We start from the raw sequence: 55,646 nt of genomic DNA on the forward strand, positions 1-55,646 counted from the left end.
GAATCACCTGCAACCAGCCGGGCCGATCGTCGGAGATCGAGGCTAACTCGCTGCCCACGGCGAACTGCTCGACCCCCAACCGCTGCGCCATCGCGGCGTAGTGGGTGATGAAGGCTGTGTACGAGGCGAACCAGGCCGCGCGGTCGTCGGGCCGGATGGCGCTGCGACTTTCAGCCGGCAAATAGACGTGCGGCGTGAGAAGTACCTTCAGCCCCTGATTGTGAGCCAGCGCAATCGCCCGTTCCAAATTGTCATCGCTCATCGTCACCGACGCTGGGGCTATGGCACTTGCGTTGCTCGCCGCTTGGCCCCACGCAGGGGTGAATTGAACCCAATTTGCGCCGACGTTCGCCATCTCGGCCAAGGACTGGGGTATCTGCGGGCCGTTGTAGCCGGGGTTCCAAATCAGTGCGAAGCCTCTGATTGTTCCCCCGGGATCGGCTACGCCGTTACCCGCACCAAGAGACTGGCCGAGCATCATGACGGCCATCAGAAGTGCCACGATCGAAACCCGACCGATCACCGAGAACCCCCGCGTGAGTGCTGACATGGGCTCATCACCGCACATGATCAGGCTCAAACGATCGTGAATAGTGTCGATGGCGCCGTACGGCGATGCGGTTCCCGACCATCAGACCGGCGCGAATCCGCTTGGCATCCAACCGCCACGAAGTGTCACGATCGTGCACGTACGTGCGTGGAATGGCATGGCGGCCGATGGCGGGCGACGGCCCGATCGCGCAGGCGTAGTCATAGCAGGCGGCCCGCACCGCCCTTACGACACGAGCGTCCAGGTGTCCCCAGGGATAGCAGAAACCCTGAATCGGTTGGCCGGTCAGCTCTTGCAGGATCGTGCGGCTGTGCACCGTCTCTTCGATGAGCTGCGTGTCGTCGGCTTCAAGGAGCGACACATGCAACAGTCCGTGCGACGCGATCTCCATGCCGCTCTGGGCCACGTCGCACACCTGATCGGCCGTCAGCAGCGCCTTCTCCGGGGCCGGGCGGTTCCACTCATCTTGACCACCCAAACGTCCGGCAATCACGAATACGGTCGCGGTGAAACCGTATCGCTGGAGAACCGGCATAGCGTACGTGACAAAGTCCTGGTAGCCGTCATCGAACGTCAGTCCCACCAATCCGCGACCTCGTCTCTCGGCCCGTGCGCTGAGCAGCTCTGCCATGGACACTCCGCGCAGTCCGCGATCGCGCAGCCAGCGCATCTGCCGCTCGAACCGCTGCGGCGTCATGGTCACCTCGTGGGGATCGACGTCGTAGGGAGCAATGGAGTGGTACATCAACACCGGCGGCATCGTGCGCAGGTCTGCCTTCTTCACCGAGTCCTCAGTCGACGAAGCGGTCATCGCCGTGTCCTCCCCCAGAATCGGTCGTCATTGCTGGAACCACCCTTATTCGGCGGTTCGGATCTCGATCGACGTCTGCGCCAGCCATCGCGCGCAGATACACCTCGTCGAGGCGAGGAAGCACCTGCGACAGCGTGAAGCGCGCCGCCTTGGCCGGGCCGGCCGCGCCGAGTTCCGTCCGCAGCTGCTCGTCCTCGAGTAGGCGCCGCAGCGCGCAGGCCAGCGCCATGGCATCGCCGGGTGGTACATGCAAGCCCTCCACACCATCGGCGACCACATCCAGCAGACCACCCAGCGCCGAGACCACACACGGTGTCCCCGCCGCCAGACATTCCACCGCGACGAGCCCGAAACCCTCAGGCACCAGACTTGGCACGACACCGACGGCGGCGTGTCGCCAGGCAGTGATCACCGCACGATGCGGGACGTTGGTGACGACGGTGACCCCAGGCCGGTCGCCGATCCGAAACTCACCGCGGGGCAGACCAGCGAGTATCAGCGGCACGTCCACCCCGCCGTCCCTGAGCCGGGCATGCGCTTCGAGGAGGACATCGACGCCCTTGTAAGTGCCCAGCGCGCCCGCGTAGAAGAGGTAGGCACCGGTGGCAGGAACGAAGTCGGGGCGCGCGGCGGTCCGCTCGTCGCCGGCAAGAGCCAGCAGATCGTCATCGATGAACGTCGGGATCACGTCCATTGGGCTGCGGTCGGCCGGGCGGGGCGCGGAACCCTGCGCGGCGAGCGCCGACGAGATCGCTGTCCATTGGGCGACGTCGCGATGCCGACGTGAGCCGAGTTCGTAAAGTCCGGCGGCCAGCGGAATACCTTTCAGACCGTAATGGCTGTAGGCGCAGCCAATGCACTTGCGTAAGCCGGGACCTGAGCAGACGTCACGCCCGTGGTACAGCATGACCTTGGTCGCGCAAACCTGACTGACGTCGTGGGCGGTGGCGACAACCGGGACGCCGGCCCGACGCGCGGCGCCGAGCACGCTGTAAAGAACCCAACCGTGAGCGTGGATGACATCTGGGCGGAAGTTTCTGAGGAGGTCGGCGAAAGCACGCGCGAAACGCGGGTCCGGAACCGGAGGAAAGAAGAGATGGGTCGGGTTCACGTAGGCACCCGGCACACGTGCCATCGCCATGGGCAAGCGGTGAATTGGGGCACCGTCGAGATCCTCACGTGCAGGAGCGTCGGGGTGCTGAGCAGTTGCCACCGCCGCCACCTGGTCGCGTCGGACCTGCCCGCGTACCAGCGCCGCCAGCGCGAGTTCCAAGCCGCCAACGTTCGGCAGGAAGGTGTCCGTCGCATGCAGTATGCGTAGTCCGTTCAACCCGTCCGCGGCGTCATCTGGATGTGACGGTATCGGCTTCGCGTTGGCAGATGATGTCATCCGATTCCGCTCCGATCCCCGATTTCCGAAGGCGAATCGTCCGCGGGCGCGGCGAAGGCGACGACAGGGGAAAGAAGGGCGACGTCTGCGGTCGGGGCGATGAGATGGGCAGGCTCATCGACGGCACAGGGGGGCGCATCGCCCGCGACGCCCGCGATGCGTGCGCTGAAACGATTTTGGTACAGCATCATGACGGCCACCGCGGTGGCAACGATGACGCCAGAGGTCAACGCCGACACGCCTGCGCCCGTGATACCCCACTGCGGCATCAGCAGCCATAGCAGATACGCCCCACCAGTGGTCATGACCGACCCCGTCACCGTAATGGCGGCCACAGCGACCAGTCGACGCCGCACCCGCAGGCTTGCCAACGCCAAGTCGGTCAACGTGTTCGGAAAAGTGGCCACCAGTAGCAGGATGAGCAATGTGCTGTAGTGGGCGTAGTCCGCGCCGAAAACGCCGAGCACCTTCGGGGCCAGCAGGCAGGTGATCACCACGGGAACGATCAGGATCGCGCCGATCAGGCGCAAGGCGCGGACAGTCTCCGTTCGGAGATTTTCGGGATGGTCTGCGCAATGCGCCAGCAGTGCGTTGGACACCAACGCGGACACTGCGGAGAAAGCCCCGCTGATCAACATCGCAATGGTCGCATAACCGACCTGGGCGGGCGGAAACAGCGCCGAGGCGAGAATCGGCAGCAACAAGACTGGCAGCCGGCCAGCGACCATGGCGAGGTGATCCCATGGCACTCCCTGTCGCAGTCGGGACAGCCACATCCAGCCGCACCGGAAGCGGAAACCGGGCGTCGCACGGATGAGCAACCGTCTCCCCAGGGCAACGGAGATGATGAGCGAGGCCACATACACCGTAAGAATCGTGTGAGCGGCCGTGGTGTCGCTATGTGCGGCCACCATTCCGAAACCCAGCAGCGCCGCGACAATGATCAGCCGCGCTAGGGTCCCCAGGATGCTCGCCAGCAACGAGTAGTCGGCGCGACGGACTCCCAGCAGTGCCGCGTTGATCACCATCAGGAAGGCCGAGGACATCGCCCCGACACCTAGTAGGCCGACTAGCCAACCGGTGCCGACAGCTGTCTGGACGCGCTCCGGCAGCAGCAGCGCCCCGACGACGCCGACCGCACCTGACACGACGACGCTGACGACGAGCGCCGTACCGCACAGCCCACTGCGCTCCTCAGAGTTCGCCCCCGGCAGCATCCTCATGAGGAACGGCTCGAACCCGGTGGCTGTGAGGACGGCGACGAGGGTAATCGCCGAGATCACCGTGTTCATCATGCCGATCGTGCTGGCGGATACGCCGCGTGCACACACAGTCCAAAACAGATAGCCGAGCACGATGGTCATGTGGTTTGTGGCGAGAAGGGCGATGCTGTTCGCAATCAACCCACGACCTGGTTTGTGGGAGCGAGCGGCGCTCATGCCGTGCACCACCCGGCCGGGACGACTGCCTGGACGACGAGATCAGACGCTTGGTCGCGTAAGGTGAGCTTGATCGGCCAGCCTTGCGCGATTGCGTCGCCGGAGCGCTCGCAGAGCTGAGGCTGGCTGTCAGGGTCCAGCGCTAAGAGCAGCGTCCCCGAGTCCGCCCTGCCGTCCTGAAGTAACCGAGAAGTGACGGCGACAGGCCGGCCCGCATCGTCGGAGGCGGTGAAGGCGGCATTCTTGATCATCGCCGGGCCGTCCGGCCCGAGAGCGGTCAGAGCGAAAGCAATGTCAGACCCCGGCGGGGCCGCGACCTGCTCGATGCCAATGGCCGATGGCATCCGCTGCGCCGGCGACCACACGCTGCCGACCGCAAGGAGCGCAGTTGCGGTGGCCGCGACGACCGCAAGACTGACGAGGACAGTTCGGATGTGGCTGGCCGTTCGCAACAAAGGCAAGTCAGGACGGCTACGGGTTCCGATAGCGGTGAGCAATCCGCAGGCGAGCAGGATGAGCCAATCCAGACGGCGAATCTGCTCGTAGTCGATGCCGTCGTCGAACAATCGCATGGACAGCCAGATCACCGTCTGCGCACAGAGAGTCCCCACCAAGCCGGCCCCGAAGAACCGCAGCCAGGAATTTGCAGGCTTGTGCAGCAGTCCGAGCGCAACACCTAGGCACACCGCAGCCGTGGCCGCCACCGTCACACCGAGGAGGCCACCCTGAGTAACTCGGGCTCCATCCGCGATCAAGTGGACTAGTGGTCCGACCAATGCATACCAAGCCAGTGTCGCCCCGATCCGGGTCGCCAGGCGTGCCGCCGGTCCCAACCCGGTACGCAACATGACAGCGGACAACCACAACCCTGGCACCAACCAGATGCCGACAATGCCGAGGAACAACGCCAACCAGCTCATCACAGTCGACGGGGCGACGAAGGGTGACGCTTCACCGGAATGCAGGCGGTGCGCGATCACGAGGCTTCCGATACCGAGGAGTGATTGCGCGACAAGCTGCAGACGGGCCCTCCGGTCACGGGCGATCTTTCGACTGGCTGTGATTCTGCTGCCCCGGAGGACGTGGCGACCATGGCCACCGCGGCGGCGTTCACCGGGCACAGCGGCGGAGTGCGACTCAGCGGTCGTCGTGTCGGCGGCCGGCGCATCCTTCGCCGTCAGTTCAGTCGTCGAAATATCGACGTGGGTAGACAAAGTATCTTCGGCGTTCGTCATGCATCCCCCCTCTCGCAGCTGCCGGCCATGGTCTCTCGCAGAATGCTCGCGTCGACTCGGTAGACGGTCAGGGGTCCCGCCGCAAAAGTGGCGCGCAGCCAGGGTAGGCAGTTGAACCGATCGATCGCCGCCTGTGGGAACATGTTGGTACCGCCCGCGCCCGGCTCATCACCGATGAACCAAAAGCCCATCCGCGGACGCGTCGTCGCCATCCGCGCATCCACAATGAAGTAACGGACGTCGGCGTCGAGCACCTGCTTCAGCACCGGTCGGCGCACCGGTTCGGCGTTCATGTAGAGGTCCCACAACGGGAACGAAGCGCTGGGCACCATCGGGTGCATCCGGCCGACCCAACTTCCGACCTGCTGTGACACGTAGCGGTCTGCCACTACGGGACTGTCGACGGCGGCATGCGCCTCCAGCCAAGCGGCGACGGCCGCGCCCTCTCGCGACACCGAACGCGCGTCGTCGCCGACCTGCATGTTCCCCGGAAAGCGGGCGGAAACGTTGGTGCCCAACGCGGCGCCCCCGATATACAGGACCGTGAGCATGACGCCGACGACGGCGACTCTCACACCGGGCCGCGTAAGACGTGCGACACCGCGGCCGAGCGGACCGAAACGCGCGACATCCGCAGGAGAAGGCCCGAATGACCACGCCAGGCCGCAAACGACGGCGATACCGATGAAGCTGAACGCCCAAGACCGATGCGCTCCCTCTCCACCTCCGCTGGTCAGCGCCATTGGAATGCTCAGGAAAAACATGGCCCCCAGCGCGGCGAACCCCCAAGGCGCCGAGCCGAGCCTGCGACGGTGGACCCAAAGGAGGGCAATGGCCACCAGGAAGAGCGCGAAAACCACGAAGGGGAACAGAATGCCGGACACCGTCTCGTAGATCGGGTTCTGGGCGCCGGCGAACGGAAGCCGGGTGCCCGACACCTTCCCAAAGGCCTCAGACACGTCGATGAGTTTGCTGACCTGTGCCCAGCCGCGGGTCAACGACGGGCTGAGGTATGCGATGAGCTCGTCGCGGATATCAGACCACCAGAACATGCCCGATACCAATAGGGAGGATGCGGCGAGCAACAACGGCCACAGATGTTCCTGCGACGCCCCACGACCGTTGGGTCTTATGCGCCGGACACTGTGCACCATGACGGCGATCGAAAGCAGCGTCAGGGTCAAAAACAGCATGATCGTGGTGAGGTGATGGATCACCGGCAAAGCCGCCGCACACAGCACGACCACCGCGATATACCGCAGACTCGGCTCCTTGTCGGCGCGGCTGGCCGTGACCGCCGCCGCGAGGCACCACAGCATCAACGGCAGAGCGAGGCTCTCATAGGAGATCGAGGTGTCGAAGTACAACCAAGAGGGATTCAGCGTGTAGACGACTGCACCGACCGCAGCGCCGGTAGGAGAAGCGCCGACAGCCCGCACGAGCTGGTAGACAGCCAGGATGGACAGGACATGCGCCAGGGCGATGACGGCAAGCGCGGCCGGCCACAGTGGCGATCCCGTCAGTCGGGCGACTGCACTGATCGTCTGGTGGAGCCCCGGGAACTGCGCAAAGATGTCCGGGCCGTGTCCGACCTCGCCTTGCAGGTAGGTCTCAATGATCTGCCGCATATGGATGAACTCGTCGTTCCCGAGCGGTCCGCCCGGCAGACGCAGCACTCGGCCCGTCCCAAGCAGGCCTATCCCCGCTAGCGCGCATGTCCGCGTCACACCATTGATGCCGCTGCTACACGCCAGCGCGACCAGCGGCAGCATCCCGCAGAGGAAGCCCGCCCACAACAGCGCGAACTGCACATTGTCGGGCTGTGCCACCGTGGCTGCGTGGTGCAGCGCGAGGAGAACCACGGTTGCACCGAGCGGAGGAAGGACGACGGCCGCCGCGACCAGTCGCCGTCGATGCGAGGCGTCCCCGTCGTTTTGGGGTGGCTGCGCGACGACGGCTTCCGGGGCAGTCGACAGCGTTGAGGTCACGGGCGGCTCACGATCTCGCCGCGCTGAGCGTCTCGAGGAGCTGTTCAACCGTCTCCGCAGCGGTGGGCAGGGTGCACCGTGCCGCGCGCTCTTTGCAGGAGTCTGTAATGGAGAGCAGCCGGACCATAGCGTCGGCGTACCGGGAAGCCGCGTCGACGTCGGGGGTATCGACCTCACATAGCTCCGCCAGCGCACCGGCGCCAGCGCGGCCGATGACCTCGCGATGAGCGAGGATGCCGCTGGCGACGACGGGAAGCCCGGCTGCTAGAGCCTCGGCCAGCCCAATGCCGTACGCCTCCTGCCGACTTGCGGTCGCGTACAACGACGCCGACGCCCACCACCGTCCAAGCGTCTCTTCGGCCACAGCGCCGGTGAATATGACGAGATGCTCGGCCCCAAGCCGAGCCGCGAGCTCTCGATAGTCATTCATGCCGGACCCGTCGCCGACGACAACGAGCCTGACCGGGACCCCCCGGGTGCATAGCTGGGCAACCGCGCGGATCAGCAGGTCGGTGCGCTTATATGGTTCCTGCCTGGCGACGGTCAGCACGACTGGCGACTCGCCGGGATATGGCTGCCGACCACGCACCGGATCCGCCACCGCCGGCGGGATCACGGTGAGCTTGTCACGGTGGACATGGCGAGGAAAATCTCGGCAGACAAGGCCCGCTTCCGCTTCGGTGTCCACCACAATTCGACGGCTCGCCGCCATCAGCCGCCTGCCGGCCGGTCGATAGGCCCGATGCAGTGCTTGGCGCAGAGGCGTATGCCCGACACCGTGGTAGTGCGGGGTGAACACGATCGGCGCCTTCGCCTGCTCCGCCGCCAGCCAGGCCAACGGAGTGTGGTAGCTGTGCACCCACAAGACGTCGAAGCGGCCTGTCTGACAGGCGGAACGAGCGGCAGCCAGCGAAGGCACGTCGAAACTTCTACTCAACGGCAAGTGATGGCGCTCGATGACGTATCCGTCGTAGTTCTCCCGCGGCGGCAGCCTTGCGCCTCGCGGTACCTGCGTGACGACGGTCACCTCGGCGCCTTTACCGGCGAGAGCGGCGGCCGCCTGGGCGGTATATGTCTCGACACCTCCGTGATACGGGGAGAAGCGGGGCACAATCATCCCGACTCGTAGCGGGAAGTCTGTCATGCGATTCCCCCCGCCAAGCTGCTCTCTCCCGCTAGATCTTCCTGGCCGTGACCGTCTCGACCCCACCCGGCGCCGATTTGATCCAGCAATGCCGCGTACCGGTCGGCTGCCTGCGACCAGGAATACGGGTCTGCATGGGCAGTACCGATCAGCGGTAGCGCCGAACGGATTCCGTCGGCAAGGGCGGCCGGGTCACGGGGAGGAACCAGCACGGCTCCGGTGTAGCCCGCGGTCACCTCGACGAACGCCTCGATCGACGTGGTCACGACCGGCAGTCCCCATGCCATCGCGGTGAGCAGCACGCCAGAGGCGGAAGCGCGGCGGTAGGGAACGATAACCAGGTCAGCGTCGGCGAAAAAGCCCGGGACCTCGTCGTGTGCGACGTACCGGTCGACGACGGTCAGTCGGTCCGGTGGCAGGCTCGCCTCGAGCTCATCGAGCGGTTGACGATAACCCTGCCAGACCTCTCCCACCACGCTCAGGTGAAAGTCGAGCCCCGACTTCATCAACAAACGAACGGCCCCAGCGAGCTCAGCGTGACCCTTGTACGGGCGGACCACTCCGAACATGAGCAAGCGGACCGGCGCGCCTTGTCGACGCGGGCGACGCAGGGACCGAACCGCCTCGTCACACGCCGCGGGTGCATCGCCGTGCGGCATGTGATTCCCGAAGGGTCCGACGGGAATCACACAGGTCGGCAGATTTGCGATTTGCGGATAGATCTTCTGGAAAGCGTGTCGATCGAAGTCGGAGTGCACGACGACGGCATCCGCACGGCTGAGCACCATCCGCATTCCCACCCGGGTGTACCGACTCACCATGGGCAAGCTGGCCTCACCGACGTCTTGCACCTCGTGCATTTCGATCACCAGCCGGGCGCCGGTCCGCTTGGTCAGCCAGGCCAGGACCACGTAGCTGTGGAGCACCGTCGCGGTCCACCACTGCAGGATCACCACATCGGGATGATTTCGACGCCAGAAGCGCCAGGTGCGCCACGCGGAAAGGCCCCAGAACCAGTCCAGCCCGTTCAATGTCGGAACGTCTGGGAGCGATACAGCGCCATCGGTCTTTCCCACCCGCCTCCGCCCCGGGTAGAAGACCTGTGGACAAAGCCGGCGCAGCAGAAGCAGCGCGACCGGTCCGCGTTGGCCGAGCGCCGTCGTGAGCAGTGCCGTGTAATAGCTGATGCCGGAGAGGAATCGGTCTCCCGACCCGACGATGAGCGCGACGCTCACACTCGCTCACCCGAGTGGGAGCGCTTGCGGACGGACTGCACCAGACGTCCACTGAGCCCGGAGCGATGGTCGCGCAATACGGTGCGCAGCACCCTTGTGCCATCTCGAATTGAATGCAGGTTCGAACTGCCCGCGCGGCGAGGAAGTTCCAGACTCGGGACCTCGGCGATCCGCAGTCCCCCCTGCATGGCGCGCACCACCATTTCGGCCTCGATCTCGAACCCTGTCGCAGAGAGCGCCATGGTCTCCAGATATCGACGGTGGAACGCCACAAAGCCGTAGCAAAGGTCGGTGAGGTCGCCGTTGTACAAACTGTTGAAAACACCGAGCAAGAACCGGTTGCCGAGGCGTCGGAACGGCGTGATGTCCAGCGACCCACCCCCGGCGATGAACCGCGAGCCCTTGACGAAGTCGTACCCGTTGTTGAGGAAGTGCAGGTAATGCCGGATCTCTTGCGGCGCCATGCTGCCGTCGGCGTCCATCATCACGATGATGTCGCCGGTCGCCGCCAAAAAGCCCGCCCTCAGCGCATTGCCCTTGCCCAGGTCTTCCTGGCGTACCACCTTGACGTCCGGGCGGTAGCTGCGCGCGGTGATGACCGTGGCATCGGTCGAGTTGCCGTCGACCAGGATCACCTCGTTGACCTCGTCTGCGACCTGTTCGAGCACCCAACCGATATTTCGGGCCTCGTTCTTCACCGGGATGACCAGGCTGACGGTCGCCGACTTTGCGGATGTCGCGCGGGAGCGTTTGCGGCGCTTGGTAGCGAGAGCGGCTGGTTGAGCGCTCTCTACCGTCTTCGCCAGCCGCGTCAGCGCCGCCGTGCTGTCATATTCGTCTTTAGCTGATGGTTCAGCCATAGCTAGACCCCCGTCTAACGTCGCCGCTGGAGCATCGCTCCGGGTGGTTGCGCTCGATTAGCTGTTGTGTGCCGTAGACAGCCCCCCAAAGCGCCCCGCCTGCGACGTTAGCATATGCCGTGCAGCACGGTAATAGGAACTTAGGGAAAAATTGCAGCCCCCCCCGAATCAAGGCCACAACGACCTGCATGACACGGTATTGCCAGCTATCAGCAAAGGAGTTAGCTCGCGTTACTTCGTGTTTTGGACACTTCGGCAACTTATTGACATTCACGTCAACTTAATCCGATGCCTACGGCCAGTTGTTACTCCTAGCAATTATGTTGACGCCTAATAGAACTTTGCTGGACCGTGACGCCCATGACGACGCTCGCCTAGATGCGACTCATTAAGCATGTAGCTGAACCAGCGACCCGGCATGGCGGGTAATCGCAATACCCGCCGCGCACTGTCAGTCCGGACAACGAAAACGAGGAAGTATTCAGCCCGGTCGAACGAGGATGAACTGCCAGGACCACGGCATGTACCGCATCGGCCGTTCCAGCAGGCGGGCAGCCCATCTGACGCCGCTCGGAATGACTTCAGGCGGGTAATTGAAGTTCCGCACGTGCGCCACCTCGAACCCTGCGCGCTGCGCCGACTGCTTGAGGTGCTTCATCGTGACGACGTAGAAGTCGTGCCCCCAGCTGACCGGGGCGAGCCGCCAGTAGCGGTGCTGCCATTTGACCGGCAACCAGCCCATGAACGGGAGCCGGCTATGCGACTCGATCGGGAAATACGGGTTCGGCAGCTGCCCGACGACCACGCCTCCCGGGCGCAGCACGCGGTAGATCTCGCAAAGGCTCGCGTCATGTTCGGTTGGTGGGATGTGCTCGAAAACGTTCGCGAAAACCGCGACGTCAAATGACGCGTCAGGGAAATCGAGGTGGTCGGCCCGGCCGGGCTTCAGCGTGCACCCACGTTCGCTGACCGTTTCCTCGGTCAGTGTCGGATCGATGCCCGACCAGTTAGGCACATGAGTGAGCTGACGCAGCTGCTCCGTCAAAGCACCGTGCTGGCAGCCGACTTCGATACCGTCGGTGGCCCCCGGCGGGGCGTACTCCTCGATGAGATCGGCAAGGTGGCGGCTAAGGACAGCATTTCGCGTGTCCCACTCTTGCTCGGTCTGCAAGAGTTGCGCACGAATCCCGCGCGTCGACATACATACCTCCCCCGGATGCGAACCTCTGTCAGAGGAACTCGGGCCCGCACCAAAATACCCCGAATCCCCCGCAGCGATGCGGTTCCAGCAAACCACGCAGGGCTGATTGTTTTCCACCCCCCGACCAGCGAGACCACCGCGGGCCGCCCGAGGCCATCCTTGTACGGTAATTTGCAGTCAAACCTCGGGCGACCCCGTCACGGGTCGTCTCGCCGACTTCGCAGGGAGAGTTCAGTGAACCGCTTCAGACTGGTCACGTGCGCGGTCGCCGCCGCCCTCGCCCTGTCCGGCTGCGGAGCCGGGCAGATATCCCAGACCGCGACGCAGGAGCCGGCAGTGAACGGCACGCTCGCCACTGTGGGCCCGCTGGCCTTGCGGAATATCCATCTGCGCGCCAACCAGAACGCCGATTACATGCAACCTGGCAGCGACGTCGAGTTGTTGTTCGTCGCGATCAACAACTCGCCAGACGCCAACGACAAGCTGCTCTCGGTGAACTCTGAGGTCGGCTCTGTCAGCCTTTCCGGCGACACCTCGGTGCCCGCCAACGGCGTGCTGGTGGTCGGAGAGCCCGACGGCCAGATTGCGCCGCTGGAGGCGGCCGAGAAGGCCGAGGCCGTTCGGGCGAAGGTCGCGCTGTCCAAGCCGATCACCAACGGGTTGACCTACAAGTTCACTTTCACTTTCGAGAAGGCGGGCGAGACCAGCGTCCAAGTCCCGATCTCGGCCGGTGAGCAACCGCGCCGCGAGGCGGCCGCAGAAGCGGGCGACACGGGCGGTCACCACTAAGTCCTTACCGACGGTCTGTCGGACCCACCGGTTACGGTCGCGAGGTGGCTAAAGCGCGCTCGCAGTACCGCTGCTCGGAGTGCCACCACGTCACCGCCAAATGGGTTGGCCGCTGCCCGGACTGCGGTACCTGGGGCACTGTCGACGAGGTGGCCGCGCTCGCCGCGGTCAGCGGTTCGGCCGTGCCGCGCTCGGTCGCACCGACGTCGCCTGCAGTGCCGATCAGCTCGATCGACCCCGGCAGCACCCGCCATTTCCACACCGGCATCAGCGAACTCGACCGCGTCCTCGGCGGCGGTCTGGTGCCAGGGTCGGTGACATTGCTCGCGGGCGATCCCGGCGTCGGCAAGTCAACGCTGTTGCTCGAGGTTGCCCACCGCTGGGCGCAGGAGGGCAGACGCGCGCTGTATCTGTCGGGTGAGGAGTCGGCGGGCCAGATCCGGCTGCGGGCCGAGCGCACGGGCTGCGCGCACGACGAGGTCTACCTGGCCGCCGAGTCGGATCTGCAGATGGCGCTCGGACACATCGACGAGGTCCGGCCCAGCCTCGTGGTCGTGGACTCGGTGCAGACCATGTCCACCACCGAAGCCGACGGTGTCACCGGCGGCGTCACCCAGGTTCGGGCGGTGACGACGGCATTGACCATGGCCGCCAAGACCTCCGGGGTGGCGATGCTGCTGGTCGGCCACGTCACCAAGGACGGAGCGATTGCGGGGCCCCGCTCGCTGGAGCACCTGGTCGACGTTGTGCTGCACTTCGAAGGCGACCGTACGTCGGCCCTTCGTATGGTGCGCGGCGTGAAGAACCGCTTCGGCGCCGCTGACGAAGTTGGCTGTTTCCTCCTGCACGACAACGGAATCGAGTGCGTCGCCGACCCATCGGGATTGTTCTTGGATCAGCGGCCCAAGCCGGTGTCGGGCACGGCTGTGACGGTCACACTCGACGGCAAACGCCCGTTGATCGGCGAGGTGCAGGCCTTGATCGGCGCGCCTGCCAGCGGCTCGCCGCGCCGCGCCGTCAGCGGAATCGATTCGTCCCGCGCCGCCATGATCACCGCGGTGCTCGAGAAGCGCGCCAGACTGCCCGTCGGCACCAACGACATCTACCTGTCGACCGTCGGCGGCATGCGGCTGACCGACCCGTCGTCGGATTTGGCGGTCGCGCTGGCGATCGCCTCGGCGTACACCGACCTGCCGATGCCCACCAACGCCGTGGCGATCGGAGAGGTCGGTCTCGCAGGGGATCTGCGCCGGGTCAGCGGGATGGATCGCAGGCTGGCGGAGGCCGCACGGCTGGGCTTCGGCTGCGCCGTGGTGCCGGCGGGCCCCACTTCGGCTCCGGCCGGTTTGCGGGCGGTGGGTGCCGACAATATTCAGACGGCATTGCGGGTGTTGCGCGAAATCAGTCAGACTGACGCCGGCCGATCCTAGGAGGAGGCGATGGCCGTCAAGAAGACCAGCAGGTCGAGCCGCAACGTCGTGCAGTTGGCGCGGCCGACCCTGCGCGAGACCATCGCGCGGCTGGCGCCGGGGACCGAGCTCCGCGACGGCCTCGAACGCATCCTTCGCGGCCGCACCGGCGCGCTGATCGTGATCGGCTACGACGACAGCGTCGAGGCCATCTGCGACGGCGGCTTCGAACTCGACGTCCGCTACGCGCCCACCCGGCTGCGCGAGTTGTCGAAGATGGACGGAGCGGTGGTGCTGTCAAGCGACGGCGGCCGCATCGTGCGCGCCAACGTGCAATTGGTGCCCGACCCGTCGATACCCACAGAGGAATCGGGCACTCGACACCGGTCGGCTGAACGCACCGCCATCCAAACCGGCTACCCGGTGATCTCGGTCAGCCATTCGATGAGCATCGTCACGGTGTACGTCGCGGGCGAACGCCACGTCATCCCGGACTCGGCGGCCATCCTGTCGCGCGCCAACCAGACCATCGACACGCTGGAGCGTTACAAGACCCGTCTCGATGAGGTCAGCCGCCAGCTGTCGACCGCCGAGATCGAGGACTTCGTGACGCTGCGCGACGTGATGACCGTCGTGCAACGGCTGGAGATGGTCCGCCGGATCAGCCTCGAAATCGATTCCGACGTCGTGGAATTGGGTACCGACGGGCGTCAGCTCAAGCTGCAGCTGGAAGAACTCGTCGGCGACAACGACACCGCGCGCGAGCTGATCGTTCGCGACTACCACGCCAACCCCGACCCCCCGACCCCAGCTCAGGTCAGCGCCACGCTCGAGGAGCTGGATTCGCTTTCCGACAATGAGCTACTCGACTTCACCACACTGGCAAGGGTTTTCGGCTACCCGTCAACGGCGGAAGCGCAGGATTCGGCGATGAGCTCGCGCGGTTACCGCGCGATGGCCGGTATTCCGAGGTTGCAGTTCGCCCACGTCGACCTTCTGGTGCGCTCGTTCGGATCGCTGCAGGGACTGCTTGCCGCGACGTCCGACGACCTGCAGTCGGTGGAGGGCATCGGTTCAATGTGGGCCCGGCACATCCGGGAAGGCCTGTCGCAGTTGGCCGAGTCGACGATCGCCGATCGTCTCGCCTAATCCGTTGCAGCCCTGGCATTTTCGAGACCGTTGCGAAGCAACTCCCAGGCCAGCCCGCGGGCTTCTGCCGCTCTTGTGTGCATCAACCGCTGCACGGTCCGGATCGAATCCGGCTTCGGTGCTCGACCTTCGACGACGGCGTCATACACGTCAGCCGCGACTCGGATCGCCATCGCGGCGGCTTCGTTGACTTGATTGAGCGCGCGGTGCAGTTGTTCGTCCTCGAGAAGAACGTTGGCGTTGCTGACCTCAACCGAGAAATCGCTGACCACCCGGCTGATCTGTTCGAAGATCGGGTTCATCGCCTGCTCGCGCTCGTCGCGGTCCTCGATGCGCAGAATGCGGGCGCCCTCATTCCACAGGGTTGCCAGCATCTGAGTGTGCGCGTTGACGGCCCGCGACACCTCGACCATGGCCTGCTTCTGTAGCTGATTGACCAGGTGAGCCCGCTCGACGCGGGCCAATTCGCGTTGGGCCGCCACCTCGGCCCGGAACGACTTCTCGCGGGCCTCCATCTCGACCCTGTGCAACGCCTGAGTCATCGCCACTTCGCGGGCCGCCCGTTCCTCGGCGGCCACCAACTCGACGCGAAGGCGTTCGGCGGCCTGCGCGGCGTGCCGGTTGGCCAGGCGTTGGATCGTCAGCGTCTGCCACATCGCCACCAGCACCACACAGAAGACGACCGCGCCGAAGAACCAGTCCGCTTTCGATCCCAGTTCGCCGCGGCTGAAGAAAATGAACCAGACGATGACCAACGCGCCCGCTGCCGCAGCGGCAAACCGTCCCATCCTGTGCCATCCCCCCTGACTGGGCTCAGGGCTAATCGGCACTCCTGGCGGCAGCGGCCGCGTCGGACCTACGTGCGCCGAATCCCCGGTGGCGCTAGGGGTTTGCACTACACCGGTCATTGTGACCTCCGTTCACACGAGCCTGCGGCCATGCTGATTCAGACTAGGCGGCACGGGTCGAACCGTCTGCGCCAGACCGCTAGGGTCAACCCGTATTCACCGCTATCGAATTGACCCGCTCGAGAATTGAGGTCTCATGGCACAACCCGCGGCGCAGGAAGGCGACTCGGCGATCATCGTCGAACTCTCCGAGGCGGCCATGCACATGTACGCAGCAGCGATCGACGCATTGCCGTTCCAGGAGGACAAGAAGTTCCACAAGCGCGCCGATGTCGTGTTGGAGGGCATGCGGAAACTGCGTTCCGCGTTGACGAACGCAGCAAGCACCAGCAGGCCGTCGTCCGCGGTGATCGTCGAACTGAGCAATGTCCGCAGGCGATACGACAACCTGGTCGAGCACGCGGCGGCGGCGCCGGGATCCAGCCTCGGCCAACAGATCTACGCCACCCGGTTGGCAGCGAAGCTGACTGCGCGCGAAGTCGAGAACGGTGCGGGGCTGCGCCAGGGCCTGCTCGACGAGCTAGAAGCCGGCGCGGTGCCCACCGACGAAGAAGCGGGGAAGATCACGGCCGCCATCGAAGCCCTCGGCGGCGTGCCCGGCACTGAGCACCTGCGTCCGCATCAACCAGAACCGGTGCAGACCGACTCCGATGCGCAGCACGTCAACGGTTTCGACGAGGACCTCGTCGGCGACAGCCTCGGCTAGCCGCCCTGCGGCGCGGGCGCGGGCTCGGCAGGAGGCGCACCCTCGCCGCCCGGCTGGGCCGGTGCCTGCACCGCGGCAGGCGCCAAGATGAACGGCACCGCCGCCGATCTCAGATTGCCCAACTGCACGACGAGGTTGTACGTCCCAGGTCCGATCGGTTGCCGCGGCAGCGGACACTGCGGCGCTGAGCCCATGCCTGTCCAGGTCACCTCTGTGGTCACCTGCTCACCCGGCTGGAACGTCTTGACGAGCGTCTCGTTCGACGGTGCGCAGTCGAGGTTCGACCACAGCCTGTTGTTGTCCAGCGAGTAGACGTAGGCGGCCAGCACCGCGGCACCGACGTCGCGTTGGCATGCCACCAGACCGATGTTGGTGACGACCATCGTGAACTTCGGCTGATCGCCGACCACGTACTGCGGCTGGTTGGTGATGCCCTTGACGGCCAGCGTCGAATCGGGGCAGTCGTCGCCCTCTTTGAGCACCGGCGGTGGGGCGACCGCGGCGGTCGGTGTTGGCGTCGGCGCCGGGGCCTGCTGGGCAGGCGGCATGACCGGCGTCTTGACCTCAGGATTCTGCCCCGGCAGCGGGGTCGGCGCGGCGGCCTGAGCAGGAGCGGGCTTCTCGGCGGCCTTGTTGTTACTGCTCGTGCTGGTCATCACGACCATCACCACCACCGCGGCGACGACGCCGATGACGAGGACCGCTATGCCCAGCGCGAGTGCCCTGCGACGCCAGTAGATCTGCGTCGGTAGCGGGCCATGCGGTTCTAGATCCAGCACATCCTCACGGTAAGGGCAGGTCACGTCCACTCGTCCGAGGTGACTCGGCGTGTCGGGCGTCAGCCTTCGCCGATGTCGCCAAGATGATCGCGCAACACGGCCCTACCGTCGGCCAGGTGGTAGGTCACGCCCGCGATCGCCAGCGTGCCCGCGGCCAGCCGGTCGGTGATGGCCGTGGACCGCTGAGCCAGCTGCGCCGCGGTCTCGTTGACGTGTCGCGCTTCCAATTCATCGACGCGGCTCAGCCCGTCGCGACGGCCGAGCAGGATCGACGGCGTGACGCGTTCAACCAGGTCACGGACGTAACCGCCGGGCACGGCGCCGCCGTCGATGGCCGACAGCGCGGCCTTCACCGCGCCGCAGCTGTCGTGGCCGAGCACGACGATCAGCGGCACGTTGAGCACCGTCACCCCGTATTCGATGGAGCCCAGCACCGCCGAGTCGATGACGTGGCCGGCGGTGCGCACCACGAACATGTCGCCGAGCCCCTGGTCGAAGATGATCTCTGCGGCCACCCTGCTGTCGGCGCAGCCGAACACCACCGCGGTGGGCTTCTGCGCTTCGGCGAGGCTGGCCCGATACTCGATACTCTGGCTGGGATGTTCGGGCTTACCCGCAACGAAGCGCTCGTTACCCTCTCTGAGTGATTTCCACGCGGTCACCGGATTCGTGTTGGGCATGGCCGTCATTGTGCAGGAAATTCCCGTCGTGATCGATTCACCGCGTTTATCAAGCTGGTACGAGGGCGCGCAGCGCGACCTGCCATGGCGCCGACCGGGGGTGACGCCGTGGCAGATCCTGGTCAGTGAGTTCATGTTGCAGCAGACTCCGGTGGCCCGCGTCGAACCGATCTGGCTGGCATGGGTGGCGCGCTGGCCGACGCCGTCGGCGACCGCCGCGGCGAGCGCGGCCGATGTGCTGCGGGCTTGGGGCAAGCTGGGCTACCCGCGCCGGGCCAAGCGACTGCATGAATGCGCGACAGTGATCGCCGGGCAGTTCGACGACGAGGTGCCGTCGGATGTGGACACATTGCTGACGCTGCCGGGTGTCGGTGCCTACACGGCGCGCGCGATTGCCTGCTTTGCCTATGGACAGGGCGTGCCGGTCGTCGACACCAACGTGCGCCGTGTGGTTGCCAGGGCCGTACACGGCAAGGCCGACGCGGCGTCGTCGTCGCGCGACCTCGATGACGTCGCCGCGTTGTTACCCGCTGATGGGCAAGCGCCCCGGTTTTCGGTCGCCTTGATGGAGCTGGGTGCGACGGTGTGCACTGCCCGCTCGCCGCGTTGTGGCCTGTGCCCGTTGAGTTCGTGCGCATGGCGCACGCGCGGCTTTCCCCCAGGCACGCCGACTCGCCGGGTGCAGAAGTATGCGGGCACTGATCGCCAGGTCCGCGGCCGGTTGTTGGATGTGTTGCGCGGCAACGACTCTCCCGTCACTCGCGCGCAGCTCGACATGGCCTGGCTCACCGACGCCGCACAGCGTGACCGTGCACTGGACTCGTTGCTCGTCGACGGGTTGGTTGAGCAGACGGCGGACGGCCGATTCGCCCTTGCGGGCGAAGGCGACGAAGCGCTCCGGTAACTACGCGGAGGCCGCGGCCTCCTCGCAGGGACCGTTGCACGAGAACCGGCGCCGGTAATCCGACGGGGTCACACCGATGACCCTGCGGAAGTGGTGGCGCAGCAGGGTGGCCGTACCGAAACCGGATCGGTCGGCGATCCTGTCGATGTCGAGGTCTGTCTCCTCGAGCAGTCGGCGCGCATACAGCACCCGCTGGTCGGTCACCCACTGCATCGGGGTGCGACCCGTCTCCTCGACGAATCGACGGGCGAAAGTGCGCGCGGACATGTGCGCACGGGTGGCGAGAGTACCGACGGTATGCGGCTTGTCGAGATTCGTGAGGATCCAATCCAGGTGTGGCGCAAAGCCTTCCGAGCAGCGAACCGGAATGGGCTGGTCGATGTACTGGCGCTGGCCACCGTCGCGCTGAGGTGGAACCACCATCCTGCGGGCGATCTTGTTGGTGACTTCGCTGCCAAGCTCGCGGCGCACAAGGTGCAGGCAGGCGTCGATACCTGCCGCGGTGCCCGCGCTGGTGATCAGGTTGCCGTCGTCGACGAACAGCACGTTTCGGTCGACCTTGGCCGTCGGATACATCTGGGCCAACTCGTCGGCGTGCATCCAGTGCGTGGTGCACGGCCTGCCGGCCAGCAGTCCGGCGGCACCGGCGACGAATGCGCCCGAGCACACCGTCAGGATGATCGACCCCGACTCCGCGGCCGCCCGAACTGTGTCAAGGGCCTCCGGCAGATAGCCGCCGTTTTGACTGCTGATGGCGGGGATCGCCACCAGGTCCGCTCCGATCAGGCCGTCCAGCCCACAGTCGGGAGTGATGGTGGCGCCGACGGACGTCCGCAGCGGCTTGCCCGGTTCCGGTCCGCAGACCTTGAAGTCGAAGTTGGGCACCCCGTCCGCAGAGCGGTCGATGCCGAACACTTCACAGATGACGCCGAACTCAAAAATCGCTAGACCGTCCAGCACCAGCGCAGATACGCTTCTCAATGCCATGGCAGCATTTTATCTCAAGGTGTCCTTCCTGCCACTGTTGGCGGGATCTTTATCAGCGGAGCATTACTGCCATGACCACTGCACTCACCTTCTTCATCCTGATCGCCCCCTTCGCGGTGGCAGCGGCGCTCAGTTGGGCCGCCCATCGCTCCGACTCGCTTCGCATTCGCTACGGCCAGTTCCGCTGGTCCGCCCCGATGACGGGCAGGCTGTTCGAGGACGACCGCGACGGTTTCCGTATCGCTCACGATGTCGATGCGGTTCGCACACGCTTTGAGCAGCAACCGTTTTGGCCCGGCTCAGGCGCCACCGGCGAGCGTCGCTAAAAACGACTCGACCGCCTCTCGGTAGATCAGCGGCGCATCGTCGTGGATCAGGTGACCGGCGCCGGGCACGCGCAAATACGTTGTCCGGGGACCGGTTTCGGTCATCTCGCGCATCTGCCCTTCGGGTGTGACGGAATTGCCCGCCTCTAGCAACAGCGCGGGCACGCGCACCGCCTTCCATTGCGTCCAGTAGTCGCGGGTGCCCCACTCGGCGGCGATTTCGATCCATGTCTTCGGGTGGCCGTGCAGACGCCATCCGGTGGACGTGCGGTCGAAGGCTTCGAGGAAATACTGACCGGCCACCGGGCCGAACTCCGCGTAAACGTCTTGTGCCGCAGTAAATTCGGCCGGCAAGGCGTGCAGCCACGGTTCCCACGGCCCGGTGGTGCGGCCGCGGAAATCCGGCGCCATGTCCTCGATCACCAGCGCGCTGACCAACTCCGGTCGGGCCGCGGCCAGACACCACGAATGCAGCGCGCCCATCGAATGGCCGATCATCACGGCCGGCCGGCCCAGTCCCTCGACCGCATTGCCGAGGTCGGCAACAAACCGCTCGGTGCTGATCGGATGCGGGTCGGCGACGTCGCGGCCGCGATGCCATGGCGCGTCGTAGGTGTACACCGCGCCCAGCCGCGTCAGCCACGGCAGCTGGCGTGACCACGTGCTGCCGCGCCCCATCAGGCCGTGCACCAGAACCAGCGGATCGCCCTCACCTCCGCGGGGCGACAGCAGATCGGGCGACATGGCTGCGCACGGTAGCCTAACGACATGCCTGTGGTGAAGATCAACGCAATCGAGGTCCCGCCGGACGCCGGCCCGGAACTGGAGAAGCGGTTCGCACACCGCGCACATGCCGTCGACAACCAGCCCGGTTTCCTCGGCTTCCAGCTGTTGCGCCCGGTGAAGGGCGAAGACCGCTACTTCGTCGTCACGCAATGGGAGTCCGAGGAGGCGTTCCAGGCGTGGGCGACGGGCCCTGCCATCGAGGCGCACAAGGGCCAAGCCGCCAACCCGGTGGCCACCGGGGCATCACTGCTCGAGTTCGAGGTTGTCCTGGACGTTGCGGGCGCCGGTAAGTAAGGCGCGGCGTAGCGCGCGCACCACGGTCGCGCTGTCGGCAGCCGTTGTCCTCGGCCTGACGGCCGGTTGCACGAAGACCACCACACCCGTTCCAGTAGCGGACACGACGTACGGTGCGCCGATCGAGATCAATACGCCGCAGGGTCTGCGGGCCAAGCAGACCATCGACATGCTGAATTCCGAGTGGCCGATCGGAACCGTCGGGGTGCGCACCATGGCCACCCCACAACAGGTCAACCCGATCACCTCCGCGATGGGCAACCTCTGGCTGGATCGGCCGATCACGGTCGCGGGCATCGACATCGGCGCGGGTCTGGCGACCCTGCACACGCTGACGTCCTACGGCGTGGCACAGGACATCCAACTGCGGACAAACCCAGAAGGCCTCGTCGACCGTTTCGAGGTGTCGCTGCAGCCGCCCGCGATCAAGAAGTGGGCCGATATCGACACCGAACTGACGAAGTCGGGGGCACGCTACTCGTATCAGGTCGCCAAGGTGAACGACGGCGGATGCGCGCCCATTGCAGGCACCAACACCGACCTTTCATTGCCGCTGGCGTCGATCATGAAGCTGTATGTGCTGCTCGCGGTCGCCGACGCGGTAAAGGCCGGGACGCTGCGCTGGACCGACGACCTGACGGTCACCGATGAGGCCAAGAAGCTCGGGTCGGCTCACCTCAACGACCTGCCCGCCGGCGGGAAGGTGTCGGTACGCAGAGCGGCGCAGGAGATGATCTCCGCGAGCGACAACATGGCCACCGATCTGTTGATCGGCCGGGTGACCCCGCACGCGATCGAGCGCGCGTTGGTGGCCGCGGGTCACCACGACCCCGCCAGCATGACCCCGTTTCCGACCATGCACGAGCTGTTCTCGATTGGTTGGGGGGAACCCGATCTGCGTGAACAGTGGACGCAGGCCACCCCGCAAGGCCGGGCGCAGCTGTTGGCGCAGACAAATTCCCGCCCCTATCAACCGGATCCGACCCGGACGAGCTCACCGGCTTCCAGCTACGGCGCCGAATGGTACGGCAGCGCGGCCGACATCTGCCGTGTGCACGCGGCACTGCAGGCCGCGGCGGTCGGGGCCGCCGCGCCGGTGAAGCAGATTCTCTCCGCCATACCCGGCATCGACCTGGACCGGTCGAAGTGGCCGTACATCGGCGCCAAGGGCGGAAACCTGCCGGGGGACTTGACCTTCAGCTGGTACGCCGTCGACCGAACGGGCCAGTCGTGGGTGGTCAGCTTCCAGCTGAACTGGCCGCGCTATCGCAGCACGACCGCGGCGACCTGGCTGTTGTCCATCGTCACGCAGGCGTTCAATCTGATTCCGGTGGCCTGACCTAGAGGCTGGAACGCAGGGTCCACGCGTGCCCTCGGAAGTGCATCACCGTGCGGCTCACCGGCGCGATATCGATGCGCCAGAACGACTTCGGCGGCGCGTTGAGCACCACCAGGATTGCGGCACGCACCACCGCGGGGTGGGTGACCGCGACCAGCCGGCTGCGATGGCTGGTCAATGAGTCCATCCACCCGCGCACCCTGTCGATCAGCTCGACCACCGACTCACCGCCATGCGGCGCGCGCGTGGGATCGGTCAACCAGATCGCCAGATCATCGGGCTGCACCCCGCCGACCACATCGCCGCGCCAACGGCCGCAGTCCAGATCGGCCAGCCGGTCCTCGACGGTGGCGTGCAGCCCGAGCAGTTCCGCGGTCTGCCGGGTCCTCTTCTCGGGTCCGCAGTACGCACGCTCGGTGACGCCGAGGTCGATGGACGCGTCCACCTGACGATGACCGATCGCGTTGAGCGGTTCGTCGGTGGGAAACCGTCCGGCCGCCATCGCATCGGTCATCGCGTGCGATACCAGCGTGAGCCGGACGACTTCACTCACGCGCTGACGCTCTCCCGTCGTCGCGGTGCCCCGAGTAGCCGGTCCGCCATCGACGCGAACACCAGGCCGATGACCGCCCACAGCACCAACTGAGTGCCCAGCGAGTAGAGCCGGAACTCGTAGAGCACGTCGGCGGGGAAGTCGGGCGGCGTCTCATCGATGGTGGGCAACACCAGCATGAGCACCGCAATCGCAACGACGTAGCCGCCACCGGCGATCAATGCCGCGCTCCACTGCCCGAACTGCGCCACCAAACGATGCCCCAGATACACGGCGGCCACCAACAGCGCCGCCGACAGCACCACCATCAACAAGTACAGCAGGGTGCGCTGCCTGATGGTCTCCTCGAGGCTGACCGCGGGGGGGTTCGGCGGGTATTTCAGGAAGGGAATGACGTAAAGCGACAACAACATTGCGCCGGCGAGCAACACCGACAGCGCCCGCGGTGACACGTTGCCGACCCTGCCGTAGGCCACGCAGTAGACCACCGCGAACAGCGCTCCCATCGCCACGCTGAATGCCAGCACGCCGAACCCCATGCCCACGTTGGCCTGCACTCCGCGGGTGAACAGTTCTACGCCGTGCTCGTGGCCGTGCTCGTGGGACTCCTCGTACGCGAGGGCTCGGGTGATGACCGGTTCGACAAGAGTCCGGGCGAACAAGAACGCCAACACGCCACCGATAGCGCCGGCCAGCAGGCCGCGCCCGATTATTCGCTTTTCCATTTGGGTTCGGGCCGCCTGCGGTCAGTGGCAGGGGAAGCCGAGCAGATGGCGGGCGTCGTGCACGAACTCGTGCACGTACATGTTGTCGCCGAACACCGAGGTTGCGCCCTGGTCCAGGCCCACGAAGAACAGCACCACCAACGCGAGGAATGCGGTGAGAGACAGCCACATCGCGGCCTTCGCCAAGGAAAGATCGACTGCCGGGGCAACAGACGTCCGGGACTTGCGGGCCTCGGGAGAGGTCATGTGATTTCCTTTCCGGGATTTCGCGTCCCAGTTTGGGGTCGACGGCGGGCGTCAGGTCTGACTGTCCACAGTGGCGCGACCGTTCCGGATTTTCACCAGGATTCCTTCGCCCGTCGATTACATCAGCATCCTAAGCATTCGGGCTGACGAACAGACGCAAAGGCCCCCGAAACCCATGCGATTCGGGGGCCTTTCCGGTTTTGTCGTGTTATTCAGTGGCCGCGGCGCTGGGTGCGCCCGCTGCTCCTGCCTTCTCCAGTTCCGGTTCGGTGGGCTCGGCCGGCTTCTTCGTTCCGGTGAACGTGAACACCGCGTCCTCGCCGGAGCCTTCGCCGTCCCAGTTATCCACGTCGACGGTGACGAGCTGGCCGGGTCCGACCTCCTCGAAGAGAATCTTCTCCGACAGCGCATCCTCGATCTCGCGCTGAATTGTCCGGCGCAGCGGCCGGGCCCCGAGCACGGGATCGAATCCACGCTTAGCCAACAGGGACTTGGCCTTGTCGGTCAAGACCATCGCCATGTCCTTGCCCTTGAGCTGCTTGCCCACCCGGCCGATCATCAGGTCGACCATCGTGATGATCTCGTCGCGAGTCAGCTGGTGGAAGACGATGATGTCGTCGATGCGGTTGAGGAACTCCGGCCGGAAGTGCTTCTTCAGCTCGTCGTTGACCTTCTGCTTCATCCGCTCGTAGTTGTTCTCGCCGCCGCCCTGGGTGAAGCCGAGGCCGACAGCCTTCGAGATATCCGACGTGCCGAGGTTCGAGGTGAAGATCAACACGGTGTTCTTGAAGTCGACCGTGCGACCCTGACCGTCGGTGAGGCGGCCGTCCTCGAGGACCTGCAACAGGCTGTTGTAGATCTCCTGGTGGGCTTTCTCGATCTCGTCGAACAACACGACGCTGAACGGCTTGCGGCGCACCTTCTCGGTGAGCTGGCCGCCCTCCTCGTAGCCGACGTAGCCCGGAGGGGCACCGAACAGCCGCGAGGCGGTGAAGCGGTCGTGGAACTCGCCCATGTCGATCTGGATGAGCGCGTCGTCGTCGCCGAACAGAAACTCCGCGAGCGCCTTGGACAGCTCGGTCTTACCCACACCGGACGGGCCGGCGAAGATGAACGAGCCCGACGGCCGCTTGGGATCCTTCAGCCCGGCGCGGGTACGCCGGATGGCCTTGGAGACCGCCTTGACGGCGTCCTCCTGGCCGATGATCCGCTTGTGCAGCTCGTCTTCCATGCGCAGCAGACGCGTGGTCTCGGCCTCGGTCAGCTTGAACACGGGAATGCCGGTCCAGTTGCCGAGCACCTCGGCGATCTGCTCGTCGTCGACCTCGGCCACTACATCGAGATCGCCTGAGCGCCACTGCTTCTCGCGCTCGGCGCGCTGAGCGACCAGTTGCTTCTCCTTGTCGCGCAGGCTCGCCGCTTTCTCGAAGTCCTGCGCGTCGATCGCGGACTCCTTCTCGCGCCGGGCCTCGGCGATCTTCTCGTCGAAGTCACGCAGGTCTGGCGGTGCGGTCATCCGGCGGATCCGCATCCGGGCGCCGGCCTCGTCGATCAGGTCGATCGCCTTGTCCGGCAGGAACCGGTCGTTGATGTAGCGGTCGGCCAGGGTCGCGGCCGCCACCATGGCGCTGTCGGTGATCGAGACGCGATGGTGCGCCTCGTACCGGTCGCGCAGACCCTTGAGGATCTCGATGGTGTGCTCGACCGTCGGCTCACCGACCTGCACCGGCTGGAAGCGGCGCTCCAGCGCGGCGTCCTTCTCGATGTACTTGCGGTACTCGTCGAGCGTGGTGGCGCCGATGGTCTGCAGCTCGCCGCGGGCCAGCTTCGGCTTCAGGATGCTGGCCGCGTCGATGGCGCCCTCGGCGGCACCCGCGCCGACGAGCGTGTGCAGCTCGTCGATGAACAGGATGATGTCGCCGCGGGTGTTGATCTCCTTGAGCACCTTCTTCAGGCGTTCCTCGAAATCACCGCGGTAGCGGCTGCCGGCCACCAGCGAACCCAGGTCGAGGGTGTAGAGCTGCTTGTCCTTCAGCGTCTCCGGCACCTCGCCGTGCACGATGGCCTGTGCGAGGCCCTCGACGACGGCGGTCTTGCCGACGCCGGGCTCGCCGATCAGCACCGGGTTGTTCTTGGTGCGCCGGCTCAGCACCTGCATCACCCGCTCGATTTCCTTCTCGCGGCCGATGACGGGGTCGAGCTTGCCCTCCATCGCGGCGGCGGTCAGGTTGCGGCCGAACTGGTCGAGGACCAGTGAGGTGGACGGATTGCCCGCCTCCCCGCCGCGGCCGCCGGTGCCGGCCTCCGCGGTCTCCTTGCCCTGGTATCCACTCAGCAGCTGGATGACCTGCTGGCGCACCCTGGTCAGCTCGGCGCCCAGTTTCACCAACACCTGGGCGGCAACGCCCTCGCCCTCACGGATCAGGCCGAGCAGGATGTGCTCGGTGCCGATGTAGTTGTGGCCGAGCTGCAGCGCCTCGCGCAGGCTCAGCTCCAGCACCTTCTTGGCGCGCGGGGTGAACGGGATGTGACCCGACGGCGCCTGCTGGCCCTGGCCGATGATCTCCTCGACCTGGCTGCGGACGCCCTCGAGCGAGATGCCAAGCGACTCGAGCGACTTGGCGGCTACACCCTCACCCTCGTGAATAAGTCCCAACAGGATGTGCTCGGTGCCGATGTAGTTGTGGTTGAGCATCCGGGCTTCTTCTTGAGCCAGGACGACGACCCTGCGGGCGCGGTCGGTAAATCTCTCAAACATCGGTGGTTACCTGCTCTCCATCAAATAGGTACGGGTTCTTTCGCGGCTTACCGCGCCCGGACCCGTCACCCAAGTCTAGTGGGCGACCGCCGCCGCTGCGCTGCCTGCTTGCACTGTTCAAAAAGCGATACGCCGGCGGTTGTCGGCGCCATAGGCCCTGTACCCGGCGCCGCTCTTAGCAACGCCACAGGTGGAGAAAACGTTTCCGATGTCCGGCCGCTGCTGGTTCGCCACTAGCGAAAGGCAATCAACCGCGGCGCTCGCGTGCCCCTTTCGGCATCATGTTGGTCTGGCAACTACCGATTATGTTGCCGCATGGAACGCGTCGATGACATCGGCGGGGATCCGACCGCGGGTGGACACGTTGTGTCCGTTGCGGCGGGCCCATTCCCGGATCGCCGCGCTCTGTTCGCGATCGATTGCCGCTCTGCCGCGGCCAGAGCCCGCCGAGCGGCCACGCCTGCGGCCGCCCACCCGGCGGCCTGCGTCGACCCATTGCTTCAACTCGCTACGAAGCTTTGCGGCATTCTTGGAAGAAAGGTCGATCTCATAGCTCACCCCGTCGAGCCCGAATTCAACCGTCTCATCGGCTGCGCCTTCGCCGTCAAAATCATCGACGAGCGTGACGGTCACTTTCTTGGCCATTACCCCACACTGCCCTTCTGGTTGAGCACTAGATCAGTAGTTTAGCCGCCCCTCGAACCCCCGGCACCAATGTGCCATAAGAACGGATACCATTCAACAACTTCAGAAAAAATCTCAATCGAAGCAGATCAGTTGCCGTGGCGGCGAACAATCGGGAACAAAACCGTCTCTCGAATCGACAGGCCCGTCAATGCCATCAACAACCGATCGATACCCATTCCGGTGCCCGTAGAGGGCGGCATCGCGTACTCCAATGCGGCCAAAAAATCTTCATCGAGAGCCATTGCCTCATCGTCTCCGGCGGCCGCGGCGCGGGCCTGCGCTTCGAACCTTTCCCGTTGGATAACAGGATCGATCAGCTCGGAGTAACCGGTCGCCAGTTCGATCCGGCGGACGTAGAGATCCCACTTCTCGGTTACCCCGTCAATGCTGCGATGAGAGCGGGTCAGCGGCGTCGTCTCGACCGGGAAATCGCGCACGAAGGTTGGTGCCCAAAGCTTGTTACCGACAGCGTGTTCCCATAGTTCTTCAACCAATTTCCCATGTCCGTAACCACGGTCACGCGGAATCTCGACATCAAGTCGCTCGGCGATCTGCCATAAGTGTTCAACCGTCGTCTGCGGAGTGATCTCTTCGCCGAGTGCCTCCGACAGCGATGGATACATTTGTATCGTCCGCCATTCGCCGTCGACGTCATAGACGGTGCCATCAGGCAATGGCAGCCTTCTGGTGCCGATCGCTTCGTCGGCGACCTCCTGAATAATCTCGCGTGTCATGACGGCGGAATCGTCGTAGGTTCCGTAGGCCTGATATGTCTCGAGCATCGCGAATTCCGGCGAATGCGTCCAATCCGCACCTTCGTTTCTGAACACTCGATTCAGCTCGAAGACACGCTCGAATCCGCCCACCAAGCAACGCTTGAGGAACAGTTCCGGTGCGATGCGAAGGTAGAGGTCGGCATCGAGCGCATTGGAGTGCGTGACGAACGGTCTGGCGGCCGCACCGCCTGCCAACGTCTGCAACATTGGCGTCTCGACTTCGAGAAAACCGCGCCGGTGGAGCGCCGACCGGACAGCGCGCACCACCGCGACCCGCTGCCGGGCAATTGTGCGGGCCTCCGGACGAACGATCAGATCGACATAGCGCTGCCGCACGCGCGCCTCTTCGCTCATCTCTTTGTGAGCGACCGGCAGTGGCCGCAGCGCCTTGGAAATGATTTGCCAGGAATCGGCAAGCACAGACAATTCTCCGCGGCGAGAGCTGATCACCTCGCCGTGCGCGTACACGAGGTCGCCGAGGTCGACGTCGGATTTCCAGGCGTCGAGTGATTCCTGTCCGACTCGGTCGAGGCTGAGCATCAACTGCAGTTGGGTCCCGTCACCCTCCTGCAGCGTGGAAAAACACAGCTTTCCTGAGTTGCGGGCGAACATCACCCTGCCTGCGACGCCGACGATCTGGCCGGTCTCGGTGTTGGCCTCCAGGTTCGGGTAGGCCCGCCGGATCTCGGCCAGCGTATGGGTGCGGGCGACCTCGACCGGGTAGGGCTCACGGCCCTCGGCAAGCAACCGTTCGCGCTTGGCCTGCCGAATCCGGAACTGCTCGGGGACGTCGGAGTCGGATGTCGCGGCCGTTGCCGCTCCGGACTCGGGAGTGGGCTGATCAGGTGAGGTCACGACCTGCCAGCTTAAATCAATCCATGACCGCCGCGATCGACGCCGCTGCAGTGACGGCCCTTGCCGACGAACCGATCGACTGGCGATTCAAGGGGATGCCGTCGGCGTGGTGGGGCAGCACGCCGCGTGATGTCTGCGCGCAGGCCCCTGATCTGTTCGAGGCGGGCGTCATCGGACCCGTCTGCGTGCTACGCGCCGACAGCGTGGTGAGCAAGCTCAACGATCAGCACGCCTATCTACAGCTGGGAGGCGCCGACAGCGTTCAGGTCGGCAGCTGGCTCGGCTTCGGCATCTCGCACCCGTGCACGGTGTTCGACAAGTGGCACGTACTTCTGAGCGGCCCTGGCCAGCAGGCCGCTCGGCCGTCTAGCGGGCCTGCTTGAGCCTGCCGCGGTTGCTGTCGCGGTTGCGCTCGAACACCAGCCGCAGGCCGTCCAGCGTGAGGTGTCGGTCGTACTTGTCGACCGTGTGCAGGTCGGGCAACACCAGCGGGGCGGTGTGGCCGGTGGCCAAAACCGCGACGTCGTCGCCCGCGAACCCGTCGACGTCCTCGCGGATCCGGTTGACCAATCCGTCGACCAGACCGGCGAATCCGAAGACCGCACCCGCCTGCATGCACTCGACGGTGTTCTTGCCGACCACAGAACGCGGCCGGGTCAGCTCCACGCGGCGCAACGCCGCCGACCGCGCGGCGGCCGCATCGGAAGACACCTGAACGCCGGGAGCGATTGCCCCGCCAAGGAATTCACCTTTCGCGGATACCACGTCAACACAGATGGACGAGCCGAAGTCGACGACGATCGCTGCGGAGCCGAACTTGTGGTAGGCCGCAAGGCAGTTGACGATCCGGTCGGCGCCGACTTCTTTGGGGTTGTCGACAAGCAGCGGAATGCCGGTGCGCACACCGGGCTCGATCAACACGTGCGGCACTGATGGCCAGTACTGCTCGAGCATCAGCCGGACCTCATGCAACACGGACGGCACGGTCGAAAGCCCCGTGGCACCGGTCAGACGTTCGGAGTCGTCACCGATCAGCCCGTCGATGGTGAGTGCCAGCTCATCGGAGGTGACCTCGGATTCGGTGCGAATTCGCCAGTGCTGCACCACTTTCGCGTGGTCGCCCGAACCGGATATCAGGCCGACGACGGTGTGCGTGTTACGGACGTCGATTGCGAGAAGCACAGGCTCACCGTGGCGACATCAGCTCGGCCGCATCGGCCGGCACGTGGGCGAGGTCACTGCCCAGGTCGATCTGCTTGTTGTGGGCGTCGACGAACACCACGCGCGGCTGATAGGCCCTGGCTTCGGCGTCCGCCATGGTGGCGTAGGCGATCAGGATCACCAGATCACCGGGGTGTACGAGATGCGCTGCGGCGCCGTTGATCCCGATCACGCCGCTGCCGCGCTCACCGGTGATCGCATAGGTGACAAGCCGCGCGCCGTTGTCGATGTCGACGATCGTGACCTGCTCGCCCTCCAGCAGGTCGGCCGCGTCCATCAGATCGGCATCGATGGTCACCGATCCCACGTAATGCAGGTCGGCCTGGGTGACCGTGGCGCGGTGGATCTTTGATTTGAGCATGGTCCGCAACATCAATTCCTCCAGGGTAATTCGTGCCCGCTGGCCGAGCCGGCAATGGGACTTGATCCGGGCGCGTCGACACGCGGGTGTCCGTCGGTGGCGGCGGTGGCGCCGACATCGATGGCGATGTTGTCGAGAAGTCGGGTGCCTCCCAGTCGGGCGGCGATGAGCATGCGCGCGATCCCTTCCGCGGGTGGGGGGCCGAGTAGCGGATCGCGCACTTCGAGGTAGTCGACCTCGATGGCGGGCACCTCATCCAGCACGGCGCGGGCGGCGTCCAGCGCCGCGGCGACGCCACCCGATGCGGCGTACATGCCCGCCAGCAGCGCGGCCGACAGCGCGCCGGCCTGCTCGCGTTCGTCCTCGTTGAGATAGCGGTTGCGCGACGACATGGCCAGCCCGTCGGCTTCTCTGACGATCGGCACGCCGACGATCTGTGTGTCGAGGTTGAGATCGGCGACCATCTGCCGGATCACCACCAGCTGCTGATAATCCTTTTCGCCGAAGAACGCGCGATCGGGATGGGTGATCTGCAGCAGCTTGAGCACGACGGTCAGCACACCGGCGAAATGCGTTGGGCGGGCGGCACCCTCGAGTTCGGCCCCAAGTGGGCCGGGGAGTACGGAGGTGCGCCTACCGTCTGGGTACATGTCGGCTGCCGTCGGGGTGAACGCGATTCCGACGCCTTCGGCGCGCAGCGCTGCGAGGTCGTCGTCGAGCGTGCGCGGGTATGCCTCGAGGTCTTCACCGGCGCCGAACTGCAACGGGTTCACAAAGATCGACACCACGACCACGGCGCCCTGAACCCGCTTGGCAGACCGCACCAGGGTCAGGTGGCCTTCGTGCAACGCACCCATCGTCGGCACCAACATCACTCTGCGCCCGGTCGCGCGCAAGGCCTTCGTCACGTCGGAAACGTCACGGGGGCTGGAGTAGACGTTGAGTTCGCCCGGAGCGAACCGTGGCTTGGTCATGATGGTCCCGAAGGGTCGGAAAACACTGCGAACACTTCCTTGGGGGCGCGCGCACGCTGCGCAGTGCGTAGGGAGTTGGCTCGATATGCTTGCGCCAGTTGGGGATCCACTTCGGCGAGCGCACGCAGGTGACCCGCGACCGCATCCGCGTCGCCGCGTGCCACGGGGCCGGTCAGTGCCGCCTGTCCCCGTTGCAGCGAGTTTTCCAGCGACGCGCGGGCCAGAGGGCCGATCACACGCTCGGCGATGCCGCCCGGCGCGTCACCAACCAATTCCTGCCCCAACAACTCCTGACCCCACAGCGCCGCCCGCAACGCCTCGACCGCGTCCAGCATCACGGTCACCACATGGTTACTCGCATGCGCCAACGCCGCGTGATACAGCGTGCGCGCGTCCTCGCGGACCCGGAACGGTTCGCCGCCGATCTCGAGCACCAATGACTGGGCGATCGCATATCCGACCTCGTCTGCGGCCGTCACCCCGAAACAGGTTTCGGAGAGCCGGGCGATGTCCTCGTCCGATCCCGTGAATGTCATCGCGGGATGGATGGCCAGCGGGATGCAGTCCTGTTCGGTCAGCGGCGCAAGCACTCGAATGCCGTTGGCACCGGACGTGTGGGCCACGATCGTCCCCGGTCGGACAGCTGAGGTCGCGGCGAGGCCGCGCACCAGGCCCGGTAATTCGGCGTCGGGAACAGCCAGCAGCAGAAGTTCGGCGCGGCGCGCCACCTCATCGGGCGGCAGCACCGCGGTGTCGGGCAGCCTGCGCTCGGCACGTTGCCGCGACGCATGCGAGATGGCGCTGCAGGCGACCACCACGTGCTCGGCGCGCTCCAGCGCGACACCGAGTGCCGTGCCGACCCGACCAGCGGAGATGATGCCGATCGTGAGCCGCGCCGGGCGCAGTCCTGCCTCGGGACCCCGCGCGTGCGCTGGGGACTGCTCCATTGCAGACGACCTCGCAAAATATCGTGGGCTCTTCGTTCCGGTCCTGCGTTGCGGGTACCGGACGGTCGCAACGAGCCTAACTCACTCGTCGCGGCGCCTGCGACGACCGCCTCCGGTGGGGGTGGCCTGGAGTCTGGCCAGCAGATCGGCAACCGACTGGCCACCGGTGTCCTCCGCGCTGCGGTGCCGCCGGCCTTCTCGCGGACCGTCCTGCTCTTCCTCAGCGGGCTCTGGCTCCGGTTGTCGCGGTTCGGTGTGCAGGGTGGGTGGCGCCGGCGGGCGGCCGGGATCAACCGCGTCCGCCGGGGCGGAGTGGCGACCGCGGCGTGATTCGTCGGGCGGGGTCTGCATCGCAGGCTCGGATGCCCGCCGCCTGCCGACGTACTCACCCTGCGCACCGTTCTCGGCTGCGGGCTCCGGCACCGGGGGCGCCACCCAGTTGCTGCCGGGTGCGCCTGCAGGAATCCACTGGCCCTCGGCGGGTGCGGGCTGCCAATCCTCGCCCTGCGCAACCGGTTCCGGCTCCGGCGTGGGTTCCTGCGTCGGCTCGGGCCGCGGCGGCGGTGGCGGTGGCTGCGGCGCCGGTTCCGGCGGCGCAGCGGGGGGCCGCTCCTGTTGCGGTGGCTCCCAAGTGAATTGGGTCGTCGTCTCGGCCGCTGATGGCGGTGGCACGTATGCACGCGACTGCTCTTCGGCGCGGTGACGCCGCCCTCTCTCCTGTTCCGTCTCCGAGGGCCTGCGATGCGCTCCGCCGTCGACAGGCGGCGCCCAATCGGACTCCGGTTCGGCGGGCACGTCGATGATCGGGCTTTCCTCGGTGTTGGCGTCGAGGTCCTCGCGGTCTTCGGTGTCGATCCGGCTCGCCTTGACCCGTCCCGCCTCCGTGCTGCGCGGCCAATCGCCGTAGCCACGGCTGCGATCGGTTTCCAGCGCCGGCCGATGCGACAGATCGGCATCGAACAGAATCTCCAAATTGGCCCGCAGGGCAGCCAATTCGGCCCGCAGGCCGGCGACCTCGTCGGCGGCTTGCGCCCGGATCTCCGACGTCAACTCGCGGCGCAACTGGGTTTCCACCGTCAACTCGTACTCACGGCGCGCGGAGATCTCGCGGTCTAACTGCAAGTCGTACACCAGCTTCAGGTCTCGCACCTTGGCCTGGTCGATGTCGCTTTGCCTGCGGTAGATCACCGATACGAATGCGGCCACCACCGCCGCCCACAACGCCAAGATGACGGCCAGCTTCAGCAATTCCACCTTGTTGGTGAACACCAGCGCCGAGCTCGCCCCGATAGCGAGCACCAGCAACACCGTCAGCAGCACCCAACCCGGCCTGCGGACAGCGCGCCGGGAGCGCGTACCGCGAGACAGATCGGCCATGGGCCGACTGTACCCGCCACAGGTCGGCTCGCGTGTCGACCCATTCGGCGATTCGGCCGGCCAACGCCGCCGGTCAGCTACTCGGTTGCGCCGTCTGCGTTGTCCGGCGGCTCCACTGGTGACTTGCAGCAATGCTGTAACCACAGCGCGGCAATCACCAGCGCGAGCGCGCTCAATGCGGCCACCACCGCGCCCGCGGTGTCCTCGCCCGCGACCCTCAGCGTGCTGCGGCGCGGCAACAGGTAAACGAGCACCGCGACCCACCAGCCGAGTACCAACGCACCCACCCATGCCGATGCCTTCGCGATCAACACCGACCGCGCCACCGCAAGCGGATGAAGCCACCCGCGCGCGTCGCCGATCTCGCCCTCGTTGATCTTGTTCCGCACATAGAAGGCCCAGCCGGCCTCGCCGACGGCGACGGCCAGAAGCGATACACCGGTCCACACATCGATGGGCGGAAAGTAGCGGTACACCAGCACCACCACCAGGTAGCCCGCCACGGCAGCGAGCACTGCCGCGGCCGTCAGGTCACGCTTGCGGGTGGGTCCCATCAGCCCAGTGCCACCTCGGTGCGACGGACGCCGTCGCGCTCGACCTGAGCCAGATCGTCGAGAAGGTCCGCAACCGCGCGGGGACGGCCCGCGACGGTCAGCGTCGCGTCCGGGTCCACCGCCAGCCATGGAATCAGCACGAACGCCCGCTGATGCGCCAGCGGGTGCGGCAGCGTGAGGTCGGCGTCCTGCGACGTCACTTCGCGCCGACCGTCATGGCATGCGACGAGATCCACGTCGAGGGTGCGCGGACCCCACCGCTGCGTACGGACCCGGTCGGCGGCCGCTTCCAGCTCGTGGGCCCGACGCAGCCAACCGTGGCAGTCCAGCACCGGGTCGTCGGCGATCAGCACCGCGTTCAGGAACGGGCCCTGTTCGACACCTCCCCACGCGGCCGTCTCGTACACCGGCGACACCGCACGCACCGCGCCGTCGAGCCCATCGACCACCGACTGCAGGCGCGCGCGCCGATCGCCGATGTTGGACCCGATGGACAGCACCACTGAAGTCATGCCTCGACTCCCGCTCGCCCGCGGCCGCCGCGACGGGACCGCCTTGCCGTGACCGCCACGTCCGAGAATGTCAACGGAATCGGCGCCCCCGGCTTGTGCACCACCACCTCGACGGCGTGCACACGGTCGTCGGTCATCACGTCATCGGCGATCTCGCCTGCGACCGTTTCGATGAGCTTGCGCGGCGGCCCCGAGACGATGCCGGCGGCCCGTTGCGCCAATGCGCCATAGTCCAGGGTGTCTGCCAGGTCGTCGCTTGCCGCGGCGGCCGCAAGGTCAATCCACACCGTGACGTCGACGATGAAGTCCTGCCCGTCGCGCCGCTCGTGGTCGTAGACACCGTGGTGACCGCGAACCTTCAAGCCGCGTAACTCGATCCGATCAGCCATGCCTAGCCGATCCAGGCCTCGAGCACCTTGAGCGCATCGACCGACGCCTGCACGTCGTGCACCCGCACCCCCCATGCGCCGTTCATTGCCGCCAGCGCCGAGATCACCGCAGTGGCGGTTTCCCTGCCGTCCGGCGCCCGAGGGGCACCGTCGGCACCGGCCAGCAGGGTGCCGAGGAAACGCTTGCGAGACGCCCCGACGAGCACCGGTATCCCTGTTGCGACGAATTGTGGCAGCGCGCGCAGCAACGCCCAATTGTGTTGTGCCGTCTTGGCGAACCCGAGGCCGGGGTCGATGATCAACCTTGCCGGGTCGACACCGGCCTGCACGGCGGCGTCCACGCTCGCCAGCAGTTCGTCGCGCACCTCGGTGACCACATCGCCGTAGCCGGGCACCTCGTGCGGCCGAGCGGTCCCGACCGAACGCCAGTGCATCAGCACCCACGGCACTTTCGCGTCGGCCACCAGCGCCGCCATGTTCGAATCGGCGCGCCCGCCGGACACGTCGTTGACGATCTGGGCGCCGTTTTCCAGTGCTGCCTGTGCCACTTCGGCGTGCATGGTGTCGATGCTGACGGTGATCCCTTGTCCGGCAAGTTCTTTGATCACCGGCAGCACGCGGGCCGATTCGATTCGTGGCTCGATACGGGTGGCGCCGGGGCGCGTGGACTCGCCGCCGACGTCGATGATCGCGGCGCCTTCGGCCGCAAGGGCAAGCCCGTGTTCGACGGCGCGGTCGCGGTCGAGGAACAGTCCCCCGTCGGAGAAGGAATCGTCAGTCACGTTGACGACCCCCATCACCTGCACGCGCGTCGGGCTCACCTCCGCAGGATGAGATCCAGCGCCTCGGCCCGCGACGCCTTGTCGGTCTTGAACTGACCACGCACCGCCGAGGTGGTGGTGATTGCGCCCGGTTTGCGGACTCCGCGCATCGCCATGCACAGATGTTCGGCCTCGACGACCACGATCGCCCCGCGCGGGTTCAGCTTGCGCATCAGCGCGTCGGCGATCTGCGCGGTCAACCGCTCCTGTACCTGTGGGCGTTTCGCGTAGAGATCGACCAGTCGGGCGATCTTGGACAATCCGGTGACCCGGCCGTCCACTCCGGGGATGTAGCCGACGTGGGCCACCCCGTGGAACGACACCAAATGGTGTTCGCACGTGGAGTACATCGGGATCTGCTTGACCAGCACGAGCTCGTCATGCTGCTCGTCAAAAGTGGTGTCCAGCACCGAATCCGGATCGGTGTACAGGCCGGCGAACAACTCCTTGTAAGCGCGCGCCACCCGGGCGGGCGTAGCTTCCAGGCCGTGCCGGTCGGGGTCCTCCCCGACGGCGATCAGTAGCTCGCGGACGGCAGACTCGGCGCGTTCCTGGTCGAAGATGGGGCGGTCGAACGTGGTCGAATTATGGTGCGACACCTGCTCATCGGCTCCTCGCGTACGCGGAGTCATCGAAGCCTCCGTTGTCTGTCAGCCGTTGGACCGGCTGCTGTCCTGCCCCGGATCCTCGTTCGATCCCGGCGCAGGCTGACCCTGCGGCGCAGGATGTCCCGGCCGGGGGTAGGGCTGGTAGGGATACGGCTGCTGCTGCTGCCAGTGCGGCGGCGGGTACCAATAGCCGTGCGGCGGCTGTTGGCCCTGCGGCTGCTGGCCGGGGGCCTGCGGAGGAGGCGGCCACCCTGGCGCATGCCAACCGGCGGGGGCGCCGTAATCCGGCTGGGTCGGCCCGTTGGCCGGAACTCCGTTGGCCCCGTTGCCATTTGTGCCGTTCTGGTGGGCCTGCCGGGCTGCGGCTTCCCTGCTGGCCTGCGCGATCGCCGCCTTGAAGGCGGGTTCGGGAACCGGCTTCGGCCACGGCTCACCGCGTTCGATCGCCAGCTCACCGGGCGTCTTGATCGGTGGCTTGTCTGACGGCACACGGCCGCCGAAATCGTCGAACATCGTCAGCCGCGGTCGTTTCTTCACCTCGCCGAAGATGGCCTCCAACTCGGCGCGGTGCAGCGTCTCCTTCTCCAGCAGTTCACCAGCCAGGGTGTCGAGCACATCGCGGTACTCGGTGAGGATCTCCCACGCCTCGGTGTGCGCGGCCTCGATCAGCTTGCGCACCTCGTCGTCGATGATCTGCGCGACCTCATGGCTGTAGTCGGCCTGGGTGCCCATGGTGCGGCCGAGGAACGGGTCCCCGTGTTCCGTGCCGTACCGCACGGCGCCCAGCTTGGAGCTCATGCCGTACTCGGTGACCATCGCGCGCGCGATCTTGGTGGCCTGCTCGATATCGGACACCGCCCCGGTGGTCGGCTCCCGGAACACGAGTTCCTCCGCGGCGCGTCCGCCCATCGCGAACACCAGACGGGCGATCATCTCCGACCGGGTCATCAGGCCCTTGTCGTCCTCCGGCACCGCAACGGCGTGGCCGCCGGTGCGCCCGCGCGCCAGGATGGTCACCTTGTAGATGGGCTCGATGTCGGGCATCGCCCACGCCGCGAGCGTGTGGCCGCCTTCGTGGTAGGCGGTGATCTTCTTCTCGTGCTCGCTGATGATCCGGCTCTTACGGCGCGGCCCGCCGACCACCCGGTCGACGGCCTCCTCAAGGGCAGGGCCGGTGATCACGGTGCCGTTCTCGCGGGCGGTCAACAACGCCGCCTCGTTGATCACGTTGGCCAGGTCGGCGCCGGACATGCCGACGGTCCGCTTGGCAAGGCCGTCCAGATCGGCGTCGGGCGCGATCGGCTTGCCCTGCGAGTGGACCCGCAGCACCGCGCGCCTGCCCGCCAGATCCGGGTTGGACACCGGGATCTGCCGGTCGAACCGGCCGGGCCGCAACAGCGCAGGGTCGAGGATGTCGGGACGGTTGGTGGCCGCGATCAGGATGACGCCTTGGCGGTCACCGAAGCCGTCCATCTCGACGAGCAACTGGTTCAGCGTCTGCTCGCGCTCGTCGTGGCCCCCGCCGAGGCCCGCGCCGCGCTGGCGGCCGACCGCGTCGATCTCGTCGACGAAGATGATGCACGGGCTGTTCTGCTTGGCCTGCTCGAACAGGTCGCGCACCCGGGAGGCGCCGACGCCGACGAACATCTCGACGAAGTCGGAACCCGAAATCGTGAAGAACGGCACGCCGGCCTCGCCCGCGACGGCGCGGGCCAGCAGCGTCTTGCCGGTGCCCGGCGGGCCGTAGAGCAGCACGCCCTTGGGGATCTTGGCGCCCAGCGCCTGATACCTGCTGGGGTTCTGCAGGAAGTCCTTGATCTCGTAGAGCTCTTCGACCGCCTCGTCGACGCCTGCCACGTCGGCGAACGTGGTCTTCGGCATGTCCTTGCTCAGCTGCTTGGCCCGCGACTTGCCGAACCCGAAGCCCATCCGGCCACCGGTCTGCATCCGGGAGAACATCACGAACAGGCCGACCAGCAGCAGCAGCGGCAGCAGGTAGATCAGCAGCGAGCCGAGCATGCTGCCCTGGTTCACCACCGTGTTGACCTTGGTGTTCTTCGCGTTGAGCGCGTCGAACAGCGGCACGGCGTAGCCGGTCGGGTACTTGGTGATGACCTTGTCGCTGTTGTCGGTGTCGCTGTTGCCGTTCTTCAGCTCGAGGCGCAGCTGCTGCTCGCGGTCATCGATCTGCGCGCTCTTGACGTTGTCACTGTTGATCTGGGCCATCGCCAACGAGGTGTCGACCGGCTTGTAGCCGCGAGTGTCGTCACTGAAATAGAAGAACGACCAGCCCAGCAACAACACCACAGCGATCGCGGTGAGCGTGCGGATCACATTTTTCCGGTTCATCAGCATCGGCCCTCGTGGGCCAGGTCCTTCCATACGCGCAGCTGGAAACCTCAAGGCTACCGCTAGACCAACGAATCACAGTTCCCGGCGGTTCTCTGCCGACATCCGGCGAATGTCGGTTTGCCGCACTCGGCCCTTTCGGCGACCTCACCAGCTGTGCTTGGCTGTGGTGTGCTCACCTCGACCGAGCGGTCAGTTGAGACCAACGGCATCTCGCTGCGGTTGCACGAGGCAGGCGACCAAACCGCGCCGGTCGTCGTCTTGGCCCACGGCTTTCCCGAGCTGGCGTACTCGTGGCGACACCAGATCCCCGCGATCGCGGCGGCGGGTTATCACGTGTTGGCCCCCGATCAACGCGGATACGGCGGCTCCGACCGGCCCGATGCGATCGAGGCCTACGACATACATGCCCTCACCGGCGACCTGGTCGGCCTTCTCGATGCGGTCGGCGCCGAGCGGGCCGTGTTCATCGGCCACGACTGGGGCGCCATGGTGGTGTGGCACACCGCTGTGCTGCACCCGCAGCGCGTCAGAGCGGCCGCAGGCCTGTCGGTACCACCCATTCCCCGGGCCCGGTCGCGCCCCACCGAACGGTGGCGGCAGAAATTCGGCGAGGACTTCTACATGCTGCGCTTCCAGCAACCCGGGCTGGCGGAGGCCGAGATGGAAGCCGACGTGGCCGCGACGATGAGCGCGATGTTCGCCGGGCTGACGACGCGACGAGCACCGCTGCCCGACTGGCTGACCGCTGACGAGTTCGAGCACTACGTGGCGGAATTCGGCAGGACCGGGTTCACCGGCGCGCTGAACTGGTACCGCAACTATGACCGCAACTGGGAATCGACGCCGCAACTCGCCGACGCGAAGATCACGGTGCCCGCGCTGTTCGTCGGCGGCACCGCCGACCCGGTGGGCCCGACGATGAACCCCGCCCGAGCGCACGAGCTGGTCGCGGGGCCCTACACCGAGAAGTGGGTAAAGGGCGCGGGGCACTGGATTCAGCAGGAGCGACCCGAAGAGGTGAACCGGATCCTGCTGGCATTCCTCGAGCAAGTGGAGCAATCATGACCGGTCGGCCGCTGAACTTCGGTGTGTTCATCACGCCGTTTCACCCGGTGGGCCAATCGCCCACAGTCGCATTGGAATACGACCTTGACCGGACCGTGGCGCTGGACAGGCTCGGTTACGACGAAGTGTGGTTCGGCGAGCATCATTCGGGCGGATACGAATTGATCGCGTGCCCCGAGGTGTTCATCGCGGCGGCCGCCGAGCGGACCAAGCACATCCGGCTGGGAACCGGCGTGGTGTCGCTGCCTTACCACCATCCCTTGATGGTGGCCGACCGGTGGGTGCTGCTCGACCATCTCACCCGGGGACGGGTGATGTTCGGCACCGGACCGGGCGCGCTGCCGTCCGACGCCTACATGATGGGCATCGACCCGGTCGAGCAGCGCCGGATGATGCAGGAGTCGCTCGAGGCGATCCTCGCCCTGTTCCGGGCATCGCCAGAGGAACGGATTGACCGGCAGTCGGACTGGTTCACTCTGCGCGACGCGCAACTGCACATCCGGCCGTACACCTGGCCGTACCCCGAAATATCGACCGCCGCAATGATTTCCCCGTCTGGGCCACGGTTGGCCGGTGCACTGGGCACGTCGCTGCTTTCGTTGTCGATGTCGGTGCCCGGCGGTTACGCCGCGCTGGAGAACACCTGGCAGGTGGTGGTCGATCAGGCCGAGAAGTCGGGCCGCGAGACGCCGGACCGTGCCGACTGGCGGGTGCTGGCCATCATGCACCTCGCCGACACCAAGGACCAGGCGATCGACGACTGCACGTACGGGCTGCAGGACTTCGCGAAGTATTTCGGCGCGGCCGGCTTTGTGCCGCTGTCCAATACCAGCGACGGCGCCGTGGGAACGCAGTCGCCACGCGAGTTCGTTGCCGAGTATGCGGGCATGGGCAACTGCTGCATCGGCACTCCCGGCGAGGCGGTGGCCTACATCCACGACCTACTCGACCAGTCCGGCGGATTCGGCACCCTTCTGCTATTGGGCCATGACTGGGCCGCACCGGCGGCCACCTACCACTCGTACGAACTGTTCGCCCGTGAGGTGATGCCGCACTTCAAGGGTCAGCTCACCGCGCCTCGGGCCTCGCATGACTGGGCAAAGGGCATGCGCGACAAGCTACTCGGCCGTGCAGGTGAGGCGATCGTCAAGGCGATCAGCGAGCACACCGACGAACTCAAGGAACGCGAGCAGAACTGATGCGCGCATCGGTGCTGCGCGACGGCAGGATGGTGCTGCGTGAGGACGTGGCCGAACCGGTTCCCGGACCGGGCCAGGTGCTCGTCGGCGTTAAGGCGTGCGGGATCTGCGGCTCGGATCTGCACTTCGCCAAACACGGCGCGGACGTCATCGAAATGAACAGCCGGATCGAGGGCTTCGGCGGCGGGGCGATGGCCATCGACCTCGACCGCGACATCTTCATGGGCCACGAGTTCAGCGCCGAGGTGCTCGAGGGGGGTCCCGACACCGAAGCCCCTGCCGCAGGCACTCTGGTCACGTCGCTGCCGGTGCTGGTGTCTGCCACCGGCGTCGAGCCGATCGTCTACTCCAACAGCACGATCGGGGGCTACGCCGAGCGGATGCTGCTGTCCGCGCCGCTGCTGACCCCGATCCCGAACGGACTGGACCCGCGGCACGCCGCGCTCACCGAACCGATGGCTGTCGGCCTGCACGCGGTGAACAAGTCCGCGATCCAGCGTGGCGAGGCAGCGCTGGTGCTGGGCTGCGGTCCGATCGGGCTTGCGATCGTCGCCGGGCTGCGCCACCGCGGTGTGGAAAGCATTGTCGCGGCCGACTTTTCAGCGCACCGCCGTGAACTGGCGCGGACCCTGGGCGCCACCGCCACCGTCGACCCCGCCGACGGCTCCCCGTTCGACAACGCCAGGCCGGCGGTGGTTTTCGAAGCGGTCGGCGCGCCCGGCGTCATCGACGACATCCTGCGCCGCGCGCCCGTCGGGGCACGCGTCGTCGTCGCAGGTGTCTGCATGCAGCCCGACACCTTCCACCCGTATTTCGCGATCGCCAAGCAGATCAATGTGCAGTTCGTGTTGGCGTACGACCCGACCGAGTTCACCGCTTGCCTGCAGGCCATCGCCGAGGGCGACATCGACGTGGCGCCGCTGATCACCGGTCAGGTCGATCTGAGCGGCGTTGGCACGGCGTTCGACGAGCTGGCGCATCCCGATGCGCACTGCAAGATCCTTGTGACTCCCTGACGGTAGGGTGCCAGGCATGCGCACCCGTCTGCTTCTCATCGTTGCGGCGGCGCTTGCCGCAGTTGGTCTCTCGGCATGCGACTCGACATCCGGGCCGACGGGCTCATCCGACAAGGAAACCCGTCAGGTAACGGTCGTCGGGGCCGGCGAGGTGCAGGGCGCGCCCGACACGCTCAACGTCAACGCGTCGATCGAGTTCGTCGCAGCCGACGTCAGCGGCGCAATGAACCAGACCAGCGAGCGTCAACGGGCGGTCATCGATGCGTTGGTGGGCGCAGGCATCAACCGCAAGGACATCAGCACCTCGAACGTCAGCCTGCAGCCACAGTTCGCGGGCGGCGACAGCACAACCATCGTCGGTTACCGGGCCAACAATTCGATCGACGTGAAGATCCGCAAGCTCGACACTGCGTCGCAGATCCTGGCGTCGATCATCGAAACCGGTGGCGACGCCACCCGGATCAACTCGGTGAACTATTCGCTCGACGACGACTCACAACTGGTCAAGGACGCGCGCGCGCGGGCGTTCAACGATGCCAAGGACCGCGCCCAGCAGTACGCGCAGCTGTCCGGGCTCGACCTCGGCAAGGTCATCTCGATCACCGAGTCGGGCGGGGCGACGCCGCCGACACCGGTGCCGAACTTCAAGGGCGCCGAGATGGCCGCGGTGCCCGTGGAACCCGGCCAGCAGACCGTGAATTTCTCGGTGACAGTGATCTTCGAGCTGACCTGAGTTCAGCGCGCCGTCAGGCAGGCGACACCACCACCGGGATGCCATTGAGCACCGCGGTGCCCGACAGCGGGTCGAGTTGTCCGCCGTCGTTGAGCTGGTTGACGTTCACACCGGGTTGATCGGCGGCCACGCCTTGGCGCGTGCCGCCGCGGTCGTGTCCCCAACCGTGCGGCAGCGACACGACGCCACGCCGCATACCCGGTGCGAGCTCGATCGGTGCCAGCAGATCGCCACCGGGCCCCTTGATCGACGCGTTGTCCGTCAAACCCAGCTCGGCGGCATCGTCGGGATGGATCTGCAGCGTGCAGCGGTTGGTGCCACCGGCCAGCGCGGGCAGGTTGTGCATCCAGCTGTTGTTGGAGCGCAGATGCCTGCGACCGATCAGCACGAAGCCGTTGTCGCCGCGGCTCAGCGAATCGCGTAGCCGCGGCACCTCAACCGTCAGCGCCTCCGGCGCCAGTTCGATTCGGCCAGAACGTGTTTTGAGCACCTCGGGGATCCGCGGCGCCAGCGGCCCGAAGTCGACGCCGTGCGGCGCCGCCTTCAGCCGCTCGAGGGTCAGGCCGTCGGGGTGGGTACCGAAGGCATCGCCGTAGGGGCCGAGCCGCAGCATCATGTCGAGTCGGCGTTCGTGTCCAGGTCCGTCGATGAGCATCGCGACCATTTCGTCGACCGCCCGCCCGGCAACCGGCGAATGGGGGTCCGCGGACTCCTTCTCGAGGGTGGTCGCGATGACCTGCTGGTCGACCAGCCCCGGATCACCGTCGTGGCCGAGGCCATAGAGGATCAGCACCACCCGGGACAGAATCTCGGGTTCGTCGGGTCGCCCGTCCAACGGCAGCGCGGGCGGCGAGTAACGCGCGTTGTTGCGCACCGCGAGGTTGTTGAGCGCGAAGTCGTAGTGTCCGGTCCGCGACGGTGGAGGCGGCGGCAGGATCAAATCGGCATGGCGCGTCGTCTCGTTGAGATACGGGTCGATGCTGAGCATGAAGTCCACGCTGTCGAGGGCTCGGTCGAGGCGGTCGCCGTCAGGGGCCGAGAGCACCGGGTTGCCCGCAATCGTGATCATCGCCTTGATCCTGCCGTCGCCGGGGGTATCGATCTCCTCGGCGAGCGCGGCGGCGGGCAGTTCCGAGAGCACCTCGGGATATCCGGAGACGCGGCTGTGCCAGCGCCCGGTCGCGAAGCCCTTGCCCGGCCCGGCGGGTCGCGTTGCCTGCATCGCGGCTCCGAGCGGAAACATCGCGCCGCCCGGCCGGTCGAGATTGCCCGTCAGCACGTTGATGACGTCGACGAGCCAACTGCCGATCGTGCCGAATTCGACTGTGCAGGTACCGATTCGGCCGTACACCGCGGCCGATGGCGCCGCGGCGATCTCACGTGCCATGGCGCGGATCTCATCGGCCCTTACGCCGCAGTGCGCGGCCACCGCTTCCGGCGAGAACCCGTCGGCCAGCACACGGACCTGATCAACGCCGTTGACGTGCTCGGCCACTCCGCCGAGATCCGGTGCGATCAGGTCTTCTTCGAACAGCACGTGGACAACCGCGAAAAGCAGCGCAGCGTCAGTGCCGGGCCGCGGGGCGATGTGGCGATCGGCGAACTCCGCGGTGCGGGTGCGGGCCGGGTCGATGACGGTGAGCTTACCGCCGCGCTTACGCAGCGCACGCAGCTTGCCGGGGAAATCGGCGGCGGTGGCCAGACTGCCGTTGGAGACAAGGGGATTCGCGCCGATGATGACCAGGTGGTCGGTGCGGTCGAGGTCGGGCACGGTGAATGCGACGGGGCTGCCGAACATATGGCCCAATGCGACGTGTTTGGGCATCTGGTCCAGCGTGCTCGCGCTGAACAGTTGGCGGGTGCCCAACGCTCGGATGATCAACGGCGGGTAGAGGCTGCCCGCGATCGAGTGGGCGTTCGGGTTGCCGAGGTAGACACCGACCGACGCGCCGCCGTTGTCACGAACGACCGCGCCGAGGCGCTCGGCGACGACGGTGTAGGCCTCCTCCCAGGTGGCCTCGGTCAGCTGGCCGCCGCGACGGATCATCGGCGCGGTCAACCTGTCGGGATCGTTGTCGAGTTCGGCGAAGCTGGCGCCCTTCGGGCAGATGAAGCCGTGGCTGAAGACGTCCTCGCGGTCGCCGCGCGCTGCCGTCACCCGGCCATCGGAGATGGTGAGCGTCAGGCCGCAGGTGGCTTCGCACAGTGGGCAGATCCGCAGGGCTGTTTCCGTCATTGAGCTATCTTGCGTCGCGAAGCCCGATCCGCGCCATTACCCGGCACATAACCGACGCCTCTGGGCTCGGAATGCACGTTTTGTACGCGCCTACTCGTACTTTGTCGCCAAAACGTGCATTTCGGCGGGCCGGGCTGGGTTGGCGGGCCGGGTCAGGCCTGCTCGTAGACCTTGGGATCGAGCGTTCCGATGTACGGCAGGTCGCGGTAGCGCTCGGCATAGTCGAGCCCGTAGCCGACGACGAACTCGTTGGGGATGTCGAAGCCGACGTAGGCGATGTCGACGTCGGCGCGCACGGCGTCGGGCTTGCGCAGCAGCGTGCACACCCGAAGCGATCGCGGACGCCGCGTGGCGAGGTTGCGCAGCAGCCACGACAGCGTCAGCCCGGAGTCGACGACGTCCTCGACGATCAGCACGTCACGGTCGTTGATGTCGCGGTCGAGGTCCTTGAGGATGCGCACCACACCCGACGACGATGTCGACGAACCGTACGAGCTCACCGCCATGAACTCCAGCTGGGTGGGCAGCGGAATCGCCCTCGCGAGGTCGGTGACGAAGAAGACTGCACCCTTGAGCACCGTGATGATCAGAAGGTCCTGTGCGTTCGCGGTGACCGCGTCGCGGTAGTCCGCGCCTAGCTGCGCGCCGAGTTCGGCGACCTTGTCCTGAATCGCCTGCGATGAGAGCAATACCGACTTGATGTCGCCGGGGTACAGCTCCGTGGGTTGGTCGACCACGTCCACAGCGTGCCACACCTTCACACCGGTTCGGTGTGCAGCGTCAGCATCCCGTCACGACGCGCGGCGATCAGGCGGCGGCTGCGCAGCGGAGAACCGACGGCCACGCCGCCCTGACCGCGCCACGCGATGACCAGAGTGTCGACCCCGCGAATCTGTTTATCGGTCAGCCCGCTCGCACCCCCTGCCAGCAACCAGCCGCGAATCACCCTGCGTCGGACCGCCTCCGGCAACACCGCCAACCGGGCGGTGTCGAGCGCGCCGCCTGTCCCGACCGCTGCCAACGCCTCGGCCGCCAGCCCGTCGAGCGTGTCGGTGTCTTCACGCAGCGCGGTCGCGGTGCGGGCCAGCGCCTCGGCGACCCCGCCGCCGAGCACGTCCTCCAACAGGGGCAGCACCTCGGTGCGCAGCCGGGTCCGGGTGAACCGACGATCGACATTGTGCGGGTCGTGCCACGGCGAGAGCCCTAGTTCGCCGCATGCCGCGTGGGTCACTGCGCGGCGGACCCCGAGCAATGGGCGCCACCACGGCGGATCACTCGGCCGCATGCCTGCGATCGACCGCGGCCCCGATCCCCTACCGAGCCCGAGCAGCACCGTCTCCGCCTGGTCGTCGAGCGTGTGCGCCAGCAGCACCGGCGCACCGTCGCGCGCGGAGTCCAGTGCGCGGTAACGGGCGGTGCGCGCGGCGGCCTCGGGACCGCCCTCGGTGCCGACGTCGATGCAAAGCACCTGGGCGCCAACGCAACCCAAAGCCAACGCTTGTTCCCGTGCGGTCGCCGCGACGTGGCCAGAATCGGGTTGAAGCCGATGGTCGACGATCAATGCGGTGGTCGGTTTCGCCGACGCGGCCACCGCGGTCAGGGCCAGCGAGTCGGCGCCACCGGACAGTGCGACACACCAGTGGTCGTCGGCGGTGCCGAAGTCGCTGACGAAGGTGGCCAGCGCCGCCTTCAGCTTCGCTACAGCACCCTGTCGATCCATCGCTGCGGCTCGTCGATTTCGGTTGGCAGCGGCAAACTTTCGGCGCTCGACCAGACGGCGTTGAACCTGGCCATCCCGACCCGCCCGACGACATGGTCGACGAAAGCCTTGCCACGGGTGTACTGGCTCAGCTTCGCGTCGAAGCCCAGTAGCGCCCGCACCAGGCGTTGCAGGGGAGGCTGTTTACGTCTGCGGCGCTCGTCGAACCGGCGCCGGATGGTGCCGACGGTGGGCACCACCGCCGGGCCCACCGCGTCCATCACATGGTCGGCATGGCCTTCCAGCAGCGTGCCGAGAACCAACAGTTGGTCGAGCGCGCGTCGCTGCGGTTCAGACTGCACCGCCCGCAACAGGCCGAGCACACCGGCCGAATTCGGTTCGGGCGCAACGCCGTCGCGCTTGTTGCGGACCAACTCGGCAAGCCGGCTGACCACCTGGGTGACGTCCTGGGCCGCGTCCTCGGTCAGCACGGCGAGCGAGGCAGACATGTGCTCGGCCAGCCAGGGGTTGGCCCGGAACTGGACCCGGTGGGTGACTTCGTGCAGGCACACCCAGAGCCGGAAATCAGCTGGCAATACCCGTAATTGGCGTTCGACGGCGATCACGTTCGGGTAAACCAGCAGCAGTTCGCCGCCGTTCGGTCCGAACGGGTCGTACTGACCGAGGATGCCCGATGAGATGAACGCCAGCACGGCGCCGGTCTGCGCGCCGGTGATGCGGCTGGTGACGAGGCCGCGGGGGCTCTGCGTGCCGCCGGTCATCACCCGCATGGATTGCGTTGCGGCGCGGATCCATTCGACGCGGTCGACGACGCGGGCCTCGGGGATGTCACCGCCCTCGTTGAGCTCGGTGACCTCGCGAACCGGCAACTCGGCGGTGCGGGACGCCTCGGCCAGCTGGTCGATGACCTGTCTGCGGGTGTAGTCGGTGGCCGCCGGACCGGGCCGGGCGAGTTTGGCGCCCACCGTCGCGGCGAACTGCCAGTCGACGGCGCGGCCGATGGTCAGGCTGGGCTTGGCGCGGCTCATCCGCTGCACCCGCAGGACCGCAGCGCCGCGGCCAACGCGTCGATTGCCGTTCGGCCCGTCGGCCCGGCGTTGTTCGAGATGAACGCGAACGTGAGCACCCGCCCGCTGTCGTCGGTGACGATGCCGGCCAACGAATTGGTGCCCGTCAGCGAGCCGGTCTTGGCCCTCAGGTATCCGGCAGCAGCCCGGCCCGCGTCGGTGTCGAGGTAGCGGTTGGACAGCGTGCCGCTGCCCCCTGCGATCGGCAGCACATCGAGCAGAGGACGCAGTTTGGGCTGATCGTCGCCCGCGGCCGCGTTCACCACCTCGTCGAGGGTTTCGGCGGTCAGCCTGTCGTCGACCGACAGTCCGCTGGAGTCGAGCAGATGCACGTTGCCGATGTCGATCCTGGCCTTCTCGAGTTCGCTGAGCACCGCCTGTACGGCACCGTCGAAACTCTGCGGTTCGTCGGCCTGGGCGGCGACCTCCCGGCCGATCGACTCGGCCATCACGTTGTCGGACTCGTTCATCATCTGGCGCAGCCGCTCGATCAGGGGTGGTGATTGCACCGACGCGATCTCCTGGCCGCCACGCAGCCCGTTGGGCAGCACGGTGACGGTGGCGGGATCCACCCTCAGCGCGATGGCCAGCGCGCGGCCCGCGTCGAGGGCGGGTGTCATGGAACGTCCGGACTCGACGCTGACCGGTTGCGTGCGGCCGCCGTCGAGCATCACGGCTTCCATCGGCGCGATGTCCCCGCCCGCGATGTCGGCGGGATCCCAGCCCGGGGCCATGGTCGGCCCGCTGTAAGCGCTGGTGTCAACCTGCACGGCGGTGACGTCGACGCCACTGCGCCGGACCTGGTCGGCCAGGTCGCTGATCCTGGCCGCACCCCTGTACCAGCTGGGTTGGCCCGGCGCAGCCGCCGACAGCGTCGGGTCACCGCCGCCCTTGAGCACAATGACGCCGGGCCGCCCGCTTGACAGCACGCGGGTGGTCAGCCGGGCATCGCGGTCGAGCGCCAGCAGAGCCGCCGCGGTGGTCAGCGTCTTGTTCACCGATGCGGGCTGCATCGGCACATCTGCCCCCTGCGCCCACAACTGTGCGCCCGTGATCGCGTCGGTGACCCGACCGGTCAGCATGCCGAGGTTGGGGTCGGCCACCAACGGCGCCAGCATCGCGGCCAGCAGGTCAGGCGTCGGCTTGGCCGCGGAGTCACCGACCGGGACCACGCCGGGGGCGGCGGTCGCCGCGGCAGGTGCCGGCTTGACGGCCTGCGCATCGCTGGTCGAATTGCCGGTGGAGAGCACGGCGGCCACCACGACCACGGCGGCCACCAGTATCAGCACTACCATGCCGATCACCACATGCGTCGATCGCCGCCACTGCGTCGGCCGCATAACTCTCCTGCTCTGTTGACCACACCCTCACAGCAGCGTATCGCTCCGTTAGGGTGAGGCCCGACCCTCAACACCTGAGCACATGCGTTAGGAGCCGCCGCGGTGGAGTTCGACGTCGTCATCGAGATTCCGAAGGGATCCCGCAACAAATACGAGGTGGACCACGCCACCGGCCGCGTGAAGCTGGACCGCTACCTGTTCACGCCGATGGGTTATCCGACCGATTACGGCTTCTTCGAGAACACCCTCGGTGAGGACGGGGATCCGCTGGACGCGCTGGTCCTGTTGCCGGAGTCGGTGTTCCCGGGGTGCATCGTCGAGGCCCGCCCGGTGGCGATGTTTCGCATGACCGACGAGGCGGGCGGCGACGACAAGTTGTTGTGCGTGCCCGCCGGTGATCCGCGCTGGGACCACATTCAGGATGTCGACGATGTGCCCGCCTTCGAACTCGAAGCGATCAAGCACTTCTTCGTGCATTACAAGGACCTGGAACCAGGCAAGTTCGTCAAGGCCGCCGACTGGGTGGGCCGCGCAGAGGCCGAGGCCGAGTTGAAGGCGTCCGTGGAGCGCTTCGAACAGGCCGGGCACCAGCCGTCCCACTGATTTTTCCTGGCTGTAACACGCGGTAACCTCGGCGTGCTTTGCACGCTTGAAGATTGCTGTGTGTTGATGCATCAGGGGATCGGCCTGGACGCGTTCAACGCCATGCCGATGCGCCGGGCTGTGCATGCGATCTACGAATGCTGCTACAGCGTGCCGCTGGCCGCCGACTTGGCGCGCGGCCGCCCGTACGACGGCCACGATCAGTTGTTCCGGCATGCCGACACCCTGTTGTTCGGGCTGTCAGAGGATTCGATCGACTCGATCCTGCAGGCCTATCCCGACGTGGGGCGGCGGCCCGGAAGTGAGAAGTCCGCGGCCGAACAGTGCGCGGTGTGGTGTGACCAACCCGAGGTGATGGAGAAGCTCACCGCCGCCTCCAGGCGCTACCTCGACCACTTCGGCTTCGGCTTCGTGATGTTCGTCAACGGCTACCGCGCACAGGACGTGTTGGCCACCATGACCGACCGCCTGCACAACGACTACGAGACCGAGCGCAAGATCGTGCGCAACGAGTTGGCACGCATCAACAGGACCCGGCTCGAGCGCATGCTCGGCCCGGAGGGCGGCTACGACAACTGGTGAGGCTAGGCCGCCTGCCAGTCCCGGATCGCGGTGTCCTGCTTCCTGCCGAGTTCGAGTACCAGGTCTTCGGGCGCGGGATCATTTGCCGCGCCCGCGAATTCGATGGTGGTGGCGGTATTGCCCTCGGTGAAGGACAACACCGTCACGGATTTCGAACCGTCCGGTGACATCCCGGTCAGCATGGCCCCGCCCGAGCCGACGGCAGCGGGTTGGGACTTGCCGTCGGCGACCGCCAGTTGCCCCCTCGCGCCCTCCAGCGCGGCAGTCGCCGCCTGTGCGTCGGACAGCACGAGGATGTTGCTCGTGATCGTGCGACTGCCGTCGCGGTGGGTGTGGACCGTCTCGACGCCCGGCTGCCCGTTGGGGTTGAACACCGCGGGTGCGGCGTTGTAGGCAAGCGAGTCGGTGATCAGGTTCGGGTCCACCGGTAGTGTGCTCAAATCGCCGGGTTGTGCTGCGGCATAACCGAACCCGTTGAATGCCAGCACCGCGGCGCCAACGATTCCGACTGCCATTGTGCGAAGGTTCTTCACGACGCGCTCCAATCGATCAGCAGGGGTAGCAGGCCCACCCGCGCCAGCCGTCGCGCCAGATCCACCCCGGCCCGCACCCCATCGCGCCGGTGGTGCCGTGGCAGTCGAGCATCTGCACTTCGGGCCCCGCCGGTCGGGCCGGCTGCGTGGTCACAGAGGTATCGTGTGAGCTCTGCGCCGCGTACGCGGTCTGCGCGGTGGCCACCGAGCCGAACATCATCGCGGTGATGGCAAGGGCCATGCCGAATTTGCGCATCGGACTTCCTCCCCCATGCTGGAAACAGGCACTCCGGACGGTACGCCGCACCCATGTGCGATTAGACGTATTGAGCAAATATGCGCGTGCTCCCGTTCGCGATTCGGCGCCCGCGATCACCGCTTTCATCGCATGATGTGCCGATGAACGATGACGTCAACGGTCACTGCGACAGCAGATTCGCCATCCTCGCCGAGGCGCTGGCCGACGAACTCGGCAAGGGCGAGGAACTCGGCGCCTCGATCGCCGTCGACGTCGACGGTGAGTCGGTGGTCGACATTTGGGGCGGCCATGCCGATCGCGCAAAGACAACACCGTGGGACCGCGACACCATCGTCAACTTCTTTTCGTGCACCAAGACGCTGACCGCCCTTGCCGCGTTGATCGCCATCGACCGCGGCACCATCGACGCATTCGCGCCCGTCGCCAGGTACTGGCCGGAGTTCGCCCAGAACGGCAAACAGGACATCGAGGTCCGTCACCTGATGTCCCACACGTCGGGTGTCTCCGGTTGGGAGCCGCCGTTCGCCATCGAGGACATGTACGACTGGGGAAAAGCGACGGACCACCTGGCACGCCAGCAGCCGTGGTGGACACCGGGGTCCGCCTCCGGCTATCACGCTGTCAACTACGGACACCTGATCGGCGAGGTGATCCGGCGCGTCACCGGCAGGACGCTCAAGGAGTTCGTCCGCGACGAGATAGCGGCGCCGCTGGACGCCGACGTGCAGATCGGTGCGCGCGACGACGATTTCCACCGCATCGCCGAACTCATCCCTCCCCCGCCGTTGGACATCCCACTCGATGCGATGCCCGCCGACCACCCGATGATGAAAACGTTCGCGTCGTTTCCGCCTGACACCAACGGTGCGGCGATCGCCGAGACCGCCGCATGGCGGCGCGCGGATATCGGCGGGGCCAACGGACACGGTAACGCCCGCGCGCTCGCACGCGCCTTGTCACCGATCTCGTTGAGAGGCAAGGCAAACGGCACGCAATTTGTCAGCGAGGACACGGTCGATCTGATCTTCGATGAGCAGTCCAACGGCGTGGACGCCGTGCTCATGATCCCGCTGCGGTTCGGCATCGGCTTCGGATTGCCATGTCCGGCAAGCGTTCCGGGCATTCCCGAAGGGAAGATATGTTTTTGGGGCGGCTGGGGCGGCTCGATGGCGATCATGGATCTCGACCGCCGCGCGACACTGACCTACGTGATGAACAGGATGGGCCCGGGCACCACCGGAACCGAGCGCACCAACCGGTACGCCGGACTCATCTACCAGGCGCTTGGCTGACCGGCGCAGCGGGCTTGGCGCGTAGCCGCCTGGCGTAGTTCATCGCAGGCTTCTCGACGAGGTAGTACGTCACGGTCGCGGCGAGGATCGTCACGGTGAGCAGCAGCACGATGTTGCGCAGCATGCCGTGCAGGGTGTCGCCCGCCATCCACCCGAGCTTGCCCAACAGAAGCAGCATGGGGAAGTGCCACAGATACGCCGACAGCGAGATCTCGCCGACGTAGCGGATCGGCCGGGCGTCGAGGAACGTCGCCAACTTCGACTTGCGGCCGTGCGCAAGGGGCACCACGACGACGAGGATCATCAGAGCGGCGACCACACCGACTCCTGCCGTCACGAATTGCACCGCGATGCCGAAGAACGCCGCGCTGACCACCAACACCGGCAGGATCGCCGCGGCACTGAGCATCCGGATGCGTCGGCTGATCCGCTCGGGCAGCGCACCGCGCTCGATTGCGACGAATACGATCGCGGCGAACATTCCCATCGCGAAGTTGTCCGCGTTGGTCAGGATGCTCTTGGTGAAGACGGCGGCGATGTTCGGCCCCCAGTTGAGCAGGATGAAGTCGGTGGTTCCGGCATAGCGGTTCAGCACCGGAATGAATGCGCGGCCGATCAAGCCGACCACCAACAAAATGGTGGGTGCCACCATGGCCACCACGAACGGATTTCGCGCGCTGTTCCTGCGCAACCCGAACACCGTGAGCGCCAGCAGCGGTAGGCACAGATAGAACGCGTACTCCAGCGTCAGCGACCACGACGGCCCGATGCCGGTCTGAATGTAGGCCGGAAAGTACGTCTGCACCAGGGCGAGGTTGGCCAGTAATTCCCCAGGGGCAGTGATGGCGCCGATCCCCGTCTTGGCGTCGTCCGGCATCAGCGCCGCGTTGTCAATGTAAGAAAGCCGCAGAACGAAATTCACGATCAGAAAAATGACCAGATATGCCGGCATGATCCGGGCCAGGCGGTGCACCGCGTAATCGCGCACGTTCGGCATGCGCGCCGACGACCGCTCAGCAACCACATTTCGGACATGCGGCAGGAACAACAGGAAACCACTTAGCACGAAGAAGTACACCAAGGAGAAACCGAAGACATTCGTCTTCCAGACCTGCGCGGTGTGCTTGGTGTAGTAACCCGTGACGTGGGTGATCGCGATGCTCAGGCACAGCAGGCCGCGCACCCCGTCGAGCCCGATGATCCTGGCCCGCCTGTGCGTTGGCTGAGGCGCATCGACCTTCGCCGTGCCCGCCTCGGTCGAGTCGGGGGCCGATCGGGTGGTCATCGCACCCCGTAATTGACGCAGAGAGCAAATAAGCGCAAAACACGCCCCTGTTTCGTAAAATGTCGGCTAACCTGCTGCGCCATCGTCACAGCAACCTAATTCTGCGACCGGCCAGCTAAGAAACTGTACATCGAAGGTGGTAGTTTCGCACGCAAGAAGGTCCATACTTTGTACCACCGCTTGTGGTCGAGGCGCGAAAACGGTATCGCCGCAATAAGTACAGTTACGTGGCCGAGTAACGCTATCCGGCTTCGATTAGGTACAACTCACGCGTGACGGCTACCGTGGCTAACCGACTGCCGAATGCGGTGCGACCTCACGACGCTCGCGGCTGGTCGTGGCGGGTCAGTAGGCGCAGCACTTCGCGCCCGAGCTCGCGCAAATCCTGCCGCGGCGCGGCGGGAATCAGCGTGACGCCGTCGGCGACGTCGGCCCGCGAGATATCCGAGATCAGGCCAGCCAGCCCGTCGACAGTGCCGGCATACTGCACGGTCTGCCGCGCCGGCTCGAGAACGCTTCGCGCCGAACGGAAGTCGCCTGCCACGGCGACGGTGACGTCAAGGATCACCGCCAGGTCGTCACCGTCTGCCTTGATCCGCGCCCTGGCCCGCCGCGCTTGTTGCAGATCGGCCGCGGCGACGCGCACCGTGGGCTGCTCGCCATCGGTCAGTTCACTCCAGTCGCCGCTCGGCGAGTTCGCCACGAATAGCCGCACGTCGGTCACGGTAGGAAAACACGCCGCCGGCGTCGACGATTCCGCTCAGGGGGAATCCAACGTCTGCTTTTCGGGGTCGTTGGCTTCCTTTTTCGCGTCGTGCACCCGCGTCTTGTACAGGCTGGCGGCCGTGGTGACCATCAGCGTCACCACGATGACGCCCAGGCTCACCAGCGTCGGGATATCGGGGACCGGCACGTGCTCGCCGCCGTTGATGAACGGCAGTTCATTCTCGTGCAGGGCGTGCAGCAGCAGCTTCACGCCGATGAAGGCCAGGATGATCGCGAGGCCCTGCGACAGGTAGACCAGCCGCTTGAGCAGGTCGCCGAGCAGGAAGTACAGCTGGCGCAAACCCATCAGCGCGAACACGTTGGCG

58 protein-coding genes (2 of these 58 cut by a window edge) are annotated in these 55,646 nt (G+C 66.3%); 16 read left to right on the top strand and 42 right to left on the bottom strand.

Annotated elements, in window-relative coordinates; all coding sequences use genetic code 11:
* The 10 genes from ACGFK1_RS13635 to ACGFK1_RS13680 all read right to left on the bottom strand — a co-directional run.
* Positions 1–580: the 5' portion of a glycoside hydrolase family 113 gene (locus tag ACGFK1_RS13635; protein WP_393429413.1), read on the bottom strand. Its footprint begins 482 nt before the window's first position; 580 of the gene's 1,062 nt are visible here — the first part of the coding sequence; its start codon is at positions 578–580; its stop codon lies beyond the left edge, outside the window.
* A complete protein-coding gene (locus ACGFK1_RS13640) occupies positions 558–1,361 on the bottom strand; it encodes a polysaccharide deacetylase family protein (RefSeq protein WP_393429416.1) in 804 nt (267 codons plus the stop codon). Before ACGFK1_RS13640 ends, ACGFK1_RS13635 begins: the two co-directional genes overlap by 23 nt.
* Positions 1,342–2,751 (bottom strand): glycosyltransferase family 4 protein, encoded by a 1,410-nt coding sequence (locus ACGFK1_RS13645; RefSeq protein ID WP_393429419.1) that lies wholly within the window; start codon positions 2,749–2,751, stop codon positions 1,342–1,344. The genes ACGFK1_RS13640 and ACGFK1_RS13645 overlap by 20 nt, the downstream gene beginning before the upstream one ends.
* Positions 2,748–4,190, bottom strand: coding sequence for a lipopolysaccharide biosynthesis protein (locus ACGFK1_RS13650; protein WP_393429422.1), 1,443 nt, complete (start codon positions 4,188–4,190; stop codon positions 2,748–2,750). The genes ACGFK1_RS13645 and ACGFK1_RS13650 overlap by 4 nt, the downstream gene beginning before the upstream one ends.
* The gene (locus ACGFK1_RS13655; RefSeq protein WP_393429425.1) at positions 4,187–5,170 is read right to left on the bottom strand and encodes a hypothetical protein; all 984 of its coding nucleotides are present in this window, start codon (positions 5,168–5,170) and stop codon (positions 4,187–4,189) included. The genes ACGFK1_RS13650 and ACGFK1_RS13655 overlap by 4 nt, the downstream gene beginning before the upstream one ends.
* Positions 5,171–5,421: 251 nt before the next feature.
* Entirely contained in the window at positions 5,422–7,413 is a 1,992-nt protein-coding gene (locus tag ACGFK1_RS13660; protein ID WP_393429428.1) for a hypothetical protein, read from the bottom strand.
* Positions 7,414–7,420: 7 nt separating this feature from the next.
* Positions 7,421–8,557, bottom strand: coding sequence for a glycosyltransferase family 4 protein (locus ACGFK1_RS13665; protein WP_393429431.1), 1,137 nt, complete (start codon positions 8,555–8,557; stop codon positions 7,421–7,423).
* Positions 8,554–9,792: a glycosyltransferase family 4 protein gene (locus tag ACGFK1_RS13670; RefSeq protein ID WP_393429434.1), complete on the bottom strand. Its 1,239-nt coding sequence runs from the start codon at positions 9,790–9,792 to the stop codon at positions 8,554–8,556. The genes ACGFK1_RS13665 and ACGFK1_RS13670 overlap by 4 nt, the downstream gene beginning before the upstream one ends.
* Positions 9,789–10,652: a glycosyltransferase family 2 protein gene (locus tag ACGFK1_RS13675; RefSeq protein ID WP_393429437.1), complete on the bottom strand. Its 864-nt coding sequence runs from the start codon at positions 10,650–10,652 to the stop codon at positions 9,789–9,791. Before ACGFK1_RS13675 ends, ACGFK1_RS13670 begins: the two co-directional genes overlap by 4 nt.
* Before the next feature lie 481 nt (positions 10,653–11,133).
* Entirely contained in the window at positions 11,134–11,853 is a 720-nt protein-coding gene (locus tag ACGFK1_RS13680; protein WP_393429440.1) for a methyltransferase domain-containing protein, read from the bottom strand.
* Positions 11,854–12,087: 234 nt separating this feature from the next.
* On the opposite strand from ACGFK1_RS13680, the gene ACGFK1_RS13685 reads away from it, so the two are divergent.
* The 3 genes from ACGFK1_RS13685 to disA are packed head-to-tail and all read left to right on the top strand — an operon-like array spanning position 12,088 to position 15,200.
* Positions 12,088–12,642, top strand: coding sequence for a hypothetical protein (locus ACGFK1_RS13685; RefSeq protein WP_393429443.1), 555 nt, complete (start codon positions 12,088–12,090; stop codon positions 12,640–12,642).
* Positions 12,643–12,686: 44 nt separating this feature from the next.
* Positions 12,687–14,072, top strand: coding sequence for a DNA repair protein RadA (radA, locus tag ACGFK1_RS13690; RefSeq protein ID WP_393429446.1), 1,386 nt, complete (start codon positions 12,687–12,689; stop codon positions 14,070–14,072).
* A gap of 9 nt (positions 14,073–14,081) precedes the next feature.
* Entirely contained in the window at positions 14,082–15,200 is a 1,119-nt protein-coding gene (gene disA / locus ACGFK1_RS13695; protein WP_393429449.1) for a DNA integrity scanning diadenylate cyclase DisA, read from the top strand.
* Here the strand turns inward: disA and ACGFK1_RS13700 are convergent.
* Positions 15,197–15,988: a hypothetical protein gene (locus ACGFK1_RS13700; RefSeq protein ID WP_393429452.1), complete on the bottom strand. Its 792-nt coding sequence runs from the start codon at positions 15,986–15,988 to the stop codon at positions 15,197–15,199. The genes disA and ACGFK1_RS13700 overlap by 4 nt on opposite strands.
* Before the next feature lie 256 nt (positions 15,989–16,244).
* Here ACGFK1_RS13700 and ACGFK1_RS13705 point away from each other — a divergent pair, with 256 nt between their 5' ends.
* Complete coding sequence (locus tag ACGFK1_RS13705) at positions 16,245–16,814, top strand: XRE family transcriptional regulator (RefSeq protein WP_393429455.1); 570 nt, start codon at positions 16,245–16,247, stop codon at positions 16,812–16,814.
* On the opposite strand, the gene ACGFK1_RS13710 is transcribed toward ACGFK1_RS13705, so the two are convergent.
* Positions 16,811–17,593, bottom strand: a complete 783-nt coding sequence (locus tag ACGFK1_RS13710; RefSeq protein ID WP_393429458.1) for a hypothetical protein — start codon at positions 17,591–17,593, stop codon at positions 16,811–16,813. The two genes, ACGFK1_RS13705 and ACGFK1_RS13710, sit on opposite strands and share 4 nt — an antisense overlap.
* Positions 17,594–17,652: 59 nt before the next feature.
* Positions 17,653–18,273 (bottom strand): carbonic anhydrase, encoded by a 621-nt coding sequence (locus ACGFK1_RS13715; RefSeq protein WP_393429461.1) that lies wholly within the window; start codon positions 18,271–18,273, stop codon positions 17,653–17,655.
* Here ACGFK1_RS13715 and ACGFK1_RS13720 point away from each other — a divergent pair.
* Positions 18,272–19,177 (top strand): A/G-specific adenine glycosylase, encoded by a 906-nt coding sequence (locus ACGFK1_RS13720; protein WP_393429464.1) that lies wholly within the window; start codon positions 18,272–18,274, stop codon positions 19,175–19,177. The two genes, ACGFK1_RS13715 and ACGFK1_RS13720, sit on opposite strands and share 2 nt — an antisense overlap.
* On the opposite strand, the gene ACGFK1_RS13725 is transcribed toward ACGFK1_RS13720, so the two are convergent.
* Positions 19,178–20,164: a GlxA family transcriptional regulator gene (locus ACGFK1_RS13725; protein WP_393429467.1), complete on the bottom strand. Its 987-nt coding sequence runs from the start codon at positions 20,162–20,164 to the stop codon at positions 19,178–19,180. It lies immediately after the preceding gene.
* Positions 20,165–20,235: 71 nt separating this feature from the next.
* On the opposite strand from ACGFK1_RS13725, the gene ACGFK1_RS13730 reads away from it, so the two are divergent.
* Positions 20,236–20,490, top strand: a complete 255-nt coding sequence (locus tag ACGFK1_RS13730) for a hypothetical protein (protein ID WP_393429469.1) — start codon at positions 20,236–20,238, stop codon at positions 20,488–20,490.
* Here the strand turns inward: ACGFK1_RS13730 and ACGFK1_RS13735 are convergent.
* Complete coding sequence (locus ACGFK1_RS13735; protein WP_393429472.1) at positions 20,464–21,234, bottom strand: alpha/beta fold hydrolase; 771 nt, start codon at positions 21,232–21,234, stop codon at positions 20,464–20,466. The genes ACGFK1_RS13730 and ACGFK1_RS13735 overlap by 27 nt on opposite strands.
* Positions 21,235–21,258: 24 nt before the next feature.
* On the opposite strand from ACGFK1_RS13735, the gene mhuD reads away from it, so the two are divergent.
* Together mhuD and ACGFK1_RS13745 are read left to right on the top strand one after the other, a co-directional pair.
* Positions 21,259–21,570 carry a mycobilin-forming heme oxygenase MhuD gene (mhuD, locus tag ACGFK1_RS13740; protein WP_067796101.1) on the top strand — a complete coding sequence of 104 codons (312 nt, stop codon included), beginning with the start codon at positions 21,259–21,261 and terminating at the stop codon, positions 21,568–21,570.
* Positions 21,551–22,909, top strand: coding sequence for a serine hydrolase (locus ACGFK1_RS13745; RefSeq protein WP_393429475.1), 1,359 nt, complete (start codon positions 21,551–21,553; stop codon positions 22,907–22,909). Before mhuD ends, ACGFK1_RS13745 begins: the two co-directional genes overlap by 20 nt.
* Position 22,910: 1 nt before the next feature.
* Here ACGFK1_RS13745 and ACGFK1_RS13750 read toward each other — a convergent pair whose 3' ends face one another.
* The 6 genes from ACGFK1_RS13750 to lysS all read right to left on the bottom strand — a co-directional run bounded on the left by ACGFK1_RS13750 (position 22,911) and on the right by lysS (position 29,425).
* On the bottom strand, positions 22,911–23,462 hold the full coding sequence (locus ACGFK1_RS13750; RefSeq protein ID WP_393429478.1) for a histidine phosphatase family protein: 552 nt from the start codon (positions 23,460–23,462) through the stop codon (positions 22,911–22,913).
* Complete coding sequence (locus ACGFK1_RS13755) at positions 23,459–24,187, bottom strand: CbtA family protein (protein WP_393429481.1); 729 nt, start codon at positions 24,185–24,187, stop codon at positions 23,459–23,461. The genes ACGFK1_RS13750 and ACGFK1_RS13755 overlap by 4 nt, the downstream gene beginning before the upstream one ends.
* Before the next feature lie 21 nt (positions 24,188–24,208).
* Complete coding sequence (locus ACGFK1_RS13760; protein ID WP_393429484.1) at positions 24,209–24,433, bottom strand: CbtB domain-containing protein; 225 nt, start codon at positions 24,431–24,433, stop codon at positions 24,209–24,211.
* A 208-nt stretch (positions 24,434–24,641) separates the two neighbouring features.
* Positions 24,642–27,191 (bottom strand): ATP-dependent protease ATP-binding subunit ClpC, encoded by a 2,550-nt coding sequence (clpC1, locus tag ACGFK1_RS13765; RefSeq protein ID WP_393429487.1) that lies wholly within the window; start codon positions 27,189–27,191, stop codon positions 24,642–24,644.
* 303 nt (positions 27,192–27,494) lie between these two features.
* Complete coding sequence (gene lsr2, locus ACGFK1_RS13770) at positions 27,495–27,836, bottom strand: histone-like nucleoid-structuring protein Lsr2 (protein WP_393429491.1); 342 nt, start codon at positions 27,834–27,836, stop codon at positions 27,495–27,497.
* Between the two features lie 128 nt (positions 27,837–27,964).
* Positions 27,965–29,425, bottom strand: coding sequence for a lysine--tRNA ligase (gene lysS, locus ACGFK1_RS13775; RefSeq protein WP_393430097.1), 1,461 nt, complete (start codon positions 29,423–29,425; stop codon positions 27,965–27,967).
* A 107-nt stretch (positions 29,426–29,532) separates the two neighbouring features.
* Between lysS and ACGFK1_RS13780 the strand changes: the two genes are divergently transcribed.
* The gene (locus ACGFK1_RS13780; RefSeq protein WP_393429494.1) at positions 29,533–29,892 is read left to right on the top strand and encodes a hypothetical protein; all 360 of its coding nucleotides are present in this window, start codon (positions 29,533–29,535) and stop codon (positions 29,890–29,892) included.
* Here ACGFK1_RS13780 and ACGFK1_RS13785 read toward each other — a convergent pair.
* The 11 genes from ACGFK1_RS13785 to ftsH all read right to left on the bottom strand — a co-directional run bounded on the left by ACGFK1_RS13785 (position 29,876) and on the right by ftsH (position 39,622).
* Entirely contained in the window at positions 29,876–30,691 is an 816-nt protein-coding gene (locus ACGFK1_RS13785) for a type III pantothenate kinase (protein WP_393429497.1), read from the bottom strand. The genes ACGFK1_RS13780 and ACGFK1_RS13785 overlap by 17 nt on opposite strands.
* A 4-nt stretch (positions 30,692–30,695) precedes the next feature.
* Complete coding sequence (gene panD, locus ACGFK1_RS13790) at positions 30,696–31,103, bottom strand: aspartate 1-decarboxylase (protein WP_393430100.1); 408 nt, start codon at positions 31,101–31,103, stop codon at positions 30,696–30,698.
* Positions 31,103–32,065, bottom strand: coding sequence for a pantoate--beta-alanine ligase (gene panC / locus ACGFK1_RS13795; RefSeq protein WP_393429500.1), 963 nt, complete (start codon positions 32,063–32,065; stop codon positions 31,103–31,105). Before panC ends, panD begins: the two co-directional genes overlap by 1 nt.
* On the bottom strand, positions 32,062–33,012 hold the full coding sequence (locus tag ACGFK1_RS13800) for a Rossmann-like and DUF2520 domain-containing protein (protein WP_393429503.1): 951 nt from the start codon (positions 33,010–33,012) through the stop codon (positions 32,062–32,064). The genes panC and ACGFK1_RS13800 overlap by 4 nt, the downstream gene beginning before the upstream one ends.
* A gap of 81 nt (positions 33,013–33,093) precedes the next feature.
* Entirely contained in the window at positions 33,094–34,389 is a 1,296-nt protein-coding gene (locus ACGFK1_RS13805; protein ID WP_393429506.1) for a DUF6779 domain-containing protein, read from the bottom strand.
* A gap of 77 nt (positions 34,390–34,466) precedes the next feature.
* The gene (locus ACGFK1_RS13810; RefSeq protein WP_393429509.1) at positions 34,467–34,943 is read right to left on the bottom strand and encodes a DUF3180 domain-containing protein; all 477 of its coding nucleotides are present in this window, start codon (positions 34,941–34,943) and stop codon (positions 34,467–34,469) included.
* A complete protein-coding gene (folK, locus tag ACGFK1_RS13815; RefSeq protein WP_393429512.1) occupies positions 34,943–35,455 on the bottom strand; it encodes a 2-amino-4-hydroxy-6-hydroxymethyldihydropteridine diphosphokinase in 513 nt (170 codons plus the stop codon). Before folK ends, ACGFK1_RS13810 begins: the two co-directional genes overlap by 1 nt.
* Positions 35,452–35,844 carry a dihydroneopterin aldolase gene (gene folB, locus ACGFK1_RS13820; protein WP_393429515.1) on the bottom strand — a complete coding sequence of 131 codons (393 nt, stop codon included), beginning with the start codon at positions 35,842–35,844 and terminating at the stop codon, positions 35,452–35,454. The genes folK and folB overlap by 4 nt, the downstream gene beginning before the upstream one ends.
* Before the next feature lie 2 nt (positions 35,845–35,846).
* The gene (gene folP / locus ACGFK1_RS13825) at positions 35,847–36,665 is read right to left on the bottom strand and encodes a dihydropteroate synthase (RefSeq protein ID WP_393429518.1); all 819 of its coding nucleotides are present in this window, start codon (positions 36,663–36,665) and stop codon (positions 35,847–35,849) included.
* A complete protein-coding gene (gene folE / locus ACGFK1_RS13830) occupies positions 36,662–37,228 on the bottom strand; it encodes a GTP cyclohydrolase I FolE (RefSeq protein WP_393430103.1) in 567 nt (188 codons plus the stop codon). Before folE ends, folP begins: the two co-directional genes overlap by 4 nt.
* An 87-nt stretch (positions 37,229–37,315) precedes the next feature.
* A complete protein-coding gene (ftsH, locus tag ACGFK1_RS13835) occupies positions 37,316–39,622 on the bottom strand; it encodes an ATP-dependent zinc metalloprotease FtsH (protein WP_393430106.1) in 2,307 nt (768 codons plus the stop codon).
* A gap of 171 nt (positions 39,623–39,793) precedes the next feature.
* Here ftsH and ACGFK1_RS13840 point away from each other — a divergent pair, with 171 nt between their 5' ends.
* From ACGFK1_RS13840 to ACGFK1_RS13855, 4 genes are read left to right on the top strand one after another with little or no spacing between them, the layout of a single operon-like run.
* Positions 39,794–40,690, top strand: a complete 897-nt coding sequence (locus ACGFK1_RS13840) for an alpha/beta fold hydrolase (protein WP_393429521.1) — start codon at positions 39,794–39,796, stop codon at positions 40,688–40,690.
* Positions 40,687–41,889: an LLM class flavin-dependent oxidoreductase gene (locus tag ACGFK1_RS13845; protein ID WP_393429524.1), complete on the top strand. Its 1,203-nt coding sequence runs from the start codon at positions 40,687–40,689 to the stop codon at positions 41,887–41,889. The genes ACGFK1_RS13840 and ACGFK1_RS13845 overlap by 4 nt, the downstream gene beginning before the upstream one ends.
* Complete coding sequence (locus ACGFK1_RS13850; protein WP_393429527.1) at positions 41,889–42,905, top strand: zinc-binding dehydrogenase; 1,017 nt, start codon at positions 41,889–41,891, stop codon at positions 42,903–42,905. The genes ACGFK1_RS13845 and ACGFK1_RS13850 overlap by 1 nt, the downstream gene beginning before the upstream one ends.
* A 16-nt stretch (positions 42,906–42,921) precedes the next feature.
* Positions 42,922–43,638, top strand: coding sequence for an SIMPL domain-containing protein (locus tag ACGFK1_RS13855; protein ID WP_393429529.1), 717 nt, complete (start codon positions 42,922–42,924; stop codon positions 43,636–43,638).
* Between the two features lie 13 nt (positions 43,639–43,651).
* On the opposite strand, the gene ACGFK1_RS13860 is transcribed toward ACGFK1_RS13855, so the two are convergent.
* From ACGFK1_RS13860 to dacB, 5 genes are all read right to left on the bottom strand, one after another.
* Positions 43,652–45,874: a molybdopterin-dependent oxidoreductase gene (locus ACGFK1_RS13860; protein WP_393429532.1), complete on the bottom strand. Its 2,223-nt coding sequence runs from the start codon at positions 45,872–45,874 to the stop codon at positions 43,652–43,654.
* 152 nt (positions 45,875–46,026) lie between these two features.
* On the bottom strand, positions 46,027–46,635 hold the full coding sequence (hpt, locus tag ACGFK1_RS13865; RefSeq protein WP_393429535.1) for a hypoxanthine phosphoribosyltransferase: 609 nt from the start codon (positions 46,633–46,635) through the stop codon (positions 46,027–46,029).
* The gene (gene tilS / locus ACGFK1_RS13870; RefSeq protein WP_393429538.1) at positions 46,632–47,594 is read right to left on the bottom strand and encodes a tRNA lysidine(34) synthetase TilS; all 963 of its coding nucleotides are present in this window, start codon (positions 47,592–47,594) and stop codon (positions 46,632–46,634) included. The genes hpt and tilS overlap by 4 nt, the downstream gene beginning before the upstream one ends.
* Complete coding sequence (locus ACGFK1_RS13875; protein WP_393429541.1) at positions 47,573–48,622, bottom strand: zinc-dependent metalloprotease; 1,050 nt, start codon at positions 48,620–48,622, stop codon at positions 47,573–47,575. Before ACGFK1_RS13875 ends, tilS begins: the two co-directional genes overlap by 22 nt.
* Positions 48,619–50,001: a D-alanyl-D-alanine carboxypeptidase/D-alanyl-D-alanine-endopeptidase gene (gene dacB, locus ACGFK1_RS13880; protein WP_393429544.1), complete on the bottom strand. Its 1,383-nt coding sequence runs from the start codon at positions 49,999–50,001 to the stop codon at positions 48,619–48,621. The genes ACGFK1_RS13875 and dacB overlap by 4 nt, the downstream gene beginning before the upstream one ends.
* 102 nt (positions 50,002–50,103) lie before the next feature.
* On the opposite strand from dacB, the gene ACGFK1_RS13885 reads away from it, so the two are divergent.
* Together ACGFK1_RS13885 and ACGFK1_RS13890 are read left to right on the top strand one after the other, a co-directional pair.
* Positions 50,104–50,604: an inorganic diphosphatase gene (locus ACGFK1_RS13885; RefSeq protein WP_393429547.1), complete on the top strand. Its 501-nt coding sequence runs from the start codon at positions 50,104–50,106 to the stop codon at positions 50,602–50,604.
* 60 nt (positions 50,605–50,664) lie between these two features.
* Positions 50,665–51,186 carry a 2-oxo-4-hydroxy-4-carboxy-5-ureidoimidazoline decarboxylase gene (locus ACGFK1_RS13890; RefSeq protein ID WP_393429550.1) on the top strand — a complete coding sequence of 174 codons (522 nt, stop codon included), beginning with the start codon at positions 50,665–50,667 and terminating at the stop codon, positions 51,184–51,186.
* Between the two features lie 2 nt (positions 51,187–51,188).
* Here the strand turns inward: ACGFK1_RS13890 and ACGFK1_RS13895 are convergent, their stop codons facing one another.
* Both ACGFK1_RS13895 and ACGFK1_RS13900 read right to left on the bottom strand, forming a co-directional pair.
* A complete protein-coding gene (locus ACGFK1_RS13895) occupies positions 51,189–51,701 on the bottom strand; it encodes a hypothetical protein (RefSeq protein ID WP_393429553.1) in 513 nt (170 codons plus the stop codon).
* Between the two features lie 34 nt (positions 51,702–51,735).
* A complete protein-coding gene (locus ACGFK1_RS13900) occupies positions 51,736–51,975 on the bottom strand; it encodes a hypothetical protein (RefSeq protein WP_393429556.1) in 240 nt (79 codons plus the stop codon).
* Positions 51,976–52,118: 143 nt separating this feature from the next.
* Between ACGFK1_RS13900 and ACGFK1_RS13905 the strand changes: the two genes are divergently transcribed.
* Entirely contained in the window at positions 52,119–53,270 is a 1,152-nt protein-coding gene (locus ACGFK1_RS13905) for a serine hydrolase domain-containing protein (protein ID WP_393429559.1), read from the top strand.
* Here ACGFK1_RS13905 and ACGFK1_RS13910 read toward each other — a convergent pair.
* From ACGFK1_RS13910 to ACGFK1_RS13920, 3 genes are all read right to left on the bottom strand, one after another.
* The gene (locus tag ACGFK1_RS13910) at positions 53,248–54,555 is read right to left on the bottom strand and encodes an acyltransferase family protein (RefSeq protein WP_393429561.1); all 1,308 of its coding nucleotides are present in this window, start codon (positions 54,553–54,555) and stop codon (positions 53,248–53,250) included. The two genes, ACGFK1_RS13905 and ACGFK1_RS13910, sit on opposite strands and share 23 nt — an antisense overlap.
* A gap of 316 nt (positions 54,556–54,871) precedes the next feature.
* Positions 54,872–55,270, bottom strand: a complete 399-nt coding sequence (locus ACGFK1_RS13915) for a hypothetical protein (protein ID WP_393429564.1) — start codon at positions 55,268–55,270, stop codon at positions 54,872–54,874.
* A gap of 45 nt (positions 55,271–55,315) precedes the next feature.
* Positions 55,316–55,646, bottom strand: the 3' portion of a protein-coding gene (locus tag ACGFK1_RS13920) for a TerC family protein (protein WP_393429567.1). 683 nt of this gene lie beyond the right edge of the window; only the last 331 of its 1,014 coding nucleotides appear in the window; its start codon lies beyond the right edge, outside the window; it ends in the stop codon at positions 55,316–55,318.

The organism is Mycobacterium sp. NPDC048908, assembly GCF_043197955.1.
GTDB lineage: Bacteria > Actinomycetota > Actinomycetes > Mycobacteriales > Mycobacteriaceae > Mycobacterium.

Excerpts from the sequence above, each read along its gene's own strand:
- ACGFK1_RS13860 (WP_393429532.1), bottom strand. The coding sequence starts at position 45,874 with ATGACGGAAACAGCCCTGCGGATCTGCCCACTGTGCGAAGCCACCTGC.
- dacB (WP_393429544.1), bottom strand. The coding sequence starts at position 50,001 with ATGCGGCCGACGCAGTGGCGGCGATCGACGCATGTGGTGATCGGCATG.
- ACGFK1_RS13645 (WP_393429419.1), bottom strand. The coding sequence starts at position 2,751 with ATGACATCATCTGCCAACGCGAAGCCGATACCGTCACATCCAGATGAC.
- ACGFK1_RS13665 (WP_393429431.1), bottom strand. The coding sequence starts at position 8,557 with ATGACAGACTTCCCGCTACGAGTCGGGATGATTGTGCCCCGCTTCTCC.
- ACGFK1_RS13760 (WP_393429484.1), bottom strand. The coding sequence starts at position 24,433 with ATGACCTCTCCCGAGGCCCGCAAGTCCCGGACGTCTGTTGCCCCGGCA.
- ACGFK1_RS13845 (WP_393429524.1), top strand. The coding sequence starts at position 40,687 with ATGACCGGTCGGCCGCTGAACTTCGGTGTGTTCATCACGCCGTTTCAC.
- ACGFK1_RS13805 (WP_393429506.1), bottom strand. The coding sequence starts at position 34,389 with ATGGCCGATCTGTCTCGCGGTACGCGCTCCCGGCGCGCTGTCCGCAGG.
- panC (WP_393429500.1), bottom strand. The coding sequence starts at position 32,065 with ATGACCAAGCCACGGTTCGCTCCGGGCGAACTCAACGTCTACTCCAGC.
- panD (WP_393430100.1), bottom strand. The coding sequence starts at position 31,103 with ATGTTGCGGACCATGCTCAAATCAAAGATCCACCGCGCCACGGTCACC.
- lsr2 (WP_393429491.1), bottom strand. The coding sequence starts at position 27,836 with ATGGCCAAGAAAGTGACCGTCACGCTCGTCGATGATTTTGACGGCGAA.
- ACGFK1_RS13680 (WP_393429440.1), bottom strand. The coding sequence starts at position 11,853 with ATGTCGACGCGCGGGATTCGTGCGCAACTCTTGCAGACCGAGCAAGAG.
- ACGFK1_RS13675 (WP_393429437.1), bottom strand. The coding sequence starts at position 10,652 with ATGGCTGAACCATCAGCTAAAGACGAATATGACAGCACGGCGGCGCTG.
- ACGFK1_RS13800 (WP_393429503.1), bottom strand. The coding sequence starts at position 33,012 with ATGGAGCAGTCCCCAGCGCACGCGCGGGGTCCCGAGGCAGGACTGCGC.
- folB (WP_393429515.1), bottom strand. The coding sequence starts at position 35,844 with ATGGCTGATCGGATCGAGTTACGCGGCTTGAAGGTTCGCGGTCACCAC.
- ACGFK1_RS13730 (WP_393429469.1), top strand. The coding sequence starts at position 20,236 with ATGACCACTGCACTCACCTTCTTCATCCTGATCGCCCCCTTCGCGGTG.
- ACGFK1_RS13850 (WP_393429527.1), top strand. The coding sequence starts at position 41,889 with ATGCGCGCATCGGTGCTGCGCGACGGCAGGATGGTGCTGCGTGAGGAC.
- mhuD (WP_067796101.1), top strand. The coding sequence starts at position 21,259 with ATGCCTGTGGTGAAGATCAACGCAATCGAGGTCCCGCCGGACGCCGGC.
- folK (WP_393429512.1), bottom strand. The coding sequence starts at position 35,455 with ATGACTTCAGTGGTGCTGTCCATCGGGTCCAACATCGGCGATCGGCGC.
- ftsH (WP_393430106.1), bottom strand. The coding sequence starts at position 39,622 with ATGAACCGGAAAAATGTGATCCGCACGCTCACCGCGATCGCTGTGGTG.
- ACGFK1_RS13900 (WP_393429556.1), bottom strand. The coding sequence starts at position 51,975 with ATGCGCAAATTCGGCATGGCCCTTGCCATCACCGCGATGATGTTCGGC.
- ACGFK1_RS13705 (WP_393429455.1), top strand. The coding sequence starts at position 16,245 with ATGGCACAACCCGCGGCGCAGGAAGGCGACTCGGCGATCATCGTCGAA.
- ACGFK1_RS13905 (WP_393429559.1), top strand. The coding sequence starts at position 52,119 with ATGAACGATGACGTCAACGGTCACTGCGACAGCAGATTCGCCATCCTC.
- ACGFK1_RS13715 (WP_393429461.1), bottom strand. The coding sequence starts at position 18,273 with ATGCCCAACACGAATCCGGTGACCGCGTGGAAATCACTCAGAGAGGGT.
- ACGFK1_RS13735 (WP_393429472.1), bottom strand. The coding sequence starts at position 21,234 with ATGTCGCCCGATCTGCTGTCGCCCCGCGGAGGTGAGGGCGATCCGCTG.
- ACGFK1_RS13650 (WP_393429422.1), bottom strand. The coding sequence starts at position 4,190 with ATGAGCGCCGCTCGCTCCCACAAACCAGGTCGTGGGTTGATTGCGAAC.
- ACGFK1_RS13725 (WP_393429467.1), bottom strand. The coding sequence starts at position 20,164 with ATGGCATTGAGAAGCGTATCTGCGCTGGTGCTGGACGGTCTAGCGATT.
- ACGFK1_RS13875 (WP_393429541.1), bottom strand. The coding sequence starts at position 48,622 with ATGAGCCGCGCCAAGCCCAGCCTGACCATCGGCCGCGCCGTCGACTGG.
- tilS (WP_393429538.1), bottom strand. The coding sequence starts at position 47,594 with ATGGATCGACAGGGTGCTGTAGCGAAGCTGAAGGCGGCGCTGGCCACC.
- ACGFK1_RS13780 (WP_393429494.1), top strand. The coding sequence starts at position 29,533 with ATGACCGCCGCGATCGACGCCGCTGCAGTGACGGCCCTTGCCGACGAA.
- disA (WP_393429449.1), top strand. The coding sequence starts at position 14,082 with ATGGCCGTCAAGAAGACCAGCAGGTCGAGCCGCAACGTCGTGCAGTTG.
- clpC1 (WP_393429487.1), bottom strand. The coding sequence starts at position 27,191 with ATGTTTGAGAGATTTACCGACCGCGCCCGCAGGGTCGTCGTCCTGGCT.
- ACGFK1_RS13810 (WP_393429509.1), bottom strand. The coding sequence starts at position 34,943 with ATGGGACCCACCCGCAAGCGTGACCTGACGGCCGCGGCAGTGCTCGCT.
- ACGFK1_RS13640 (WP_393429416.1), bottom strand. The coding sequence starts at position 1,361 with ATGACCGCTTCGTCGACTGAGGACTCGGTGAAGAAGGCAGACCTGCGC.
- ACGFK1_RS13895 (WP_393429553.1), bottom strand. The coding sequence starts at position 51,701 with ATGGCAGTCGGAATCGTTGGCGCCGCGGTGCTGGCATTCAACGGGTTC.
- ACGFK1_RS13720 (WP_393429464.1), top strand. The coding sequence starts at position 18,272 with ATGGCCGTCATTGTGCAGGAAATTCCCGTCGTGATCGATTCACCGCGT.
- ACGFK1_RS13755 (WP_393429481.1), bottom strand. The coding sequence starts at position 24,187 with ATGGAAAAGCGAATAATCGGGCGCGGCCTGCTGGCCGGCGCTATCGGT.
- ACGFK1_RS13700 (WP_393429452.1), bottom strand. The coding sequence starts at position 15,988 with ATGGGACGGTTTGCCGCTGCGGCAGCGGGCGCGTTGGTCATCGTCTGG.
- ACGFK1_RS13910 (WP_393429561.1), bottom strand. The coding sequence starts at position 54,555 with ATGACCACCCGATCGGCCCCCGACTCGACCGAGGCGGGCACGGCGAAG.
- ACGFK1_RS13855 (WP_393429529.1), top strand. The coding sequence starts at position 42,922 with ATGCGCACCCGTCTGCTTCTCATCGTTGCGGCGGCGCTTGCCGCAGTT.